56 protein-coding genes (2 of these 56 only partly in view) are annotated in these 56,929 nt (G+C 63.7%); 53 read left to right on the forward strand and 3 right to left on the reverse strand.

What is annotated here, in order from left to right; genetic code table 11:
- The 50 genes from flgE to J5M71_RS03525 all read left to right on the forward strand — a co-directional run.
- On the forward strand, positions 1-832 hold the 3' portion of the coding sequence (flgE, locus tag J5M71_RS03280; RefSeq protein WP_207829663.1) for a flagellar hook protein FlgE. 491 nt of this gene lie to the left of the window's left edge; the window shows 832 of its 1,323 coding nt (coding positions 492-1,323); its start codon lies beyond the left edge, outside the window; it ends in the stop codon at positions 830-832.
- A gap of 48 nt (positions 833-880) precedes the next feature.
- The gene (locus tag J5M71_RS03285) at positions 881-1,063 is read left to right on the forward strand and encodes a hypothetical protein (protein ID WP_025340098.1); all 183 of its coding nucleotides are present in this window, start codon (positions 881-883) and stop codon (positions 1,061-1,063) included.
- A 160-nt stretch (positions 1,064-1,223) separates the two neighbouring features.
- Positions 1,224-1,964 carry a flagellar basal-body rod protein FlgF gene (gene flgF, locus J5M71_RS03290; RefSeq protein ID WP_207829667.1) on the forward strand — a complete coding sequence of 247 codons (741 nt, stop codon included), beginning with the start codon at positions 1,224-1,226 and terminating at the stop codon, positions 1,962-1,964.
- Positions 1,965-2,011: 47 nt separating this feature from the next.
- The gene (flgG, locus tag J5M71_RS03295) at positions 2,012-2,797 is read left to right on the forward strand and encodes a flagellar basal-body rod protein FlgG (RefSeq protein ID WP_013973621.1); all 786 of its coding nucleotides are present in this window, start codon (positions 2,012-2,014) and stop codon (positions 2,795-2,797) included.
- A 35-nt stretch (positions 2,798-2,832) separates the two neighbouring features.
- The gene (flgH, locus tag J5M71_RS03300; RefSeq protein WP_013973620.1) at positions 2,833-3,528 is read left to right on the forward strand and encodes a flagellar basal body L-ring protein FlgH; all 696 of its coding nucleotides are present in this window, start codon (positions 2,833-2,835) and stop codon (positions 3,526-3,528) included.
- A 6-nt stretch (positions 3,529-3,534) separates the two neighbouring features.
- On the forward strand, positions 3,535-4,650 hold the full coding sequence (locus J5M71_RS03305) for a flagellar basal body P-ring protein FlgI (RefSeq protein WP_013973619.1): 1,116 nt from the start codon (positions 3,535-3,537) through the stop codon (positions 4,648-4,650).
- Positions 4,651-4,661: 11 nt separating this feature from the next.
- Positions 4,662-5,816, forward strand: coding sequence for a flagellar assembly peptidoglycan hydrolase FlgJ (flgJ, locus tag J5M71_RS03310; protein WP_207829678.1), 1,155 nt, complete (start codon positions 4,662-4,664; stop codon positions 5,814-5,816).
- Positions 5,817-5,828: 12 nt separating this feature from the next.
- Entirely contained in the window at positions 5,829-7,871 is a 2,043-nt protein-coding gene (gene flgK, locus J5M71_RS03315) for a flagellar hook-associated protein FlgK (protein WP_207829691.1), read from the forward strand.
- Between the two features lie 13 nt (positions 7,872-7,884).
- A complete protein-coding gene (locus J5M71_RS03320) occupies positions 7,885-9,447 on the forward strand; it encodes a flagellar hook-associated protein 3 (protein ID WP_207829705.1) in 1,563 nt (520 codons plus the stop codon).
- 377 nt (positions 9,448-9,824) lie between these two features.
- Positions 9,825-10,754 (forward strand): ketoacyl-ACP synthase III, encoded by a 930-nt coding sequence (locus J5M71_RS03325; RefSeq protein WP_025340093.1) that lies wholly within the window; start codon positions 9,825-9,827, stop codon positions 10,752-10,754.
- Between the two features lie 410 nt (positions 10,755-11,164).
- Complete coding sequence (locus tag J5M71_RS03330; RefSeq protein ID WP_207829708.1) at positions 11,165-12,589, forward strand: flagellin; 1,425 nt, start codon at positions 11,165-11,167, stop codon at positions 12,587-12,589.
- A gap of 76 nt (positions 12,590-12,665) precedes the next feature.
- Positions 12,666-13,019: a flagellar protein FlaG gene (locus tag J5M71_RS03335; protein ID WP_207829721.1), complete on the forward strand. Its 354-nt coding sequence runs from the start codon at positions 12,666-12,668 to the stop codon at positions 13,017-13,019.
- Between the two features lie 83 nt (positions 13,020-13,102).
- A complete protein-coding gene (gene fliD / locus J5M71_RS03340; RefSeq protein ID WP_207829731.1) occupies positions 13,103-14,491 on the forward strand; it encodes a flagellar filament capping protein FliD in 1,389 nt (462 codons plus the stop codon).
- Between the two features lie 127 nt (positions 14,492-14,618).
- The gene (fliS, locus tag J5M71_RS03345) at positions 14,619-15,020 is read left to right on the forward strand and encodes a flagellar export chaperone FliS (protein WP_061304368.1); all 402 of its coding nucleotides are present in this window, start codon (positions 14,619-14,621) and stop codon (positions 15,018-15,020) included.
- Positions 15,021-15,036: 16 nt separating this feature from the next.
- The gene (locus tag J5M71_RS03350) at positions 15,037-15,330 is read left to right on the forward strand and encodes a flagellar protein FliT (RefSeq protein WP_207829733.1); all 294 of its coding nucleotides are present in this window, start codon (positions 15,037-15,039) and stop codon (positions 15,328-15,330) included.
- Positions 15,331-15,495: 165 nt separating this feature from the next.
- Positions 15,496-16,971 (forward strand): transcriptional regulator FleQ, encoded by a 1,476-nt coding sequence (gene fleQ / locus J5M71_RS03355; protein WP_207829742.1) that lies wholly within the window; start codon positions 15,496-15,498, stop codon positions 16,969-16,971.
- A gap of 189 nt (positions 16,972-17,160) precedes the next feature.
- Positions 17,161-18,378, forward strand: a complete 1,218-nt coding sequence (locus tag J5M71_RS03360) for an ATP-binding protein (RefSeq protein ID WP_207829744.1) — start codon at positions 17,161-17,163, stop codon at positions 18,376-18,378.
- Complete coding sequence (locus tag J5M71_RS03365; protein ID WP_063912844.1) at positions 18,378-19,733, forward strand: sigma-54 dependent transcriptional regulator; 1,356 nt, start codon at positions 18,378-18,380, stop codon at positions 19,731-19,733. The genes J5M71_RS03360 and J5M71_RS03365 overlap by 1 nt, the downstream gene beginning before the upstream one ends.
- Before the next feature lie 221 nt (positions 19,734-19,954).
- Positions 19,955-20,287: a flagellar hook-basal body complex protein FliE gene (gene fliE / locus J5M71_RS03370; protein WP_013973606.1), complete on the forward strand. Its 333-nt coding sequence runs from the start codon at positions 19,955-19,957 to the stop codon at positions 20,285-20,287.
- A 15-nt stretch (positions 20,288-20,302) separates the two neighbouring features.
- Positions 20,303-22,081, forward strand: coding sequence for a flagellar basal-body MS-ring/collar protein FliF (gene fliF / locus J5M71_RS03375; RefSeq protein ID WP_207829745.1), 1,779 nt, complete (start codon positions 20,303-20,305; stop codon positions 22,079-22,081).
- A complete protein-coding gene (gene fliG, locus J5M71_RS03380; protein WP_013973604.1) occupies positions 22,074-23,093 on the forward strand; it encodes a flagellar motor switch protein FliG in 1,020 nt (339 codons plus the stop codon). Before fliF ends, fliG begins: the two co-directional genes overlap by 8 nt.
- Positions 23,094-23,254: 161 nt before the next feature.
- The gene (fliH, locus tag J5M71_RS03385; protein ID WP_207829747.1) at positions 23,255-24,049 is read left to right on the forward strand and encodes a flagellar assembly protein FliH; all 795 of its coding nucleotides are present in this window, start codon (positions 23,255-23,257) and stop codon (positions 24,047-24,049) included.
- Entirely contained in the window at positions 24,039-25,394 is a 1,356-nt protein-coding gene (fliI, locus tag J5M71_RS03390; protein WP_207829750.1) for a flagellar protein export ATPase FliI, read from the forward strand. The genes fliH and fliI overlap by 11 nt, the downstream gene beginning before the upstream one ends.
- A gap of 6 nt (positions 25,395-25,400) precedes the next feature.
- Complete coding sequence (gene fliJ / locus J5M71_RS03395; protein WP_025340083.1) at positions 25,401-25,853, forward strand: flagellar export protein FliJ; 453 nt, start codon at positions 25,401-25,403, stop codon at positions 25,851-25,853.
- A gap of 391 nt (positions 25,854-26,244) precedes the next feature.
- The gene (locus J5M71_RS03400) at positions 26,245-26,550 is read left to right on the forward strand and encodes an STAS domain-containing protein (RefSeq protein WP_013973600.1); all 306 of its coding nucleotides are present in this window, start codon (positions 26,245-26,247) and stop codon (positions 26,548-26,550) included.
- Between the two features lie 8 nt (positions 26,551-26,558).
- Positions 26,559-28,250 carry a fused response regulator/phosphatase gene (locus J5M71_RS03405; RefSeq protein WP_207829753.1) on the forward strand — a complete coding sequence of 564 codons (1,692 nt, stop codon included), beginning with the start codon at positions 26,559-26,561 and terminating at the stop codon, positions 28,248-28,250.
- Positions 28,251-28,298: 48 nt separating this feature from the next.
- Complete coding sequence (locus J5M71_RS03410; RefSeq protein ID WP_207829760.1) at positions 28,299-28,646, forward strand: Hpt domain-containing protein; 348 nt, start codon at positions 28,299-28,301, stop codon at positions 28,644-28,646.
- Positions 28,647-28,718: 72 nt separating this feature from the next.
- The gene (locus J5M71_RS03415; protein WP_207829773.1) at positions 28,719-29,990 is read left to right on the forward strand and encodes a flagellar hook-length control protein FliK; all 1,272 of its coding nucleotides are present in this window, start codon (positions 28,719-28,721) and stop codon (positions 29,988-29,990) included.
- Between the two features lie 218 nt (positions 29,991-30,208).
- The gene (gene fliL, locus J5M71_RS03420) at positions 30,209-30,706 is read left to right on the forward strand and encodes a flagellar basal body-associated protein FliL (protein WP_207829775.1); all 498 of its coding nucleotides are present in this window, start codon (positions 30,209-30,211) and stop codon (positions 30,704-30,706) included.
- Positions 30,707-30,715: 9 nt separating this feature from the next.
- The gene (gene fliM, locus J5M71_RS03425) at positions 30,716-31,684 is read left to right on the forward strand and encodes a flagellar motor switch protein FliM (protein ID WP_207829787.1); all 969 of its coding nucleotides are present in this window, start codon (positions 30,716-30,718) and stop codon (positions 31,682-31,684) included.
- A gap of 47 nt (positions 31,685-31,731) precedes the next feature.
- Complete coding sequence (fliN, locus tag J5M71_RS03430; RefSeq protein ID WP_207829790.1) at positions 31,732-32,202, forward strand: flagellar motor switch protein FliN; 471 nt, start codon at positions 31,732-31,734, stop codon at positions 32,200-32,202.
- A gap of 12 nt (positions 32,203-32,214) precedes the next feature.
- Positions 32,215-32,649 (forward strand): flagellar biosynthetic protein FliO, encoded by a 435-nt coding sequence (gene fliO / locus J5M71_RS03435; protein WP_207829801.1) that lies wholly within the window; start codon positions 32,215-32,217, stop codon positions 32,647-32,649.
- Entirely contained in the window at positions 32,649-33,416 is a 768-nt protein-coding gene (fliP, locus tag J5M71_RS03440) for a flagellar type III secretion system pore protein FliP (protein ID WP_207829813.1), read from the forward strand. The genes fliO and fliP overlap by 1 nt, the downstream gene beginning before the upstream one ends.
- A gap of 21 nt (positions 33,417-33,437) precedes the next feature.
- Positions 33,438-33,707, forward strand: coding sequence for a flagellar biosynthesis protein FliQ (gene fliQ / locus J5M71_RS03445; RefSeq protein ID WP_063912833.1), 270 nt, complete (start codon positions 33,438-33,440; stop codon positions 33,705-33,707).
- A gap of 7 nt (positions 33,708-33,714) precedes the next feature.
- Complete coding sequence (gene fliR / locus J5M71_RS03450; protein ID WP_025340075.1) at positions 33,715-34,491, forward strand: flagellar biosynthetic protein FliR; 777 nt, start codon at positions 33,715-33,717, stop codon at positions 34,489-34,491.
- Between the two features lie 2 nt (positions 34,492-34,493).
- A complete protein-coding gene (gene flhB / locus J5M71_RS03455; protein WP_207829815.1) occupies positions 34,494-35,636 on the forward strand; it encodes a flagellar biosynthesis protein FlhB in 1,143 nt (380 codons plus the stop codon).
- A 218-nt stretch (positions 35,637-35,854) separates the two neighbouring features.
- Positions 35,855-37,984, forward strand: coding sequence for a flagellar biosynthesis protein FlhA (flhA, locus tag J5M71_RS03460; RefSeq protein ID WP_063912829.1), 2,130 nt, complete (start codon positions 35,855-35,857; stop codon positions 37,982-37,984).
- An 11-nt stretch (positions 37,985-37,995) separates the two neighbouring features.
- Complete coding sequence (gene flhF / locus J5M71_RS03465; RefSeq protein WP_207829817.1) at positions 37,996-39,306, forward strand: flagellar biosynthesis protein FlhF; 1,311 nt, start codon at positions 37,996-37,998, stop codon at positions 39,304-39,306.
- Positions 39,307-39,399: 93 nt separating this feature from the next.
- Positions 39,400-40,233 carry a flagellar synthesis regulator FleN gene (gene fleN, locus J5M71_RS03470; protein ID WP_207829841.1) on the forward strand — a complete coding sequence of 278 codons (834 nt, stop codon included), beginning with the start codon at positions 39,400-39,402 and terminating at the stop codon, positions 40,231-40,233.
- The gene (gene fliA, locus J5M71_RS03475; RefSeq protein ID WP_063912826.1) at positions 40,230-40,970 is read left to right on the forward strand and encodes an RNA polymerase sigma factor FliA; all 741 of its coding nucleotides are present in this window, start codon (positions 40,230-40,232) and stop codon (positions 40,968-40,970) included. The genes fleN and fliA overlap by 4 nt, the downstream gene beginning before the upstream one ends.
- Positions 40,971-41,088: 118 nt before the next feature.
- On the forward strand, positions 41,089-41,463 hold the full coding sequence (locus J5M71_RS03480) for a chemotaxis response regulator CheY (RefSeq protein WP_207829844.1): 375 nt from the start codon (positions 41,089-41,091) through the stop codon (positions 41,461-41,463).
- A gap of 20 nt (positions 41,464-41,483) precedes the next feature.
- Positions 41,484-42,272, forward strand: coding sequence for a protein phosphatase CheZ (locus J5M71_RS03485; protein ID WP_207829847.1), 789 nt, complete (start codon positions 41,484-41,486; stop codon positions 42,270-42,272).
- Positions 42,273-42,284: 12 nt separating this feature from the next.
- Positions 42,285-44,513, forward strand: coding sequence for a chemotaxis protein CheA (locus tag J5M71_RS03490; protein WP_207829850.1), 2,229 nt, complete (start codon positions 42,285-42,287; stop codon positions 44,511-44,513).
- Between the two features lie 46 nt (positions 44,514-44,559).
- Entirely contained in the window at positions 44,560-45,693 is a 1,134-nt protein-coding gene (locus tag J5M71_RS03495; protein ID WP_207829857.1) for a chemotaxis response regulator protein-glutamate methylesterase, read from the forward strand.
- Entirely contained in the window at positions 45,693-46,433 is a 741-nt protein-coding gene (locus tag J5M71_RS03500; RefSeq protein WP_063912822.1) for a flagellar motor protein, read from the forward strand. The genes J5M71_RS03495 and J5M71_RS03500 overlap by 1 nt, the downstream gene beginning before the upstream one ends.
- Positions 46,434-46,436: 3 nt before the next feature.
- The gene (gene motD, locus J5M71_RS03505; protein ID WP_207829866.1) at positions 46,437-47,294 is read left to right on the forward strand and encodes a flagellar motor protein MotD; all 858 of its coding nucleotides are present in this window, start codon (positions 46,437-46,439) and stop codon (positions 47,292-47,294) included.
- 222 nt (positions 47,295-47,516) lie between these two features.
- The gene (locus J5M71_RS03510) at positions 47,517-48,305 is read left to right on the forward strand and encodes a ParA family protein (RefSeq protein ID WP_063912820.1); all 789 of its coding nucleotides are present in this window, start codon (positions 47,517-47,519) and stop codon (positions 48,303-48,305) included.
- Positions 48,305-49,198 (forward strand): CheW domain-containing protein, encoded by an 894-nt coding sequence (locus J5M71_RS03515; protein WP_207829868.1) that lies wholly within the window; start codon positions 48,305-48,307, stop codon positions 49,196-49,198. The genes J5M71_RS03510 and J5M71_RS03515 overlap by 1 nt, the downstream gene beginning before the upstream one ends.
- Before the next feature lie 41 nt (positions 49,199-49,239).
- Positions 49,240-49,719: a chemotaxis protein CheW gene (locus J5M71_RS03520; protein ID WP_119143286.1), complete on the forward strand. Its 480-nt coding sequence runs from the start codon at positions 49,240-49,242 to the stop codon at positions 49,717-49,719.
- A 1-nt stretch (position 49,720) separates the two neighbouring features.
- Positions 49,721-50,116 carry a DUF2802 domain-containing protein gene (locus J5M71_RS03525; RefSeq protein WP_207829878.1) on the forward strand — a complete coding sequence of 132 codons (396 nt, stop codon included), beginning with the start codon at positions 49,721-49,723 and terminating at the stop codon, positions 50,114-50,116.
- An 11-nt stretch (positions 50,117-50,127) separates the two neighbouring features.
- On the opposite strand, the gene J5M71_RS03530 is transcribed toward J5M71_RS03525, so the two are convergent.
- The 3 genes from J5M71_RS03530 to J5M71_RS03540 form a co-directional block, all read right to left on the reverse strand.
- Complete coding sequence (locus tag J5M71_RS03530; RefSeq protein ID WP_207829881.1) at positions 50,128-52,881, reverse strand: DUF6543 domain-containing protein; 2,754 nt, start codon at positions 52,879-52,881, stop codon at positions 50,128-50,130.
- A 69-nt stretch (positions 52,882-52,950) separates the two neighbouring features.
- Entirely contained in the window at positions 52,951-53,289 is a 339-nt protein-coding gene (locus tag J5M71_RS03535) for an EscU/YscU/HrcU family type III secretion system export apparatus switch protein (protein WP_207829897.1), read from the reverse strand.
- Positions 53,286-54,842 (reverse strand): flagellar hook-length control protein FliK, encoded by a 1,557-nt coding sequence (locus J5M71_RS03540; protein WP_207829899.1) that lies wholly within the window; start codon positions 54,840-54,842, stop codon positions 53,286-53,288. Before J5M71_RS03540 ends, J5M71_RS03535 begins: the two co-directional genes overlap by 4 nt.
- Before the next feature lie 265 nt (positions 54,843-55,107).
- Between J5M71_RS03540 and ccmA the strand changes: the two genes are divergently transcribed.
- The 3 genes in view from ccmA to J5M71_RS03555 are tightly spaced (at most 46 nt apart) and all read left to right on the forward strand, a layout consistent with a single transcriptional unit that may run on beyond the window.
- Complete coding sequence (ccmA, locus tag J5M71_RS03545) at positions 55,108-55,740, forward strand: cytochrome c biogenesis heme-transporting ATPase CcmA (protein WP_207829901.1); 633 nt, start codon at positions 55,108-55,110, stop codon at positions 55,738-55,740.
- Complete coding sequence (ccmB, locus tag J5M71_RS03550) at positions 55,737-56,405, forward strand: heme exporter protein CcmB (RefSeq protein ID WP_064491604.1); 669 nt, start codon at positions 55,737-55,739, stop codon at positions 56,403-56,405. The genes ccmA and ccmB overlap by 4 nt, the downstream gene beginning before the upstream one ends.
- A 46-nt stretch (positions 56,406-56,451) precedes the next feature.
- On the forward strand, positions 56,452-56,929 hold the 5' portion of the coding sequence (locus J5M71_RS03555) for a heme ABC transporter permease (RefSeq protein WP_012273476.1). Its footprint extends 290 nt past the window's final position; the window shows 478 of its 768 coding nt (coding positions 1-478); its start codon is at positions 56,452-56,454; the stop codon falls past the right edge of the window.

Below are 56,929 nucleotides of genomic sequence, written 5' to 3' on the forward strand. Positions count from 1 at the left end.
GAACTCCAGTGCTACCGCACCGGCCATTACGCCGTTCGATCCCGCCAATACCGGCAGCTACAACTACACGTTCAACACCGATGTGTACGACAGCCAGGGTAACGCGCACCAGTTGAACCAGTACTTCGTCAAGGATGCCGCCAGCAATTCGTGGACCATGTACACCACCATCGACGGTCGCAACCCCGCCGACCCGACCTCGACCACGCCACTGGCCAACAAGCTGCCGTTCAAGTCCGACGGCACCCTTGATACTGCTGCCATGACTGCAGGCCCGGTAGCCGGTGGCATGACCATCGCCGCCGACAAGACCTTCACCCTCGACAACTGGATTCCGGCACAGAAGAACGCTGCCGGCGTATGGAGCCCGAACGGCGCCACTGCCAACCTGGCCGGGGTGAACCTGGACATGCTCGGCACCACTCAGTACAACGCAGCAAGCGCCACCACCGCCAAGAGCCAGGATGGCTTCGCTACCGGCGAGTTGTCGGGTCTGACCATCGATCAAAGCGGCAACATGTTCGCCAACTTCACCAACGGCCAGGACAAGGTCATCGGCCAGGTGGCCATCGCCAACTTCGCCAACCTGCAGGGCCTGACCCCGGTTGGCGGTACCAGCTGGAAAGAGTCCTACGCCTCGGGCGTACCGGTGATCGGCGCCCCGGACACCGGCACCCTGGGCCAGATCACTGGCGGTGCGCTGGAAGATTCCAACGTCGACCTGACCGGCGAGCTGGTCAACCTGATCAAGGCGCAGAGCAACTACCAGGCCAACGCCAAGACCATCTCCACCGAAAGCACCATCATGCAGACCATCATCCAGATGACCTGATGGTTATTGGGGCCGCAAAGCGGCCCCAAATTCTCGAGGTCTCAACGCATGAAACGGCTAATGCTCACAGCCCTGCTGGCCATGGCCCTGCCACTCGCGGCCGCTCCCGCCCCGTTCTACCAATGGCAAAGCCTGGCTACCGGTCGCTACATGTGCTCGGCCAGCAGCCCGGGCGAAGGCTGGGTGCGCCATTCCGGCCCCTACAACAACGCCGCTTGCCGCACCTTCTGAGCAAACCCTTGCCGCAGACGGCAAACATCCGCCGACAAACTGACGTTTATTGCCTCTCACCACGCTGAAACCCCTGTAAACAAGGGCTTTCAGACTTGGTTCGATTATTGCTTTGAACCTGCGCAGTGACAGCGCGGCAGCTACGCGCAGAGGAGATACTGTGGACAAGTTGCTTTATGTGGCCATGACCGGTGCCAGCCAGAACGCGCTGGCGCAGAAGGCCCACGCCAACAACCTGGCGAACATTTCCACCAACGGTTTCCAGCGTGACCTGGAGCAGGCGCGCTCGATGCCGGTGTTCGGCGACAGCTTTCCGTCGCGCGCCTTTGCCATGACCGAGCGCCCGGCCACCGACTTCAGCGAAGGCCCGCTGGTCGAGACCGGTCGCGACCTGGACGTCGCGGTGACCGGCAGGGGCTTCATTGCCGTGCAGGCGCCAGATGGCAGCGAAGCCTACGTGCGTACCGGCAGCCTGAACATCGACGCCCTTGGCGTGCTGCGTGCCGGCAACGGCATGCCGGTGATCGGCAACGGTGGCCCGATCGCCATTCCACCGGAGCAGAAGGTGGAAGTGGGGGCCGACGGCACCATCAGCATTCGCTCCATGGGTGAGGACCCGCGGGTAATGGCCGAGGTCGACCGCATCAAGCTGGTCAATCCGGACACCAAAGGCCTGACCAAGGGCCTGGATGGCCTGATCCATACCCGCGACGGCCAGCCGGCCGCCGCCGACGTCAATGTGCGGGTGGTGTCGGGCTTCCTGGAAGGCAGCAACGTCAATGCCGTCGAGGAAATGACCTCGGTGCTGGCGCTGTCCCGCCAGTTCGAACTGCACGTCAAGATGATGAACACGGCCAAGGAAGGCGACGAAGCCATGGCTCGGGTTTTGCAAATCGGCTAATCACTTTTGAACGGGTGCCGTAAAACAGGCGCACGAGGAGAATCAACATGCTTCCGGCTCTTTGGGTCGCTAAAACCGGCCTGTCCGCCCAGGACACCAACCTGACGGTCATTTCCAACAACCTGGCCAACGTCTCGACCACCGGTTTCAAACGTGACCGTGCCGAGTTCCAGGACCTGCTGTATCAGATCCGTCGTCAGCCCGGCGCCCAGTCGACCCAGGACAGCGAGCTGCCCTCGGGCCTGCAGGTCGGTACCGGTGTGCGCATCGTTGGCACCCAGAAAAGCTTTGTCGCCGGTAGCCTGCAGACCACCGAAAACCCGCTGGACATGGCGGTCAACGGTCGTGGCTTCTTCCAGATCCTGCAGCCGGATGGCACGGTTTCGTACACCCGTGACGGTACCTTCCACCTGAACTCCGACGGCCAGATCGTCACCGCCAACGGTTACGCCCTGGAGCCTGCCATCGTCGTGCCGAACGATGCGCAGACCTTCACCGTTGGCCAGGACGGCACCGTGTCGATCACCACCGCCGGCAACCCGGCAGCGCAGGTGATCGGCAACATCCAGACCGCCGACTTCATCAACCCGGCCGGCCTGCAGGCGATCGGCGACAACCTGTTCCTTGAGACCGCCGCCAGTGGCGCGCCGCAAGTCGGCACCCCGGGCCTGAACGGTTTCGGCACCACCCTGCAGCAGACCCTGGAAAACTCCAACGTCAGCACCGTGGAAGAGCTGGTGAACATGATCACTACCCAGCGTGCCTACGAGATGAACTCCAAGGTCATTTCCACCGCTGACCAGATGCTGTCGTTCGTCACTCAACAGCTCTAACCCAGTCACTCTGTTGCACCCGTGAGGTAAGCGTCATGAATCGTCTGTTGTCCGTTTTCGCCCTGGGGGGGGCGGTGTTGCTGGCAGGTTGCGTCGCGCCGACGCCCAAGCCCAACGACCCGTACTACGCGCCGGTACTGCCGCGCACCCCGTTGCCGGCAGCGGCCAACAACGGTTCGATCTACCAGGCCGGTTTCGAGCAGAACCTGTACAGCGACCGCAAGGCGTTCCGGGTGGGTGACATCATCACCATCACCCTCAACGAGCGCACATCGGCCAGCAAGAACGCCGGCTCGCAGATCCAGAAGAACAGCAACGCCAATATCGGCCTGACCTCGTTGTTTGGCAGCACGCCGAGCACCAACAACCCGTTCGGCAGTGGTGACCTGTCGCTGGAGGCCGGCTATAGCGGCGAGCGCGCCACCAAGGGCGACAGCAAGGCCACCCAGGGCAACACCCTGACCGGTTCCATTACCGTGACCGTGGCCGAAGTGCTGCCCAACGGCATCATCGCCGTGCGCGGCGAGAAGTGGCTGACCCTGAACACCGGCGAAGAGCTGGTGCGCATTGCCGGCATGATCCGCGCCGACGACATCGCCACCGACAACACCGTGCCGTCCACCCGTGTGGCCGATGCACGCATCACCTATTCCGGTACCGGCTCGTTCGCCGATGCCAGCCAGCCCGGGTGGCTGGACCGCTTCTTCATCAGCCCGCTTTGGCCTTTCTGAGTACGGATGACCATGTTCAACGTGAGGCAGCTGATTGCCGCAACCCTGCTTCTGTCCTGTGCCTTTGGCGCCCAGGCCGAGCGCCTGAAGGACATTGCCAGCATTTCTGGCGTGCGCTCCAACCAGCTGATCGGTTACGGCCTGGTGGTGGGGCTCAATGGTACGGGTGACCAGACCACCCAGACGCCGTTCACCCTGCAGACCTTCAACAACATGTTGTCGCAGTTCGGCATCAAGGTGCCGGCCGGCTCCGGCAACGTGCAGCTGAAAAACGTCGCGGCCGTGTCGGTGCATGCCGACCTGCCGGCGTTCGCCAAGCCAGGCCAGGTGGTGGACATTACCGTGTCCTCGATCGGTAACTCCAAGAGCCTGCGCGGCGGCAGCCTGCTGATGACCCCGCTCAAAGGTATCGACGGCAACGTCTATGCCGTGGCCCAGGGCAACCTGGTGGTGGGCGGCTTCGATGCCGAGGGCCGCGATGGTTCGAAAATCACCGTCAACGTTCCGTCGGCTGGTCGTATTCCTGGCGGTGCTACCGTCGAGCGTGCAGTGCCGAGCGGCTTCAACCAGGGCAACAGCCTGACCCTGAACCTCAACCGCCCCGACTTCACCACCGCCAAACGCATCGTCGACAAGGTCAACGACCTGCTCGGCCCAGGCGTGGCCCAGGCCGTGGACGGCGGTTCGGTGCGGGTCACTGCGCCGATGGACCCGAGCCAGCGCGTGGACTACCTGTCGATTCTCGAGAACCTCGAGATCGACCCGGGCCAGGCAGTGGCCAAGGTCATCATCAACTCGCGTACCGGCACCATCGTCATCGGCCAGAACGTCAAGGTGTCGCCGGCCGCGGTGACCCACGGCAGCCTGACCGTGACCATTACCGAAGACCCGATCGTCAGCCAGCCGGGGCCGTTCTCCAACGGCCAGACTGCCGTGGTGCCGCGCTCGCGGGTCAACGCCGAGCAGGAAGCCAAACCGATGTTCAAGTTCGGCCCGGGCACCACGCTGGATGAGATCGTCCGCGCGGTGAACCAGGTGGGCGCAGCGCCCAGCGACCTGATGGCCATCCTCGAAGCCCTGAAACAGGCCGGCGCCTTGCAGGCCGACCTGATCGTGATCTGAGGACGGCGCGGATGAACAGCAAAAGCCTGGTTTCCGGTAGCGTCGACAGCGGCGCCTACACCGACCTCAACCGCCTCAGCTCGCTGAAGGTGGGTGATCGCGACAGCGAAGCCAACGTGCGCAAGGTGGCCCAGGAGTTCGAATCGCTGTTCATCAGCGAAATGCTCAAGGCCTCGCGCAAGGCCAGCGACGTGCTGGCCGACGACAATCCGATGAACACCGAAACGGTGAAGCAGTACCGCGACATGTACGACCAGCAGCTGGCTGTGAGCATGTCCCGCGAAGGTGGCGGTATCGGCCTGCAGGACGTGCTGGTGCGCCAGCTGACCAAGGGCCGCAGCACATCCATCAATACCAGCCCGTTCCCGCGCGCCGAGGGCGGTGGCCCGGCGTTGTGGGGCAACAAGGTGGCGCAGCCGGTGCATGCCAATGATTCGGCAGCTACCCGCAACGACGTTGCCGCGCTCAACTCGCGGCGCCTGGCGTTGCCGAGCAAACTCACTGACCGCTTGCTGGCCGGCATCGTGCCGTTGGCGGCCACCACCAACAGCGCTGCCGTACCGGCCCGTGACGGCCAGCAGGTAGCCCAGGCCTTCGCCGTGCCGGACAACGGCCTGCGCATCCTCGGCCGCGCCGTGGCCCAGCCGCCACTGGCACCGAACAAGGCTTTCGCCGACAGTGACGAATTCGTCGCCACCATGCTGCCGATGGCCGAACAGGCCGCCAAACGCATTGGTATCGACCCGCGCTACCTGGTGGCCCAGGCCGCCCTGGAAACCGGTTGGGGCAAATCGGTAATGCGCAACACCGATGGCAGCAGCAGCCACAACCTGTTCGGCATCAAGGCCACCGGTAACTGGCAGGGCGAGCAGGCGCGGGCGATCACCAGCGAGTTCCGTGACGGCCAGTTCGTCAAGGAAACGGCGGCGTTCCGCAGCTACGACTCGTACCAGGACAGCTTCCACGACCTGGTAAGCCTGTTGCAGAGCAATTCCCGCTATCAAGATGCACTGGATTCGGCCGATAACCCTGAGCAGTTTGCAAGAGAGCTGCAAAAGGCAGGTTATGCGACCGACCCGGGCTATGCGAAGAAAATCATCAGCATCGCCCGGCAAATGCAAGCAACCCCGCAATACGCCATGGCTGGCAGAACCACGAATCTATAAAAGGACTAAATCATGTCGAGCCTGATTTCTATCGGCCTGAGTGGCCTGAGTGCCAGCCAGGCGGCATTGTCGGTAACCAGTAACAACATCGCCAACGCCGCAACCAGTGGCTATTCGCGCCAGCAGACGATTCAGGCAGCGGGCCCTTCGCACAACATCGGCGCGGGCTTCCTGGGTACCGGCACCACGCTGTCGGACGTGCGCCGCATCTACAGTGCCTACCTGGACAACCAGCTGCAGACCGCCACCTCGCTGCAGGCCGACTCGGTCGCCTTCCAGGACCAGATCACCACCGTCGACAAGCTGCTGGCCGACCGTGACACCGGTATCAGCTCGGTCCTTACCGCATTCTTCTCGGCCCTGCAGACCGCAGCGGCCAAGCCCGGTGACGTCGCCTCGCGGCAGTTGCTGCTGACCCAGGCGCAGACCTTGAGCAACCGCTTCAATGCGGTGTCCACCCAGCTGAGCCAGCAGAACGATGTGATCAACTCCCAGCTCGATACGCTGGCGGGGCAAGTCAACAAGCTCACCGGCAGCATCGCCGAGTACAACAAGCAGATCGCCGCGGCCAGTGGCACCGGCAATACCCCCAACAGCCTGCTGGATGCGCGCAGCGAAGCCGTGCGTCAGCTCAACGAGCTGGTGGGTGTGACGGTGCAGGAGCGTGACGGCAACTACGACGTATACCTGGGCAGTGGCCAGTCGCTGGTCACCGGCAACAAGGCCAATACCCTGTCGGTGCAGCCGGGTGCTGCCGACAAGAGCCAGGCCAGCCTGCGCATCAACTACGAGTCGTTCAGCTCCGACGTGACCTCGGTGATTACCGGTGGCACCATCGGCGGCCTGTTGCGCTATCGCCAGGATGTGCTGACGCCGTCGATGAACGAGCTCGGCCGTGTCGCCCTGGTGGTGGCCGACAGCATCAACAGCCAGTTGGGCCAGGGCCTGGATGCCAACGGGCAGTTCGGCAGCTCGCTGTTCTCCAGCATCAACAGTGCCACCGCCATTGCCCAGCGCAGCCTGGCCTCGTCGAACAACAGCTCCGGCTCTGGCAACCTCGATGTGACCATTGCTGACAGTGGCAAGCTGACCACCTACGACTACGAGGTGAAGTTCACCAGCGCCAACCAGTACAGCGTGCGCCGTTCCGACGGCACCGACATGGGCACCTTCGACCTCAGCGCCGACCCGGCGCCGGTGATCGACGGCTTCAGCCTGTCGCTCAATGGCGGTGGCCTGGCGGCAGGGGACAGCTTCAAGGTGATCCCCACCCGTGCGGCAGCCGGCAGCATCACCACCACCCTCACCGATGCCAACAAGCTGGCTTTCGCCGGGCCGATCAGTGCCACGGCGGGCAGTGGCAATAGCGGCACCGGCACCATCACCCAGCCGACGCTGGGCGAATCGCTGGACATCTATGGCGGTGCCGATACCGCGCTGGTGCAGCAGGCGATTCGCGACTCGATGCCGGTGCGCGTGGTGTTCGACGCCGCCAGTGGCGGCTCCCAGGGCTACAAGCTGTACGATGCCAAAGGTACCCAGATAGGCACCGGCAGCGTGGTGCCAGGTACCGACAACAAACTGTCGGTGGCTGTGCCGATGCTCGATGCTGCTGGCAACCCGATTCTCGACGGCAGTGGCAACCCGCGCACCTTCGCGGTCGAGACCACCATCGGTGGCAGCCCGGCGGCCAACGACAGCTTCACCCTGTCGTTCAATGCCGACGGCAAGGCCGACAACCGCAATGCCACGGCGCTGCTGGGCCTGCAGACCAAGTCGACGGTGAACACCGGCTCTGGCGGCGGCACCAGCTTCACCTCGGCCTATGCCTCGCTGGTCGAGCGCGTGGGGGCCAAGGCCAACCAGGCCACCATCGACACCACGGCGACCCAGGCGGTGCTCAAGTCCGCCAGCGAAAGCCGCAGCGCGGTGTCCGGGGTGAACCTGGATGACGAGGCGGCCAGCCTGGTGAAGTTCCAGCATTACTACACAGCGTCGTCGCAGATCATCAAGGCGGCGCAAGAAACCTTCAGCACCCTGATCAATGCCTTGTAAGGAGTAGACTCTCGTGCGTATTTCCACCGCTCAGTTCTATGAGTCCAGCGCCAGCAGCTACTCCAAGAACTTCTCCAGCATGAACAAGACCAACGATCAGGTGACGTCGGGTATCCGCATCCAGACTGCGGCCGATGACCCGGTCGGCGCTGCGCGCCTGTTGCTGCTGCAACAGCAGCAGTCGCTGCTGGACCAGTACAGCAGCAACATCAATACGGTGAGCAATGCCCTGCTGCAGGAGGAGAGCGTGCTCTCCACCATCAACGATGCCATGCAGCGTGCCAGTGAGCTGGCAATCCGCGCCGGTGGTGCCGGGGTTACCGATTCCGACCGCGTGGCCATCAGCACCGAGCTGAAAGAGATCGAGGCAAACATTTTCGGCCTGCTCAACTCGCGCGATGCCAATGGCGACTACATGTTCGGCGGCTCCAAGAGCACCTCGCCGCCCTATGTGCGCAACTCCGACGGCACCTACAGCTACCACGGTGACCAGACCCAGTTGAGCCTGCAGGTGTCCGACACCCTGAACCTGGCGACCAACGACACCGGCTTCACCATCTTCGACTCGGCCAGCAACAAGAGCCGCACCCAGTCGACCCTGCTGGTGCCGGCCACCGACGATGGCGTGGTCGGGGTATCGCCAGGCCTGATGACCTCGAGCAGCAGCTACAACAACAGCTTCACTGCGGGCCAGCCGTACAAGCTGACCTTCACCAGTGCGACCCAGTACGTGATTACCGACGCCAATGGCAACGACGTCACTGCTGAAACCGCCACCAACGGTACCTTCGACAGCAAGACCGAAGGTGCCAACCGCATTGCCTTGCGTGGCGTGGAGTTCGAAATCACCGTCACCCTGGAGGAGGGCGCCGATGCCGATGCCGCCGTGGCGGGGCGTGAATTTTCCCTGGCGGCGCGTCCGGATTCGTTCAACACCACCCGCAGCGCAGGAAACACTTCCAGCGCCCAGGTCACCAGCAGCACCGTAACCGACCAGGCCGCCTATCGCAGCACCTTCCCCAGCAATGGTGCGGTGATCAAGTTCACCGGGCCGGGCAGCTACGAGTTCTACGCCCAGCCGATGACAGCCGATAGCAAGCCGGTAGCCACGGGCACCTTCACTGCGCCGGCGTTGACGGTGGCCGGTGTGACCTACCAGGTCTCCGGTTCGCCGCAGGCGGGTGACCAGTTTGCGGTCACGGCCAACACCCACCAGAACCAGAACGTGCTGGAAACCCTCAGTCAGCTGCGCGCGGCGCTGGACACGCCGGTGACCGGTATTGGCCAGGCCAATGCGTTGAAGGATTCGGTGGCTTCGGCAATCGCTAACCTGGCCAGCGCTCGTGAGCAAATTGACATCACTCGCGGTTCGATCGGTGCCCGTGGCAACTCGCTGGAGATCCAGCGCCAGGAGAACACCAGCCTGGGCCTGGCCAACAAGACTACCCAGAACGCCATCGGCAACACCGACATGTCCCAGGCGGCCATCACCCTGACCTTGCAGCAGGCCATGCTCGAAGCCTCGCAACTGGCCTTCTCGCGCATTTCTCAGCTGAGCCTGTTCAACAAGCTCTGATCGGTGGTTTAAAAAGATGGGGCTGCTTTGCAGCCCTTCGCGGGCGCGCCCGCTCCCACAGGAACTGCATGGGCCTCAAGCTCATGCCAAACCTGTGGGAGCGGGCGTGCCCGCGAAGGGGCGCAAAGCGGCCCCGCCTTTTTCCTGCCTGCGAAACGCCCAGTCCGCACACCCTCGCCACGGCTTTCGTAGCATTTCAATGTGACCAATGAGTCAAAACGGTCATCTTCCCTGTATTCTATGCAGCAGCTGTTGCAGCATTTTGTTACCGGTGCGCAGGCGAGCACTGCCTTCAACCCCCAGCGGTGACGTTCCGGTATTTGGCGCCCTCAATTCATCGAGTGGTGGTCTTTGGCTGTTTTCATTGGGAAGCCAGAATGATTGGCATCAAAAGCATTGCGAGTTACGTGCCCACCGCTGGCCTGGACAACTATGTCCAGGGTGCGAAGTTCGGCAAGGACGAAGAGTTCATGTTCGGCAAGATCGGCGCGTCGTTCCTGCCGCGCAAGGCCGCTGAACAGGAAACCTCCGACCTGTGCGTGGAAGCCGCCCAGGCGCTGTTCGCCAGCAACCCCGACCTCGACCCGCAATCGATCGATGCGCTGATCGTGGTCACCCAGAACGGTGACGAAGAAGGCCTGCCGCACACCGCCGCCATCGTCCAGAGCAAACTCGGCCTGTCCACCCGCGTGGCGGCGTTCGACGTGTCGCTGGGCTGCTCCGGCTACGTGTACGGCTTGTACGCCATCAAGGGCTTCATGGAAGCGGCAGGGCTGAAGAACGGCCTGCTGATCACCGCCGACCCGTATTCGAAGATCGTCGACCCGGAAGACCGCAACACCACCATGTTGTTCGGTGATGCGGCCACGGCCACCTGGATGGGTGAAAACGCGGTATGGAACCTGGGCCAGGCGCGCTTCGGCACCGACGGTTCCGGCGCCGAGCACCTCAAGGTCAGTGATGGCAAGTTCTTCATGAACGGCCGCCAGGTGTTCAACTTTGCCCTGGTCAAGGTGCCGGCGCACCTGCACGAACTGCTGGATGCCAGTGGCCTGAAGTCGTCGGATATCGACGCCTTCTGCATCCACCAGGGCAGTGCGGCGATTGTCGATGCCGTGGCCCGGCGTTTCGAAGAGGACCACCCGGAGAAGTTCGTGAAAGACATGCTGGAAACCGGCAATACCGTTTCCTCCAGCGTGCCGCTGCTGCTGCAGAAGCACATGCTCGACGGCAGCTGGAAGCGCGTGGCGATCAGCGGCTTTGGCGTGGGCCTGTCGTGGGGCTCGGCCATCCTGTACCGCGACTGATCCCTCAGCAGTCCAAAAAAAGCGCCCGGCGGCCACCGCCTGGCGCTTTTTTAATGCTCGAAAGAACATCGTGGCCGTTACACGGCTTCTGTGGGAGCGGGCATGCCCGCGAATACCGGCCAAGCCGGTGCCAGCCACCGAGTTGCCTTCTTCGCGGGCGCGCCCGCTCCCACAGGGGAGGGATGGTGCTACTGATATGGTATTTAGCCTGCTCTCGCACGGTTTTTGACGCCAATAAACCGCCCTTAAGCCCTTGATTTCTCTGGGCTGGCCTCGTGCCAGCATTTTTTTTTTAAAAAGGCCCTCAAGCAACCCGCACACCCGACGATAACTATTACGAAGGTTCTCTAGGCCAATCCGGCGGTTGCCAAGGCCGGAAGCCGCAGTACCCATCCAACGAGGATTTCGTCATGGCTTTAACTGTAAACACCAACATTGCGTCGATCACTACTCAGGGCAACCTGACCAAGGCTAGCAACGCTCAGACCACTTCGATGCAGCGTCTGTCCTCGGGTCTGCGCATCAACAGCGCTAAAGACGACGCCGCCGGCCTGCAGATCGCCAACCGTCTGACCAGCCAGATCAACGGCCTGGGCCAGGCAGTGAAGAACGCCAACGACGGTATCTCCATTGCCCAGACCGCTGAAGGTGCAATGCAGGCTTCGACCGACATCCTGCAGAAAATGCGTACCCTGGCCCTGTCCTCGGCTACTGGCTCGCTGAGCGCCGACGACCGTAAGTCGAACAACGACGAATACCAGGCTCTGACTGCCGAACTGAACCGTATTTCCACCACCACCACCTTCGGTGGCCAGAAGCTGCTGGACGGCTCGTACGGCACCAAGGCCATCCAGGTCGGCGCCAACGCCAACGAAACCATCAACCTGTCGCTGGACAACGTTGCCGCTAGCAACATTGGTTCTCAGCAGATCAAGAGCACTGCGATCGCCCCAAGCGCGGCCGGCCTGGCTGCCGGTAGCATCACTGTTACTGGTAACGGCCAGACCAAGACTGTTGCTTACGCCGCAGGTGCTTCGGCCAAGACCATCGCAGCCGATCTGAATGGTTCGATTGGTGGTTTGACTGCAAGTGCAAGCACTGAAGTCAAGCTCGATGTTGCTGGTGCGACGCCTGCCAACTTCAAGCTGGCTGTCGGCAGCAGCGGTACTGTCGACTTCGTTGGTGTAACCGATCTGGCCAGCCTGGCCGACCAGTTGAAATCCAACGCTGCCAAGCTGGGTATCAGCGTTAACTATGATGAAGTGAACAAGAGCCTGAGCGTCAAGTCGGACACCGGCGAAAACCTGAGCTTCTCTGCTGCTGACGCCAACGCCCAAACCAATATCCTGGTCGGTGCCAAAGATGGCTCTGGCAACTTCGCTGCACCTGCGGCCCTGGGCGCTGCTGCCATCGTAGTCAACGGCCAGATCTCCCTGGACTCGGCTAAAGGCTACTCGCTGAGCGACGCTGGTACCGGTGTGACCGCCCTGTTCGGTAGCGCCACTGTTTCGTCGGCCAAGACCACTATCGCTCAAACCGACGTTACCGATGCCACCAATGCCCAGAACGCCCTGGCCGTTATCGACAAGGCCATCGGTTCGATCGACAGCGTCCGTTCGGGCCTGGGTGCTACCCAGAACCGTCTGCAAACCACCGTCGACAACCTGCAGAACATCCAGAAGAACTCCACCGCTGCCCGCTCCACCGTGCAGGACGTGGACTTCGCTTCGGAAACTGCCGAGCTGACCAAGCAGCAGACTCTGCAACAGGCTTCGACTGCAATCCTGTCGCAGGCTAACCAGCTGCCATCCTCGGTCCTGAAACTGCTCCAGTAATTCAGGCGCCTGAGTAAAGGGTGAAAGGGTGCGTTTACGTGCCCTTTCACCCTTTTTGACATGAGGAGTTCGAAACATGGACATGAGTGTCAAGCTGGGTCAGGTGTATCCCTCTACGTTGCCCCCGGCGCCTGTCGCTGATCGGGACCCGCTGGTGCCTGCCAAGGTGCAGGAGGCTGCGGCCCCCGAAAAAAAACAGCCACACTCGCGCGAAGACCTGGAAAAGGCAGTTGACGAGATCCGGGATTTCGTCCAGTCGAGCCAGCGTCAGCTGGATTTTTCCATTGATGATTCCACCGGTCGGGTCGTGGTCAAGGTGATTGCCACCCAGTCGGGAGAAGTGATCCGACAACTTCCGTCGGAAACGGCACTGAAGCTCGCCCAGAGCCTGAGTGAAGCCGGCAGCCTGCTGTTCGATGATCAGGTATAGGCTGGCATGATTTTTGTTGCTGTCGATTTTTTGATGGATTCATTCGCCAAGGATCCGGCAGCTACTGAACAAGGAGAGCAATGATGGCAGGTACAACAGTCAGCGGTATTGGCTCGGGCATCGATACCCAGGCGATCGTGGAATCCCTGGTGGCCGCGCAGAAGGCGCCGAAGCAGGCGCAGATCAATACCCAAACGCTGAAGGCAACCACCACGTTGTCCTCGATCGGCAAGATTCAGTCGGCCCTGGATGCCTTCCGCGGCGCTTTGACCAACATGACCGATAGCAATAGCTTCGGTGGTCTGAGCTTGAAATCCTCGGATGAGAAGGTTGCGACCGTGACCATGGGCACGGGGGCGGCTAACGGTTCGTTCTCGCTGGTGGTCAGCAAGCTTGCGACTGCCTCGAAAGTGTCGACCAAGGTTTATGCCGGCGGCGCCGGCTCGGTAGTCAATTCCGGCTCCACTCCGACCACCTTGAAGATCAGCCAGAGTGGCAAGGATTACGACCTCAGCGTTCCGCCGGGCGCGACACTGCAGCAGGTGCGGGACAGCATCAACAGCCAGTTCGGCGTGGCGGGCCTGAGTGCCAACGTGCTGACGGATGCCTCGGGCTCGCGTTTGATCATCACCTCGACCAAGATGGGTGTGGGTTCCGATATCACGCTTTCGGGAAATTCCGGCATCGATACCGGTTACACCGTCATCGATCCGCCCACCGATGCCGAGTACACGCTTGATGGCATTGCCATGAAGTCCAAGACCAATGACATCACTGATGCGGTCAGCGGCCTGAACATCAAGCTGGTCGGCACGTCTCCGAAAAACGCCACGAGCGGGGAGCTGACGCCCACCGTGCTCTCGCTGAGTACCAGCAGCACCGCGCTGAAGTCCGGCCTCAAAGGCTTCATCGATACCTACAATGCTTTGCTGACGGTGCTCAACACGGAAACCAAAGTCACCAAGAACGCCGATGGTTCCATGACCGCAGCAGCGCTGACGGGTGATGCGTCGATGCGTGCACTGATGACGTCCATTCGTGAAGAGCTCAATGCCGTATCCGGCAATGGCACGTTGAAGTCCCTTGCCGCGTTCGGCGTTACTTCGTCCCAGGACGGCGGCCTGCTGAGCCTGGACGACAAGAAGTGGGACAAGGCGGCTACCAGCAATGCGGCCGACCTGACCAGTATCTTCAATGGCAAGGACGGCCTGTTGGCGCGTTTGCAGAAGGTGACCGAGCCGTTTGCCAAGGCCAGCACCGGTACCCTTGCCGAGCGCTCCAAGACCCTGAGCGAGAGCCTGACCAAGCTCAAGACCGAACAGGACACCCTGGATGCGCGTATGGAAGCTCTGCAAAAGAGCTTGCAGGACAAGTACAACAACATGGATACCCTGGTCACCCAGCTGCGCCAGCAGCAGAACTCGGTGCTGAGTACCCTCAACGCGCTGAACAAAGCCAATAGCGACGATTAATCCGTGAACATTGCATGAAGTCCGGGCATGATGCCCGGCTTCATGTCATCGGCCGGTAAAGTTTTGCACCGCCTGCCCGATACAGGGAATATCACCCCTTTAAGTCTGCTCGTCACGAGGTCGCAAGATGAATCCCATGAGAGCCCTTCGTCAGTACCAGAAGGTCAATTCCCATGCCCAGATTTCCGAAGCCACGCCCCATCGCCTGGTGCAGATGCTGATGGAAGGCGGCCTCGATCGCATGGCCCAGGCCAAAGGCGCCATGGCGCGCGGCGACATCGCGGAGAAGGGCCTGATGCTCGGCAAGGCGATCGATATCATCATCGGCCTGCGCGATGGTTTGTCGCCTGAAAAAAGCGAAAACCCGGAGTATGTCGAGAAGCTCGACGCCCTGTATGTGTACATGACCAATCGCCTGATGCAGGCCAACGTCGACAACGATGCCGGCATCATCGATGAAGTTGCCCAGTTGCTGATTACCGTTAAAAGCGGTTGGGACGGGATCGCCGACGCCCAGCCCGCCAGCTGACGGCAAGGAGAATACCGTGAACGCACTGCAACGCCTCGATGACACCTGCGATGCCCTGATCGGCGCCTTGGGTGAGCGTGACTGGGATGCCATTGCCAAGCTGGATGTGGCCTGCCGTGCGTGCATCGACGAGGTGCTGAAAACCCATGCGATGGACCAGGCGTTGCTGCGCGAGAAGCTGGAAGGGGTGCTGCAGGTCTACCGCAGTCTGATCGATGTGACAACCGGTGAACGCCAGGCTATTGCCGAAGAGATGATGCAGATCAATCAGGCGAAAAATGCTTCGAAGGTTTACCATCTGTTCAGTTAAGATGCGCACAACTGAATGAAAGGCGCCATAAATTTGACTGTGCGGGCCTTTTTGACTTTACTAGTGGCTGTTTTCGAATTTCAGACGTCCGAACACTGACCATTCAGTCGGAATGATGTCGAGCACGCCTTCGGGCGCCGATATGACTAGGGAAGTTGCTATTGCATGTGGCGTGAAACCAAGATTCTGCTGATCGACGACGACAGCGCACGCCGCCGCGACCTGGCGGTGGTGCTGAACTTTCTCGGCGAAGAAAACCTCGCTTGCTCCAGCCAGGACTGGCAGCAAGTGGTCGAGCCGTTGTCTTCGAGTCGCGAAGTGCTGTGCGTGCTCATTGGCACTGTAAACGCTCCGGGCAATCTCCTTGGGCTCGTTAAGACAGTGGCAGGGTGGGATGAGTTCCTTCCAGTTCTGCTTTTAGGTGAAATTTCTTCTGCGGAGTTCCCGGAAGACCTTCGCCGCCGGGTGCTTTCCAATTTGGAAATGCCGCCAAGCTACAGCCAACTGCTGGATTCGCTGCACCGTGCCCAGGTCTATCGCGAGATGTACGACCAGGCGCGCGAGCGTGGGCGCCAGCGCGAACCCAACCTGTTCCGCAGCCTGGTTGGCACCAGTCGTGCCATCCAGCACGTGCGGCAGATGATGCAGCAGGTGGCCGATACCGATGCCAGCGTGCTGATCCTGGGTGAGTCCGGCACCGGCAAGGAAGTGGTTGCGCGCAACCTGCACTACCATTCCAAGCGCCGCGAAGCGCCATTCGTGCCGGTCAACTGCGGCGCGATCCCGGCCGAACTGCTGGAAAGCGAACTGTTCGGCCACGAGAAGGGCGCCTTCACCGGGGCGATCACCAGCCGTGCCGGGCGTTTCGAGCTGGCCAACGGCGGCACCCTGTTCCTCGACGAAATCGGCGACATGCCGTTGCCGATGCAGGTCAAGCTGCTGCGCGTGCTGCAGGAGCGTACCTTCGAGCGCGTGGGTAGCAACAAGACCCAGAGCATCGATGTGCGCATCATCGCCGCGACCCACAAGAACCTCGAGACCATGATCGAGGAGGGTACGTTCCGCGAAGACCTGTACTACCGCCTCAACGTGTTCCCCATCGAGATGGCGCCGCTGCGCGAGCGGGTGGAAGACATCCCGCTGCTGATGAACGAGCTGATCTCGCGCATGGAGCACGAGAAGCGCGGCTCCATCCGCTTCAACTCGGCATCGATCATGTCGCTGTGTCGCCATGGCTGGCCGGGCAACGTGCGCGAGCTGGCCAACCTGGTCGAGCGTATGGCGATCATGCACCCCTATGGGGTGATTGGCGTGTCCGAGCTGCCGAAGAAATTCCGTTACGTCGATGACGAAGACGAGCGGATGGTCGACAGCCTGCGCAGCGACCTGGAAGAGCGTGTGGCGATCAACGGCCATACGCCGAATTTCAGCGGCCACGCCATGCTGCCGCCTGAAGGCCTGGACCTGAAGGACTACCTGGGTAGCCTGGAGCAGGGCCTGATCCAGCAGGCGCTGGACGATGCCAACGGTATCGTTGCGCGCGCGGCTGAACGTTTGCGCATTCGTCGTACCACCCTGGTCGAGAAGATGCGCAAGTACGGCATGAGCCGTCAGGGTGGCGAGGAACAGGCGGAGGATTGACGGTCGGGCCGAGGTGTTCGGCTTGGTCTTGATGGCGCCTGTGAGATCGAGCGCCGCGCGGGCGGCGCTCGATTTGCGCCCCGCCACAAATCTCAAGCCATGCGTTAAATCCCCCATCTCCGGCACGGCTATTGCTACATCGCTGGCACCACACCGTTTTTATGACGGTCAGCCACGCGAGAGAGCAAGATGCCCCAGGCCGCCCACGTATCCCGAGCCCCCGTTCCGCAGGGGCGAACCCCGGTCGAGCAGGAAAGTCGCCAGGGTGTCGAGCAGGCCTTCGCCCTGTTCAATCAGGTATCCAGCCAGCTGAGCCAGTCCTACAGCCTGCTCGAAGCCCGGGTCAGCGAGCTCAAGGGTGAGCTGGCAGTGGTCAGCGCCCAGCGCATCGACGAACTTGGCGAAAAGGAACGCCTGGCCAACCGCCTGCAGAACCTGCTGGACCTGCTGCCCGGCGGGGTGATCGTGATCGATGGCCAGGGCTTGGTACGCGAAGCCAACCCGGCCGCCTGCGAATTGCTCGGCGAGCCGCTGGTTGGCCAGCTGTGGCGCCAGGTGATCGCCCGCAGCTTTGCCCCGCGCAAGGATGATGGTCACGAAGTCTCGCTGCGCGACGGTCGCCGTCTGTCCATTGCCACCCGCTCGCTGGATGCCGAGCCCGGCCAGTTGGTGCTGCTCAACGACCTGACCGAGACCCGCCGTCTGCAAGATCAGTTGGCCCGCCACGAGCGCCTGTCGTCGCTGGGGCGCATGGTCGCCTCGCTGGCGCACCAGATCCGCACGCCACTGTCGGCGGCCATGCTCTACGCCAGCCACCTGGCTGACCCTGAACAAGACCTGGGTGCGGAAACCCGCCAGCGCTTTGCCGGTACCCTGAAAGAGCGCCTGCACGAACTGGAACACCAGGTGCGCGACATGCTGGTGTTCGCCCGTGGCGAGCTGCCGCTGGGTGATCGGGTCACGCCAAAAGCCCTGTTCCAGGCCTTGCAGCAAGCGGCTCAAGCGCATGTGCAAGGGCACGCGGTGCGCTGGCAGTGCGACAGCCACTTGGGTGAACTGCTGTGCAACCGCGACACCCTGGTCGGTGCCCTGCTCAACCTGATCGAAAATGCGCTGCAAGCCAGCGACGGCCCGGCGCGACTGAAAGTGCACCTGTTCCGCCGCGAGCGTAGCCTGCAGTTGTGCATCAGCGACGCCGGCAGTGGCATCGACGCAGACCTGCTCGGCCGCCTGGGTGAGCCGTTCCTGACCACCAAGGCCACTGGCACTGGCCTGGGCCTGGCGGTGGTCAAGGCGGTGGTGCGCGCGCACCAGGGCAAGATCGGCCTGCGTTCGAAGGTCGGTCGTGGCACCTGCGTGCGGGTGGAACTGCCGTTGATCGACGGGCAACTGGCGGAGGGCATGTAGTGGCGATCAAGGTACTGCTGGTCGAGGACGACCGCGTATTGCGCCAGGCATTGGGCGATACCCTGGAAATCGGCGGTTTCGACTACCTGGCGGTGGGCAGTGCCGAGGAGGCGCTGGAGGCGGTGCTGGAAGAGGCTTTCAGCCTGGTGGTCAGTGATGTGAACATGCCTGGCATGGATGGGCACCAACTGCTGGCCCAGCTGCGCCGCCAGCACCCGCAATTGCCCGTGTTGCTGATGACCGCGCATGCCGCGGTGGAGCGTGCCGTCGAGGCGATGCGCCAGGGGGCCGCCGACTATCTGGTCAAGCCGTTCGAGCCCAAGGCGTTGCTCAGCCTGGTCGAGCGGCATGCCGCCGGGCGGGTGGTTGAAGAAGAAGGCCCGGTGGCGTGCGAGCCGGCCAGTCGTCAGCTGCTGGAGCTGGCCGCGCGCGTGGCGCGCAGTGACTCGACCGTGCTGATTTCCGGCGAGTCCGGCACCGGCAAGGAAGTGCTGGCGCGCTACATTCACCAGCAGTCGCCGCGGGCGGCGCAGCCCTTCGTGGCAATCAACTGCGCGGCCATCCCCGACAACATGCTCGAGGCCACCCTGTTCGGCCACGAGAAGGGTGCCTTTACCGGCGCCATTGCTGCCCAGGCCGGCAAGTTCGAGCAGGCCGAAGGCGGCACTCTGCTGCTAGATGAAATCTCGGAAATGCCAATGGCCTTGCAGGCCAAGCTGCTGCGCGTGCTGCAGGAGCGCGAGGTGGAGCGGGTAGGCGGGCGCAAGCCGATCAGCCTGGATATCCGCGTGCTGGCCACCACCAACCGTGACCTGGCTGGCGAAGTGGCTGCCGGGCGTTTCCGTGAAGACCTGTACTACCGCCTGTCGGTGTTCCCTCTGGCCTGGCGCCCGCTGCGCGAACGCCCAGGGGACATCCTGCAACTGGCCGAGCGCCTGTTGGCGCGTCATGTGGCGAAGATGAAGCATGCCCCGGTTCGCCTGTCGCCCCAGGCCCGGGCCTGCCTGCAGACGTATGCCTGGCCGGGCAACGTGCGCGAACTGGACAACGCTTTGCAACGGGCGCTGATCCTGCAGCAGGGCGGGGTGATCGAGGCGGCGGATTTTTGTCTGGCAGGCGCCATTCCATTGTCGGCTAGCATCGAGCCATCCCCTGAGGTGGTGGTCGAGGCTGGCGGGCTGGGCGATGACATGCGTCGTCATGAGTACCAGATGATCATCGACACCCTGCGCGCCGAGCGCGGTCGCCGCAAAGAGGCGGCCGAACGCCTGGGGATAAGCCCGCGCACCTTGCGCTACAAGCTGGCACAGATGCGTGATGCCGGATTCGACGTCGAGGCCAGTCTGTTCGGCTGACTGACACCGCATCCTGCTGCGCGTGCGGCCCTTGTGGGAGCGGGTTTACCCGCGAACACCGGCGAAGCCGGTGCCATACACCGTGTCGCATTCTTCGCGGGTGAACCCGCTCCCGCAGGGCTATGTTGCCTGAGCCCTGTAGGCTGGCACCTTTGTTGCTTTAGGTTGGCTATTCGCCGCATGACTGTCAAAAAAATGCGGCCGCAGGAGAGAGAAGGGTCATGAGCCAAGGTGTTGAATTCAATCGTCTGATGTTGGACATGCGGGCCATGCAGGCCGATGCCATGTCGCTGCCCAAGGTGGCCGCAGCCCCCGAGCTGGCACCGGGGCAGAGTACCTTTGCCGACATGCTCGGCCAGGCCATCGGCAAGGTGCATGAGACGCAGCAGGCTTCGACCCAGTTGGCCAACGCCTTCGAGATCGGCAAGAGTGGCGTCGACCTGACCGACGTGATGATCGCTTCGCAAAAGGCCAGCGTGTCGATGCAGGCCCTGACCCAGGTACGCAACAAGCTGGTCCAGGCGTACCAGGACATCATGCAGATGCCGGTTTGAGGATGGATGTAAACCATGGCTGAAGCAGTCGTCGACAACGCCCCCGCCAAAAGCGGCCCGCCAGCGGCCAAACCACCGCTGTTCGGCATGGCGTTTCTGGAAAACATCGCGCAGATGCCCATGCTGCGTCAGATCGGCCTCATGGTCGGCCTGGCCGCCAGCGTGGCGATCGGCTTTGCCGTGGTGCTGTGGTCGCAACAACCCGATTACCGCCCGCTGTACGGCAGCCTGGCGGGTATGGACACCAAGCAGGTCATGGACACCCTGGCCGCTGCCGACATCCCTTACAACGTTGAGCCCAATTCCGGCGCTCTGCTGGTCAAGGCCGACGACCTCTCCCGTGCGCGCCTGAAGCTGGCGGCTGCCGGTGTGGCGCCGAGCGATGGCAATGTCGGCTTCGAGCTGCTCGACAAGGAGCAGGGCCTGGGCACCAGCCAGTTCATGGAAGCCACCCGTTACCGTCGCAGCCTGGAAGGCGAACTGGCGCGTACCGTGTCCAGCCTGAACAACGTCAAGGGCGCGCGCGTGCACCTGGCTATCCCGAAAAGTTCGGTGTTCGTGCGTGACGAACGCAAGCCCAGTGCCTCGGTACTGGTCGAGCTGTACCCGGGCCGTGCCCTGGAAGCCGGGCAGGTGATGGCCATCGTCAACCTGGTCGCCACCAGCGTGCCGGAACTGGACAAGTCCCAGGTCACCGTGGTCGACCAGAAGGGCAACCTGCTGTCCGAGCAGATCCAGGACACCGCCCTGACCCAGGCAGGCAAGCAGTTCGACTACAGCCGCCGGGTGGAAAGCATGCTCACCCAGCGGGTGCACAACATCCTGCAGCCGGTGCTGGGCAATGACCGCTACAAGGCCGAAGTGTCCGCCGACCTCGACTTCAGCGCGGTCGAGTCCACCTCCGAGCAGTTCAACCCCGACCAGCCGGCGCTGCGCAGCGAGCAGTCGGTCGACGAGCAACGTGCCAGCAGCCAGGGCCCGCAAGGTGTGCCCGGCGCGCTGAGCAACCAGCCGCCAGGCCCTGCCTCGGCACCGCAGACCACTGGTGGTGCCGCTACCCCGGCCGCGGCCATCCAGCCTGGCCAGCCGCTGGTGGATGCCAACGGCCAGCAGATCATGGACCCGGCCACCGGTCAGCCAATGCTCGCGCCGTACCCGTCGGACAAGCGCCAGCAAAGCACCAAGAACTTCGAGCTGGACCGTTCCATCAGCCACACCCGCCAGCAGCAGGGGCGCATGACCCGCCTGTCGGTGGCGGTGGTGGTGGACGACCAGGTCAAGATCGACCCGGCCACCGGCGACACCACCCGTGCGCCGTGGGGCGCCGAGGACCTGGCACGCTTCACCCGCCTGGTGCAGGATGCGGTCGGCTTCGATGCCAGCCGTGGCGACAGCGTGACGGTGATCAACGTGCCATTCGCCGCCGACCGTGGCGAAGAGATCGCCGACATCGCCTTCTACCAGCAGCCGTGGTTCTGGGACATCGTCAAGCAGGTGCTGGGCGTAGTGTTCATCCTGGTGCTGGTGTTCGGTGTGCTGCGGCCGGTGTTGAACAACATTACAGGGGGCGGCAAGCAGGCTGCCCCGGACAGCGACATGGAGCTGGGCGGCATGATGGGTCTGGATGGCGAACTGGCCAACGACCGCGTCAGTCTGGGTGGCCCGACAAGCATTCTGCTGCCTAGCCCGAGCGAGGGTTACGAGGCACAGCTCAACGCAATCAAAGGCCTGGTGGCCGAAGACCCGGGCCGCGTTGCCCAGGTCGTGAAAGAGTGGATCAACGCCGATGAGTGATAACCGAGCCGTTACCGCCAAGCTGAGCCGCGTCGACAAGGCGGCGATCCTCCTGCTTTCGCTGGGTGAGACCGATGCGGCCCAGGTGCTGCGGCACATGGGGCCCAAGGAAGTGCAGCGGGTGGGCGTGGCCATGGCGCAGATGGGCAATGTGCACCGTGACCAGGTCGAGCAAGTGATGAGCGAGTTCGTCGAAATCGTCGGCGACCAGACCAGCCTGGGCGTGGGCTCCGATGCCTACATCCGCAAGATGCTCAACCAGGCCCTGGGCGAGGACAAGGCCAACGGCCTGGTCGACCGCATCCTGCTCGGTGGCAACACCAGTGGCCTGGACAGCCTCAAGTGGATGGAGCCGCGCGCCGTGGCCGACGTGATCCGCTACGAGCACCCGCAGATCCAGGCCATCGTGGTCGCCTACCTCGACCCCGACCAGGCCGGCGAAGTGCTGAGCAACTTCGACCACAAGGTGCGCCTGGACATCGTCCTGCGCGTGTCGTCGCTGAACACCGTGCAACCGGCGGCATTGAAGGAGCTGAACCAGATCCTCGAGAAGCAGTTCTCGGGCAACTCCAACGCAGCGCGTACCACCCTGGGCGGCATCAAGCGTGCCGCCGACATCATGAACTTCCTCGACAGCTCGGTGGAAGGTGCACTGATGGACGCGATCCGCGAAATCGACAGCGACCTGTCGGAGCAGATCGAAGACCTGATGTTCGTCTTCAACAACCTAGCCGATGTCGACGACCGTGGCATCCAGGCGCTGCTGCGCGAAGTGTCGTCCGACGTGCTGGTGGTGTCGCTCAAGGGCGCCGACGAGCGGGTCAAGGACAAGATCTTCAAGAACATGTCCAAGCGTGCCTCGGAGCTGCTGCGCGACGACCTGGAGGCCAAGGGGCCGGTACGGGTCAGCGATGTGGAAACGGCGCAGAAGGAAATCCTCACCATCGCCCGCCGCATGGCCGAGGCCGGCGAGATCGTGCTCGGCGGCAAGGGTGCCGAGGAAATGATCTAAGGTATTCGCGATCTGAAGACCGACGCCGCCCCTTGTGGGAGCGGGTTTACCCGCGAAGGCGTCGGACCTGGCGATAGAGGTTGTCGCTGCCGACGCTTTCGCGGGTAAACCCGCTCCCACAGGGACCGTGTCGGCTGAACATGGTTTGAGAACATGACAGCATGCCCACCAAAGAACATCACCCCAGCGACCTGATCCGCGCCCGCGACCTCGAGGGCGTGGACGTGTGGGCGCTGCCCAGCTTCGACCCGGAACCGGAGCCTGAACCCGAACCAGAGCCGGAACCCGAGGTCATCGAGGAAGAAGTCGAGGAAGTGCCGCTGGAAGAAGTCCAGCCGCTGACCCTGGAAGAACTCGAGGCCATCCGCCAGGAAGCCTACAACGAAGGCTTCGCCACCGGTGAGCGCGAGGGCTTCCACAGCACCCAGCTCAAGGTTCGCCAGGAAGCCGAAGAGGCCCTGAAAGCCAAGCTGGAAAGCCTTGAACGGCTGATGGCCAACCTGATGGAGCCGATCGCCGAACAAGACACGCAGATCGAGAAAGCCCTGGTCCACCTGGTGGCGCACATGACCCGCCAGGTGATCGGTCGCGAACTGCGGGGCGATTCCAGCCAGATCACCCAGGTACTGCGCGAAGCGCTCAAGCTGCTGCCCATGGGCGCGGACAATATCCGCATCCACCTCAACCCGCAGGATTTCGAGCTGGCCAAGGCCCTGCGCGAACGCCATGAGGAAAGCTGGCGGCTGCTGGAAGACAGCGCGCTGCTACCGGGCGGTTGCCGCATCGAGACCGCCCACAGTCGCATCGACGCGACCATGGAGACTCGCATCGAGAAGGCCGTGGCGCAACTGTTCGACCAGTTGCACGACCATTCGCTGCACCCGGCGGCACCGGACATGTCGATAGACCTGGACACCCCGCCAGACCGCACCGTGGACAGCCCAGATGCACCTTGAGCGCACCAGTTTCGGCAAGCGCCTGGGCAGTTATGCCGAGGCCATCGAACTGCCGGTCCAGCCCATCGTCGAAGGCCGCCTGCTGCGCATGGTCGGCCTCACCCTGGAAGCCGAAGGCTTGCGCGCCGCAGTCGGCAGCCGCTGCCTGGTGATCAATGACGACAGCTACCACCCGGTGCAGGTCGAAGCCGAAGTCATGGGCTTTGCCGGGCCCAAGGTATTCCTCATGCCCGTCGGCAGCATCGTCGGTATCGCCCCCGGCGCCCGTGTGGTGCCGCTGGATGACGGCGGTCGCCTGCCCATGGGCATGAGCATGCTCGGCCGGGTGCTCGACGGCGCTGGCCGCGCGCTGGATGGCAAGGGCGGGATGAAGGCCGAGGACTGGGTGCCGATGGACGGCCCAGTGATCAACCCGCTGAACCGCGACCCCATCAGCAAGCCGCTGGACGTTGGCATTCGCAGCATCAATGGGTTGTTGACCGTCGGTCGCGGCCAGCGTCTGGGCCTGTTCGCCGGTACCGGTGTGGGCAAGTCGGTGTTGCTGGGCATGATGACCCGCTTCACCGAAGCCGAGATCATCGTCGTTGGCCTGATCGGTGAGCGGGGCCGCGAGGTCAAGGAATTCATCGAGCATATTCTGGGTGAAGAAGGCCTCAAGCGCTCGGTGGTGGTGGCTTCGCCCGCCGACGATGCGCCGCTGATGCGCCTGCGCGCCGCCATGTACTGCACACGTATTGCCGAGTACTTCCGCGACAAGGGCAAGAACGTGTTGCTGCTGATGGACTCGCTGACCCGTTTCGCCCAGGCCCAGCGGGAAATTGCCCTGGCCATCGGCGAACCGCCGGCTACCCGGGGTTACCCGCCGTCGGTGTTCGCCAAGCTGCCCAAGCTGGTGGAGCGGGCGGGCAATGGCGAGCCGGGTGGTGGTTCGATCACCGCGTTCTACACCGTCTTGTCCGAGGGCGATGACCAGCAGGACCCGATTGCCGACTCGGCGCGCGGCGTACTCGATGGCCACTTCGTACTGTCGCGCCGGCTGGCCGAGGAGGGTCATTACCCGGCCATCGACATCGAAGCCTCGATCAGCCGGGTCATGCCCCAGGTGGTCGATGCCGACCATCTGCGCCAGGCGCAGAAGTTCAAGCAGTTGTGGTCGCGCCTGTCGCAAAGCCGCGACCTGATCAGCGTGGGCGCCTATGTGGCCGGTGGCGACCCGGAAACCGACCTGGCCATTGCCCTGCAATCGAAGCTGGTGGATTTTTTGCGCCAGGGCCTGCGCGAAAACGTGGGCATGGCGCAAAGCCGCGAACAGTTGGGGGCGATCTTCACGCCCCCGGCAGGCTGATAGGCCGTGGCGCTGCCCGGACGCGCCGCGCGCCTGGCGCCGGTGGTGGACATGGCCGAGGAGGCCGAGCGCAAGGCAGCCCAGCGCCTCGGGCATTTCCAGCAGCAGGTGGCCACAGCCCAGGCCAAGCTGGCCGAGCTCGAGCGGTTTCGTGAGGATTACCAGCTGCAGTGGATCAACCGTGGCGGGCAGGGGGTCAATGGCAGCTGGCTGGTCAATTACCAGCGCTTCCTCGGGCAGCTGGAAACGGCCATGACCCAGCAGCGCCAGAGCCTGGTCTGGCACCAGAACAACCTCGACAACGCACGCGGCACCTGGCAGCAGGCCTACGCCCGGGTCGAAGGCTTGCGCAAGCTGGTGCAGCGCTACCTGGACGAAGCCCGGCGCGCCGAAGACAAGCGCGAGCAGCGCTTGCTCGACGAGCTGTCACAACGCCTGCCGCGGCAGAATCACCTATAGGTTTCAGGTATTCGCCTTGGCACTTTCTGCGCCAGTGAGATCGAGCGCCGCCCGCGCGGCGCTTCGCGGGGCAAGCCCGCTCCCACATTTGTTGCAACGTGGCCATGCCTGTGAGAGAGGCGTTGCCCGCCTTGGTGAAGTGTTTGAGACTGGCGAGACGGCGGTAGCGCCAGCCGGGAAATCGCGTCAAGGCAACAAGGCTGACAACCATGGCCTGACAGGTTCGGCACGTTGCAACAAATGTGGGAGCGGGCTTGTCCCGCGAAGCGCCGCGCGGGCGGCGCTCGACCTTGCAGGCGCTGCAAAGCCTATGACGAATACTTGCCACCCCTATTACCGCCTGCTAAACCTTTAAGGAGTTGCATCCGCCATCATCGAAGGAATCGCTAGCATGGCAGTCGAGACTGATTTTTCGCAGGACGGGAAAAAACTGACGATCAAGATCAAGGGGCGTTTCGATTTCGGCAAGCATCAGGAATTCCGTGACGCCTACGAACGCCAGCCCAGCCGGCCCGATTCGGTGGTCGTCGACCTGAAGGACACCACTTACCTCGACAGTTCCGCACTCGGCATGCTGCTGTTGCTGCGCGACCACGCGGGCGGCGATGAGTCGGATGTGCGCGTGGTACATGCCAGCTCCGATGTGCGCAAGATCCTCGCCATCTCCAATTTCGAAAAACTCTTCGATATCAGTTGAGCGCCGACATGCCGGCCGAACAGGCGTTGACCGTGCTGGTCGCCGAAGACGGTGCCGCCGACCGCATGCTGCTGGCGCAGATCGTCCGCCGACAGGGCCATCAGGTATTCACCGCGGATAACGGCGAGCAGGCGGTGGCGCTGTTCATCGAGCGGCGCCCGCAGCTGGTGCTGCTGGATGCGCTGATGCCGGTGATGGATGGTTTCGAGGCGGCGCGGCAGATCAAGGCCCTGGCCGGCGAGGCGCTGGTGCCGATCATTTTCCTGACCTCGCTGAATGAGGAGGAGGGCCTGGTGCGCTGCCTGGAGGCCGGTGGCGATGACTTCATGGCCAAACCTTACAGTGCGGTGATCCTTGGTGCCAAGATCCGCGCCATGGACCGCCTGCGCCGGTTGCAGGCCACCGTGCTGGAGCAGCGCGACCAGATTGCCCGGCACCACCACCACCTGCTCAACGAGCAGCGAGTGGCCAAGGCGGTGTTCGACAAGGTGGCCCACTCCGGGTGCCTGACCGCGCCCAACATCCGCTACCTGCAATCGCCCTATGCGCTGTTCAATGGTGACCTGATGCTGGCCGCGTTCACCCCGTCCGGCGACATGCGCGTGCTGCTCGGCGATTTCACCGGCCACGGCTTGCCGGCGGCGGTAGGGGCCATGCCGTTGGCCGACGTGTTCTACGGCATGACCGCCAAGGGCTACGGTATGGCGCAGGTCCTGCGCGAGATGAACGCCAAGCTCAAGCGCATCCTGCCGGTGGACATGTTCTGTTGTGCGCTGCTGCTCAACCTCAGCATGCAGCGCGGTTCGGTGGAAGTGTGGAACGGTGGCATGCCTGACGGCTATCGCCTGGCGGTGGATGGCCAGGTGCTGTCGGCGCTGAGTTCACGACATCTGCCGCTGGGCATTCTGGATGCCGAGCGTTTCGATGACAGCACCGAGGTGTTGCCGTTGGCGCCCGGCGAGCGCCTGCTGCTGCTGTCGGACGGCGTGCTCGACACTGCCGACGACCAGGAGCGCTTGTTCGGCGTGCAGCGCCTGCGCAGGGTGCTGGCCGACAACCGTGACCCGGTACGGCTGTTCGACGAAGTGATGCAGGCCCTGGAGCGCTTTGGCGGGCGACCGCGCGATGACATCAGCCTGTGCGACATCCGGATGTTCAGCGCCGAGGAGCGGGTGCCGGCGCCGATGATCTACTCTGATAGCGGCCGCTCCAGCCCGCTGGACTGGTCGGTGGGGTTCGAGGTGCGGGGCGAGAGCCTCAAACGCTTCAACCCGGTGCCGTACCTGGTGCAATTGTTGCAGGAGATTCACGGCCTGCGCGCGCGTACCGGCAACCTGCACAGTGTGCTCAGCGAATTGTATTCCAATGCCCTGGAGCATGGTGTGTTGGGCCTGGACTCGCAGCTCAAGTGTGATGGGCAGGGCTTTGCCGACTATTATCAGGAGCGCGCCCGGCGCCTGGGGTTGCTGACCGACGGTTACGTGCGCGTCGATTTCAAGGTTGAACCGCTTGCCGAGGGTGGGCGTCTGAAGATCGAGGTCCGTGACAGTGGTGCCGGGTTCGATGTGCAGCGGGTGCTGTCGCGGCCCGCGCTGGAGCAGGGGCTGAGCGGGCGTGGCCTGAACCTGGTGCGGCGGCTGACCAGCAGCGCGCGCTGGAGTGAGGGCGGGCGCTGCGCGCATGTGGAGTTCGTCTGGTGAGCCGCAGGCTGGCTCGGGCATAATCTGGCTTGATCAAGGAGTGAACAAGTGACTGACATGCATATTGACCACAAGGTGCTCAGTGACCTGCGTGAGGTCATGGAAGAGGGCTACCTGCAGTTGGTGCAGACTTTTCTCGACGACTCCGAAAGGCGCCTGGGCCAGCTGCACGCGGCCAAAAGTGCCGAAGAGCTTGGTTCCGCGGCCCACAGTTTCAAGGGCAGCAGCAGCAACATGGGCGCAGTTGCGTTGGCCAGCCTGTGCCAGCAGCTGGAGGAGCGCGCGCGGCGGCCCCCGCTGTATGGCATCGAGGACTTGATCAACCGTATCGACCAGGAGTTCCTTGAGGTGCAGCGCTTCTACCGAGGTGAGCAGCAACGCATTTCGGCGGGTTGATACACGACTTGGCGCGAGTCTTGCCTGTCTGTGGCTGGATGATTTTTTTGTTTCTGGCGCGGAGACCGCTCGATGCCTGTCGCACCCAACCCATTGCTGCAAGGCAACACTGTTGCCAAGACCTCGCGTTCGGCCACCGCACAGGCCGACAAACCGCTGCAGGCGCCGGGCGACAAGGGTGACGGCTTTGGTCAGGTGATGGCCAGGCAGGGTCGCGACAAAGTCGCCGGGCAGGACGATAAGGTGGCTCAGGCCAGGCCCAAGGACAAACCCGAGGCGGCGCAGAGCGGCAAGAAAGACCCTGCCGACAAGCCCGCGGTTGCCGATGACGGCAAACAATTGCCAGCCGATGACCAGGTCCAGGCCGATACCGGCTTGCGCGATGCCAGCCTGGTGGCCGGCCAGATCACCGACGCCCAGCCAGGCGCACAACTGATCCAGGCCCAGGCCGAGGCGGTGGCACCGGTGCTTCAAGCCGCCACGGCGCAGGTGCAGACGTCGGTCACGGCCGCGCTGCCCGAGGAGCCGGCCGCCGAGGAAGCCTTCGACCCTGACGCCGACCCTTTGGCCAACCTGCCGACCTTGCGTCTGGCGCTGGAGCACAGCGCCCAGGCCAAGGGGGCGACCTCGGCGCATGCCCTGGACCCTGCGCAGGCTCAAGGCGAGGAGGGACAGGTGGCCGTCAATACCTTGGCGAATCTGGTCGAGCCTGCCGAGGGTGAAAAAGGTGAGCCTGGCGACAGGGCCTTTGGTGCCTTGCTCGAAGATGGCCTGAAGGACACCAAGAGCGCCGGCAGCGATACGCGCGTCGACGATTTCGCCAACCGCCTGGCCAACCTGACCCAGGCCGCCACGGCCAAGACCGCCAATGCCGTGCCGGCCAATGCCAGCCCATTGCATCAGCCGCTGCCGATGAACCAGAACGCCTGGGCCGAGGGCCTGGTCAACCGGGTCATGTACCTGTCCAGCCAGAACCTCAAGTCGGCGGATATCCAGCTGGAGCCGGCGGAACTGGGCCGCCTGGACATTCGCGTCAATGTTGCGACGGACCAGTCGACCCAGGTCACCTTCATCAGCGGCCACGCCGGCGTGCGTGACGCCCTCGACAGCCAGGTGCACCGCCTGCGCGAGCTGTTCGCCCAGCAAGGGCTGGCGCAGCCGGATGTCAACGTGGCCGACCAGTCGCGCGGGCAGCAACAGCAGCAGGGGCAGGCGCAAGGCAGCAACCTGTCCGGGGTGGCGGCGCGCCGGGCCGAGCAGGGCGGGGCCGAGGCAGTCGATAGCGCCCGGCCTGTGGAGCAGCAGGTGGTTGTTGGTGACAGTGCGGTCGATTATTACGCGTAGATCCCGATTGCCTGTACTGGCCTCTTCGCGGGTAAACCCGCTCCCACAAGTACAGCGCAGGGTTCGAAGCCTGTGGAGGTCCTGTGGGAGCGGGTTCACCCGCGAAGAAGCCAGCACGGTTGTCCCTGCTGAAATCTCCCTTCTGCAAAATCTGGCATAACACTTGCTCAAGCCAAGCCATCCTCCCTTGAACCCCCGATGGACGACGGATTATTGGCATGGCGAAGAGCGAAGCAGTCAAAGACCCCGCCACTAAAGGCAAACTCAAGCTGATCCTGCTGGCCGTAGTGGGCCTGTTGCTGGCGATCGGCCTTTCGGTGGGCGCTACCTGGTTCATCATGCACAAGAGCGAGCCGGCCCCGGCCGCCGAACCTGCAGCCAGCAACGTCAAGCCTGCGGCCATCTACGAAGCGCTGGCCCCGGCCTTCGTGGTCAACTTCAACCAGAACGGTCGCCAGCGCTACATGCAGGTGAGCATCACCCTGCAAGCGCGCAACCAGGCCGACCTGGATGCCCTCAAGGTGCACATGCCGGTGATCCGCAACAACCTGGTGATGATGTTCTCCGGGCAAGGCTTCGACACCTTGGCCGGTAGCCCGGTGGGGCAGGAAATGCTGCGCCAGAAGGCCACCGCGGTGGTCCAGGAAGTGGCGCAGAAGGAAGTCGGCAGGCCGGTCGTCGACCAGTTGCTGTTCACCAATTTCGTATTGCAGTAGGAGTCCGCAATGGCCGTACAGGACCTGCTGTCCCAGGATGAAATCGATGCCCTGTTGCATGGCGTTGACGACGGGCTGGTGCAGACCGAGAGTGCATCCGAGCCTGGCAGCATCAAAAGCTACGACCTGACCAGTCAGGACCGTATCGTGCGGGGTCGCATGCCGACCCTGGAAATGATCAACGAGCGCTTCGCCCGTTACACCCGTATCAGCATGTTCAACCTGCTGCGCCGCTCCGCCGACGTGGCGGTGGGTGGCGTGCAGGTGATGAAGTTTGGCGAATACGTACACTCGCTGTACGTGCCGACCAGCCTCAACCTGGTCAAGATCAAGCCGCTGCGCGGCACCTCGCTGTTCATCCTCGACGCCAAGCTGGTGTTCAAGCTGGTGGACAATTTCTTCGGTGGCGACGGCCGCCACGCCAAGATCGAAGGCCGTGAGTTCACGCCCACCGAGTTGCGGGTGGTGCGCATGGTGCTGGACCAGTGCTTCGTCGACCTCAAAGAAGCCTGGCAGGCCATCATGCCGGTCACCTTCGAGTACATGAACTCCGAGGTCAACCCGGCCATGGCCAACATTGTCGGCCCCAGCGAGGCGGTGGTGGTGTCCACCTTCCACATCGAGCTGGACGGCGGTGGCGGCGACCTGCACGTGACCATGCCGTACTCGATGATCGAGCCGGTGCGGGAAATGCTCGATGCCGGTTTCCAGTCCGACCTCGACGACCAGGACGAGCGCTGGATCAAGGCCTTGCGCGAGGACGTGCTGGACGTGGCCGTGCCGCTGTCTGCCACGGTCGCCCGGCGCCAGTTGAAGCTGCGCGACATCCTGCACATGCAGCCTGGCGACGTGATCCCGGTGGAGCTGCCCGAGCATCTGGTGCTGCGCGCCAACGGCGTGCCGTCGTTCAAGGCGCGCCTGGGCTCGCACAAGGGCAACCTGGCGCTGCAGATCATCGACCCGATCGAACGCCGCTGACGGCGTGCCGGTCGCTCATAACGAATTGAATGCCTGTCGAGGAAACCATGGCTAACGAAAACGAGATCACCTCCCCAGAGGACCAGGCACTGGCCGATGAGTGGGCTGCGGCACTGGAAGAAACCGGTGCAGCCGGCCAGGCTGACATCGATGCACTGCTGGGTGGCGACACCGGTAGCAGCACCGGCGGCGCGGGTCGCCTGCCGATGGAGGAGTTCGCCAGCTCGCCGAAGCCGAGCGAAAACGTCAGCCTGGAAGGCCCTAACCTGGATGTGATCCTGGACATTCCGGTGAGCATTTCCATGGAAGTAGGCAGTACCGAAATCAACATTCGCAACTTGCTGCAGCTCAACCAGGGCTCGGTGATCGAGCTCGATCGCCTGGCCGGCGAGCCGCTTGACGTGCTGGTCAACGGCACGCTGATCGCCCATGGCGAAGTGGTGGTGGTCAACGAAAAGTTCGGCATCCGCCTGACCGACGTGATCAGCCCCAGCGAACGTATCAAGAAGCTGCGCTGAGTGAAGGGCACGATGCGCGCCATCGCGGCCTTCGCCGCGCTGCTCGCCAGCCAGGCTTGCCTGGCCGCGGCTACGCCGGCGGCGACCCCGGTAGCTGCGCCTGGCAGCCTCGGCGGGCAACTGGCGCAGATGGTCTTCGGCCTGCTGCTGGTGGTCGGCCTGATCTTTTTCCTGGCCTGGTTGCTGCGGCGTCTGCAGAGCACGGCGGTCAAGGGCGGGCAGGTGATCGAGATCGTCGGCAGCCGGGCCATCGGCCCGCGTGACCGCCTGCTGCTGGTGCAGGTGGGCAAGGAGCAGATCCTGATCGGCCATACCCCCGGCAGCATCGAGGCCCTGCATGTGCTGGCCGAACCCGTGGAAGTGCCGGAAAGCGCCCGCCAGGCGACGCCGGAGTTTGCCCAGCGGCTGATGGAGCTGATGGGCAAGGACCCTAAGGACAAGTTGTGATGAGCGGCGCGCTGCGTACGTTGTTGAGCTCTTTATTGGGTGTGGCGCTGCTGCTGGTTGCGCCGCTGGCCCTGGCCGCCGACCCGCTGTCGATCCCGGCCATTACCCTGTCCAATACCCCGGACGGGCAGCAGGAATATTCGGTCAGCCTGCAAATCCTGCTGATCATGACGGCGCTCAGTTTCATCCCGGCGTTCGTCATCCTGATGACCAGCTTTACCCGCATCATCATCGTGTTCTCGATCCTGCGCCAGGCGCTAGGCTTGCAGCAGACACCGTCGAACCAGTTGCTCACCGGCATGGCGTTGTTCCTGACCATGTTCATCATGGCCCCGGTATTCGACCGGGTGAACCAGGACGCGCTGCAGCCGTACCTGAAGGAGCAGATGACCGCCCAGCAGGCCATCGACAAGGCCCAGGGGCCGCTCAAGGACTTCATGCTGGCGCAAACCCGGCAAAGCGACCTCGACCTGTTCATGCGCCTGTCCAAGCGCACCGATATCGCCGGCCCGGACCAGGTGCCGCTGACGATTCTGGTGCCTGCGTTTGTCACGTCCGAGCTGAAGACCGCGTTCCAGATCGGTTTCATGATCTTCATTCCGTTCCTGATCATCGACATGGTGGTGGCCAGTGTGCTGATGGCCATGGGCATGATGATGTTGTCGCCGCTGATCATCTCGCTGCCGTTCAAGATCATGCTGTTCGTGCTGGTCGATGGCTGGGCGCTGATCATGGGCACCCTGGCCAGCAGTTTCGGCGGCGTCTGACGCCGTCAAGGAGAGCCGCCGATGACACCTGAAGTTGCTGTCGACCTGTTCCGTGATGCCTTGTGGCTGACCACCCTGATGGTCGCCGTGCTGGTGGTGCCGAGCCTGCTGGTGGGCCTGGTGGTGGCGATGTTCCAGGCTGCCACGCAGATCAACGAACAGACTCTGAGTTTCCTGCCGCGCCTGCTGGTGATGCTGATCACGCTGATCATCGCCGGGCCGTGGCTGGTGCAGAAGTTCATGGAGTACATCACCAGCCTCTATACCAACATTCCGCAGCTGATCGGTTGACGCGGCGATGCTTGAGCTGACCGACACGCAGATCGGCACCTGGGTCGCCACCTTCATCCTGCCGTTGTTCAGGGTGACCGCGGTGCTGATGACCATGCCGATCTTCGGCACTCGCATGCTGCCGGCGCGGGTGCGCCTGTACGTGGCGGTGGCGATTACCGTGGTGATCGTGCCGGCGCTGCCACCCCTGCCGGAATTCGACCCGCTGAGCCTGCGTGGTTTGCTGCTGTGCGCCGAGCAGATCATTGTCGGCGCGCTGTTTGGCCTGGCCTTGCAGCTGCTGTTCCAGGTCTTCGTGATAGCCGGGCAGATCGTCGCGGTGCAGATGGGCATGGCCTTCGCTTCGATGGTCGACCCAGCCAATGGTGTCAACGTCACGGTGATCAGCCAGTTCATGACCATGCTGGTAAGCGTGTTGTTCCTGCTGATGAACGGCCACCTGGTGGTGTTCGAGGTGTTGACCGAAAGCTTCACCACCTTGCCGGTGGGCAACGCGCTGGTGGTCAACCACTTCTGGGAGCTGGCCGGGCGCCTGGGGTGGGTGTTCGCCGCCGGCCTGCTGCTGATTCTGCCGGTGATCGCCGCGCTGCTGGTGGTGAACATTGCCTTCGGTGTGATGACTCGCGCCGCACCGCAGTTGAACATCTTCTCTATCGGTTTCCCGCTGACCCTGGTCATGGGCATGTTCATTTTCTGGGTCGGCCTGGCCGATGTGCTGTCCCACTACCAGGCGTTGGCCAGCGAAGCGCTGCAATGGCTTCGTGAACTGGCGAGGGCGCGCTGAGCATGGCGGAAAGCGAGAGCGGTCAGGACAAGACAGAAGACCCCACCGAGAAACGCAAGCGCGATGCCCGCGAGAAAGGCGAGATCGCGCGCTCCAAGGAGCTGAACACGGTGGCGGTGACCCTGGCCGGCGCCGGTGGCCTGCTGGCGTTCGGCGGCCACCTGGCCGAGACGCTGCTGGAGATGATGCGCATGAACTTCAGCCTGACCCGCGACATCATCGTCGACGACCGGGCCATGGGCGCCTTCCTGCTGGCCTCGGGCAAGATGGCGATATGGGCGACGCAGCCGGTGCTGATCCTGTTGTTCGTGATCTCCTTCGTGGCGCCTATCGCCCTGAGCGGTTTCCTGTTCTCCGGCAGCCTGTTGCAGCCCAAGTTCAGCCGCATGAACCCGTTGTCGGGGATCAAGCGCATGTTCTCGATGCATGCTCTGACCGAGCTGCTCAAGGCGCTGGCCAAGTTCTTCGTGATCCTGGTGGTGGCCGTGGTGGTCCTGGTCAACGACCGCCAGGCCTTGCTGTCGATTGCCAACGAGCCGTTGGAGCAGGCGATCATCCACAGCCTGCAGGTGGTTGGCTGGAGTGCGCTGTGGATGTCGGCCGGGCTGCTGCTGATTGCTGCGGCGGACGTGCCGTTCCAGCTGTGGCAGACGCACAAGAAAATGAAGATGACCAAGCAGGAAGTGCGCGACGAGTACAAGGACAGCGAGGGCAAGCCCGAGGTCAAGCAGCGTATTCGCCAGCTACAGCGCGAGGTGTCGCAGCGGCGCATGATGGCGGCGGTGCCGCAGGCCGATGTGATCATCACCAACCCGACGCACTATGCGGTGGCCCTGCAGTACGACCCGGAGAAGGGTGGGGCGGCGCCGTTGCTGCTGGCCAAGGGTACCGACTTCATGGCCCTGAAGATTCGCGAAATCGGTGTGGAGCACAAGATCCAGATCCTCGAATCGCCGGCCCTGGCGCGGGCGATCTACTACTCCACCGAACTTGAGCAGGAAATCCCTGCCGGGCTGTACCTGGCGGTGGCGCAGGTGCTGGCCTATGTGTTCCAGATCCGCCAATACCGGGCTGGCAAGGGCAAGCGGCCGGAGCCGCTGAAGGATGACCTGCCGATTCCGCCGGACCTGCGCCGCGACAGTTGACCTTGCATCAGGGCTTCTGGCCCTTTCGCGGGTGAACCCGCTCCTACAGGTCCTCAGCAGGCCTTGAAGGCTGTTCGGTCCCTGTGGGAGCGGGTTCACCCGCGAAGAGGCCGGAACAGGCAACATAAATCCCCCGTCGAGCAAAGTTGGAAAGCTTCTTGCAAAGCCAGCGCCAGGCGCCCCCTGTGCGTCAAAGTTTTGCATCAAGAGGACTCGCGGTGGATCGCACTCAGTTAATCAGCAACGCCCGTAACAACCTGGCCGGGCTCGGCCGGGGCAACCTGGGTGTGCCGCTGTTGCTGCTGGTGATGTTGGCAATGATGATGTTGCCGATACCGCCGTTCCTGCTCGACGTGTTCTTCACCTTCAACATCGCCCTGTCGATCGTGGTGCTGCTGGTCTGCGTGTACGCCCTGCGCCCGCTCGACTTCGCGGCGTTCCCCACCATCCTGCTGGTGGCCACGCTGTTGCGCCTGGCCCTGAACGTGGCCTCCACCCGGGTGGTCATGCTGCATGGCCAGGAGGGCCACGGTGCTGCCGGCAAGGTGATCCAGGCCTTCGGCGAGGTGGTGATCGGCGGTAACTATGTGGTCGGTGGCGTGGTGTTCGCCATCCTCATGATCATCAACTTCGTGGTGGTGACCAAGGGCGCCGGGCGTATCTCGGAAGTGAGCGCGCGTTTCACCCTCGACGCCATGCCCGGCAAGCAGATGGCCATCGACGCCGACCTCAATGCCGGCCTGATCGACCAGGCCCAGGCCAAGCACCGTCGTGCCGAAGTGGCGCAGGAAGCCGAGTTCTACGGTTCGATGGACGGTGCCAGCAAGTTCGTCCGCGGTGACGCCATCGCCGGCCTGCTGATCCTGTTCATCAACCTGATCGGCGGCATGCTGATCGGCATGCTGCAGCACGGCATGAGCTTCGGCGACGCCGGCAAGGTGTACGCCTTGCTGACCATCGGTGACGGTTTGGTGGCGCAATTGCCATCACTGCTGCTGTCCACCGCTGCCGCGATCATGGTTACCCGGGCCTCGGGCTCCGAGGACATGGGCAAGCTGATCAACCGGCAGATGTTCGATTCGCCCAAGGCCCTGGCGGTGTCCGGCGCGCTGATGATCGTCATGGGCCTGGTGCCGGGCATGCCCCACGTGGCCTTCCTCAGCCTTGGCCTGCTGGCCGGTGGCGGTGCCTACCTGGTGTGGAAGAAACAGCAGAAAGCCAGGCTGCAGGCGCAGCAGGAGGCGCAGCGCCAGCAGGACCTGCTGCCCTCGCCGCAGCGCGCACTGGAGACCAAGGAACTGGGCTGGGACGACGTCACGCCCATCGACATGATCGGCCTGGAGGTTGGCTACCGGCTGATCCCGCTGGTCGATCGCAACCAGGGTGGCCAGCTGCTGGCGCGGATCAAGGGCGTGCGCAAGAAGCTGTCGCAAGACCTGGGCTTCCTCATGCCCACCGTGCACATCCGCGACAACCTCGACCTGCAGCCCAGTGCCTATCGCCTGACCCTGATGGGGGTGATCCTGGCCGAGGCCGAGATCTACCCGGACCGCGAGCTGGCAATCAACCCGGGGCAGGTGTTCGGTACCCTCAACGGTATTGCCGCACGTGACCCGGCGTTTGGTCTGGAGGCCGTGTGGATCGACGTTGGCCAACGCTCCCAGGCGCAGTCGCTGGGCTACACCGTGGTCGACGCCAGTACCGTGGTGGCCACCCACCTCAACCAGATCCTGCAGAAGCACTGCCACGAGCTGATCGGCCACGAAGAGGTCCAGCAGCTGCTGCAAGTGCTGGCCAAGGCATCGCCTAAACTTGCAGAAGAACTGGTGCCTGGTGTCATTTCCTTGTCAGGCCTGCTCAAGGTGCTGCAAGCGCTGTTGTCGGAACAGGTGCCAGTGCGCGATATTCGCAGTATCGCCGAGGCGATCGCGAACAACGCCGGCAAGAGTCAAGATACCGCCGCGCTGGTGGCGGCGGTGCGCGTCGGATTGTGTCGCGCCATCGTGCAAAGCATTGTCGGCGTTGAGTCGGAGCTGCCAGTGATTACCCTGGAGCCAAGGTTGGAACAGATTTTGCTGAATAGTCTGCAAAGGGCCGGGCAAGGTCAGGAAGATGGTGTTCTTCTGGAGCCGAGCATGGCCGAGAAGCTGCAGCGTTCGTTGATCGAAGCGGCCCAGCGCCAGGAAATGCAGGGCCAGCCGGCCATCCTCCTGGTCGCCGGCCCGATCCGTGCCATGCTGTCGCGTTTCGGTCGCCTGGCTGTACCGAATTTGCATGTTCTGGCGTATCAGGAAATACCTGACAACAAGCAAGTCACCATCGTTGCCACCGTGGGCCCTAACGGCTGAGGTAGGGGATAATGCAAGTTAAGCGATTTTTCGCCGCCGATATGCGTCAGGCCATGAAGCTGGTCCGCGATGAGCTGGGCGCCGATGCCGCCATCATCGGCAACCGCCGCATCGCCGGCGGTGTCGAGCTGACTGCTGCGCTGGACTACAAGCTGTCCGCCCTGGCCCCGCGTGTGCCCAACGCCGAGCTGGAAGAAGAGCTGCGCAAGACCCATACGCGCATCGCCACTGCCCAGGCCGAGCTGGACCACCGCCCGGACACCAGCGACAACAACCGCCAATTGTTCGCCGGGCAGTCGCTGACCGCCGCCGAGCCGTTGATCGAACCCCATGTCGATGCTCCCGAGGCCGCTGCTGCAGCCCCTGCGTCGGCACCGGTCGACCCGCGCCTGTTCGATGCCATGCGCTCCGAGCTGTCGGGCCTGCGCGAGCTGCTGGAAGTGCAGCTCGGTTCGCTGGCCTGGAATCAGCTGCAGGGCAGCAAGCCGCAACAGGCCACCGTCTGGCGCCGCCTGCAGCGCATCGGCCTGTCCGGGCCGATCGCCCGCGAGTTGCTGGACCTGACCGCCGAGATCGATGAGCCACGCCACGCCTGGCGCATGCTGCTGGCGCACCTGGCGCGGATGATCGAAATCCCCGAGGTCGAGCCGATCGAAGAGGGCGGGGTGATCGCCATGGTCGGCCCGGCCGGCATGGGCAAGACCACCACCCTGGCCAAGCTGGCCGCCCGCTACGTGCTCAAGTACGGCGCGCAGAACCTGGCGCTGGTGAGCATGGACAGCTTCCGCATTGGTGCCCAGGAGCAGCTCAAGACCCTGGGCCGTATCCTCAACGTGCCGGTGACCTATGTCGACCCGGGCCAGTCGCTGGCCGCGGCGCTGGAGCCGCTGCTGCGCAAGCGCGTGGTGCTGATCGATACCGCCGGCCTGCAGGCCAGCGACCCGGCCCTGCGCATGCAGCTGGAAACCCTGGCTGGGCGTGGCATTGCCGCGAAGAACTACCTGGTACTGGCCACCACCAGCCAGAAGCAGGTGCTGACCGCCGCCTACCACAGCTACAAGCGCTGCGGCCTGGCCGGCTGCATCCTGACCAAACTCGATGAAACGGCGAGCCTTGGCGACGTGCTGAGTCTTGCCATCAGTCATGAACTGCCAGTGGCCTACCTGACCGATGGGCCGCGCATTCCTGACGACCTGCACCTGCCTCGGGGGCACCAGTTGGTTACCCGTGCGGTCAATGTGCAGCAGCAGGACGAGCCCAGCGAAGAGGCCATGGCCGACATGTTCGCTGATCTCTATCACAACCCACGGCGAGCGGGTTGATGATGAAGCGTGTGCAAGGTAGCTATGCCAAAGGGTACGCAGAATTGCCCTACGTGTGGCCTGAGTCCCAGCGAGACAAGGTAAAGAACAGACATGGGTAGCATGCATCCCGTACAGGTGATCGCCGTGACCGGTGGCAAAGGTGGCGTCGGCAAGACTAACGTTTCAGTGAACCTGTCCCTGGCGCTGGCCGAGCTTGGCCGCAGGGTCATGCTGCTCGACGCCGACCTGGGCCTGGCCAATGTCGACGTGCTGCTGGGCCTTACACCCAAGCGGACCCTGGCCGATGTCATCGAAGGGCGCTGCGAGCTGCGCGACGTGATGCTGCAGGGCCCGGGTGGTGTGCGCATCGTGCCGGCGGCCTCGGGCACGCAGAGCATGGTGCACCTGGCCCCGGCCCAGCATGCCGGGTTGATCCAGGCGTTCAGCGAAGTTGGCGACAACCTTGACGTGCTGGTGATCGACACCGCAGCCGGTATCGGCGACTCGGTGGTCAGCTTCGTCCGCGCCGCCCAGGAAGTGCTGCTGGTGGTATGCGACGAACCGACCTCGATCACCGATGCCTACGCCCTGATCAAGCTGCTCAACCGCGACTACGGCATGAACCGTTTCCGTGTGCTGGCCAACATGGCGCAGAGCCCGCAGGAAGGGCGCAACCTGTTCGCCAAGCTGACCAAGGTCACCGACCGCTTCCTTGACGTTGCCCTGCAGTACGTGGGTGCCGTGCCGTATGACGAGTGCGTGCGCAAGGCGGTGCAGAAGCAGCGTGCGGTCTACGAAGCCTTCCCGCGCTCCAAGTGCGCACTGGCCTTCAAGGCGATTGCCCAGAAGGTCGACAGCTGGCCGCTGCCGGCCAACCCGCGCGGCCATCTGGAGTTCTTTGTCGAGCGCCTGGTGCGGCCCACCAGCGCGGGACCTGTGCTATGAATGCCAGCGGCTTCAAGATGTACAGCCGGGCGTCGAAAGACGCCCAGTACGAGCTGATCGAACGCTATGCCCCGCTGGTCAAGCGCATCGCCTACCACCTGCTGGCGCGGTTGCCGGCCAACGTGCAGGTCGAGGACCTGATCCAGGCCGGCATGATCGGCCTGCTGGAAGTGGCCAACAAGTACGACGCCAGCAAGGGCGCCAGCTTTGAAACCTACGCCGGCATCCGCATCCGCGGAGCCATGCTGGACGAAGTGCGCAAGGGTGACTGGGCACCGCGTTCGGTGCACCGCAACACGCGCATGGTCAGTGACGCGATGCGTGCAGTGGAAGCAAGAACCGGCCGCGACGCTAAAGATCATGAAGTTGCTGCCGAACTCCAATTGAGTCTCGATGATTACTACGGGATCCTGAACGATACCCTGGGCAGCCGCCTGTTCAGCTTCGACGACCTGTTGCAGGACGGCGAGCACGAAGGGCTGCATGAGGATGGCGCCAGTGGCCACGTCGAGCCTGCGCGTGGCCTGGAGGACGAGCGCTTCCAGGTTGCCCTGGCCGAGGCCATCGCCAACCTGCCGGAGCGTGAACGCCTGGTACTGGCGCTGTACTACGACGAAGAGCTGAACCTCAAGGAAATCGGAGAGGTGCTTGGGGTCAGCGAGTCGCGGGTCAGCCAGTTGCACAGCCAGTGTGCCGCGCGCCTGCGCAGCCGCCTGGGGGAATGGCGGGCGCGTTGAGCCCGGTGTCGTTGCAGTCGTTTTCCACGTGCGTTTTCCATGTTGCACCGATTTGATTGAATGCGCGCTCGCAGCCGAGCGCGTTTGAGACTGCTTGGAGGTCTACTTGAACAAAGACATGAAAATCCTCATCGTTGACGACTTTTCGACGATGCGGCGGATCATCAAGAACCTGTTGCGTGACCTGGGCTTCACCAACACCGAAGAAGCCGATGACGGCACCACGGCGCTGCCGATGCTGGAAAACGGCCATTACGACTTCCTGGTGACCGACTGGAACATGCCCGGCATGTCCGGTATCGACCTGCTGCGCAAGGTGCGTGCCAGCGACAAGCTGAAAGGCATGCCGGTACTGATGGTGACAGCCGAGGCCAAGCGCGACCAGATCATCGAAGCGGCCCAGGCCGGCGTCAACGGCTATGTGGTCAAGCCGTTCACCGCCCAGGTGCTCAAAGAAAAGATCGAGAAGATCTTCGAACGCGTCAACGGCTGAGTCACGTCAGGGGGCGCGCCATGGATTCATCACAAACGTCTTTGGGCGAGTTCGAATCGACCCTGAAGAAACATGCCCAGGAGCTGGTCGAAAGCCTGGAACGGGGCCGTTTCGGCGAGGCGGTGCAGCTGATTCACGAGCTGAACCAGACCCGCGACCGCGGCCTGTACCAGGAAGTCGGCAAGCTGACCCGCGAGCTGCACAGTGCCATCGTCAGTTTCCAGATCGACCCGACCATGCCGCAGGCCGAGGAGGTGTCGCAGATAACCGACGCCACCGAGCGCCTGTCGTACGTGGTCAGGCTCACCGAGGGCGCGGCCAACCGCACCATGGACCTGGTCGAGGAAAGCACCCCGGTGCTCAACGACCTGGCCAGCGAGGCCAAGGCCCTGAGCACCGACTGGCAGCGCTTCATGCGCCGTGAAGTGGCCGCGCCGGAGTTCCGGGAGCTGGTCAAGCGCGTCGACAGTTTCCTGACGCACAGCGCCGAAGGTAATCGCAAGGTCGCCGGCCACCTCAACGACATTCTGCTGGCCCAGGACTATCAGGACCTGACCGGCCAGGTGATCAAGCGCGTCACCAACCTGGTCACCGAGGTGGAAAGCAACCTGCTCAAACTGGTGCTGATGGCCAGCCAGGTCGACCGTTTTGCCGGTATCCAGCATGACCACGATCAACTGCGCGCAGAAAAAGATCTAGAAAAACATCCGACTCGGGGTGAAGGTCCGCAGATTCATGCCGATAAGCGTGAAGACGTCGTGTCCGGTCAGGACGATGTCGATGATCTGCTGTCCAGCCTGGGTTTTTAAGGAGCACCTTTGATGAGCTTCGGCGCCGATGAAGAAATCCTCCAGGATTTCCTGGTAGAAGCCGGCGAAATTCTTGAGCAACTGTCCGAGCAACTGGTCGAGCTGGAAAGCCGGCCCGACGATGCCGACCTGCTCAATGCGATCTTTCGCGGTTTCCACACTGTAAAAGGGGGCGCCGGCTTCCTTCAGCTGAACGAGCTGGTGGAGTGCTGCCATATCGCCGAGAACGTGTTCGACGTCCTGCGCAAAGGTGAGCGCCGGGTCGACGCGGAACTGATGGATGTGGTGCTCGAGGCACTGGACACGGTCAACAGCATGTTTGGCCAGGTGCGCGAGCGTGCCGAAGTGACCGCAGCCACCCCCGAGCTGCTGGCGGCGCTGTCGCGCCTTGCCGAGCCGGGGGGCGCCGAAGCCGTTGAAGCGCCTGCCGCTGCGGCGCCGGAGCCGGTTGTCGAGGCGCCGGCCGAGGAGCAGGACATCACTGACAGCGAGTTCGAGCAGTTGCTCGATTCGCTCGATGCGGTCAAGGCACAAGCTGCGGCCGAGGAGCAGATGCAGGGCGAAACCGTCAGCGGCGAAGGTGACGAAATTACCGACGCCGAGTTCGAGTCGCTGCTTGACCAGTTGCACGGCAAAGGCCAGTTCAGCGCCGAGGTTGCCGCACAGCCGGTTGCCAGCGCGCCGGAAGCGGCCAGCGACGAAATTACCGACGCTGAATTCGAATCGCTGCTGGACCAGCTGCATGGCAAGGGCACCTTCCAGGCCGATGCCTTGCCCGCCGCCAAGGCACCGGCGCCTGCCGCAGCTGACACCAGTGCAGCCGGCGACGAAATCAGCGAACACGAGTTCGAGGCGCTGCTGGACCAGTTGCACGGCAAGGGCAAGTTTGGCGGCGATGTTGCCGCCGTCGATGCCCCGGCTGCGGGCAAGGTGCAAGCGCAGGCTGCGGCCAAGGCCGACAGCCAGCTGGTAGCCAAGCCAGCTGCGGCACCGGCACCGGCGGCAGCCAGCAAGCCTGCCTCGGCGCCGCGCGCCCCGGCCCCGGCCGCCGACAAGCATGGCGTCAGCGAAGCAGAAACCACCGTGCGGGTCGATACCGCGCGCCTGGACGAGATCATGAACATGGTCGGCGAACTGGTGCTGGTGCGTAACCGCCTGGTGCGCCTGGGCCTGAACAGCGGCGACGAGGCCATGTCCAAGGCCGTGTCCAACCTCGACGTGGTCACCGCCGACCTGCAGACCGCGGTCATGAAAACCCGCATGCAGCCGATCAAGAAAGTCTTCGGCCGCTTCCCGCGTCTGGTTCGCGACCTGGCTCGCCAGCTGAAGAAAGAGATCAACCTGGAGCTGGTAGGCGAAGAGACCGACCTCGACAAGAACCTGGTCGAGGCCCTGGCCGACCCGTTGGTGCACCTGGTGCGCAACGCCGTCGACCATGGCGTGGAAATGCCCGATGAGCGTGAAGCTTCCGGCAAGGCGCGCACCGGCCGCGTGGTGCTGTCGGCCGAACAGGAAGGCGACCACATCCTGCTGTCGATCTCTGACGACGGCAAGGGCATGGACCCCAACATCCTGCGCGCCAAGGCCGTGGAAAAGGGCCTGATGGACAAGGACGCCGCCGATCGCCTGAGCGAGTCGGACTGCTACAACCTGATCTTCGCCCCGGGCTTCTCGACCAAGACCGAGATTTCCGACGTGTCCGGTCGTGGCGTGGGCATGGATGTGGTGAAGACCAAGATCTCCCAGCTCAACGGCTCGATCAACATCTTCTCGGCCAAGGGCCAGGGCTCGAAGATCGTCATCAAGGTGCCGCTGACCCTGGCGATCATGCCCACCCTGATGGTGATGCTGGGCAACCAGGCGTTCGCTTTCCCGCTGGTCAACGTCAACGAAATCTTCCACCTCGACCTGTCGCGCACCAACGTGGTCGACGGCCAGGAAGTGGTGATCGTGCGTGACAAGGCGCTGCCGCTGTTCTACCTCAAGCGCTGGCTGGTCCAGGGCCAGGTGCACGAAGAGCAGCACGAGGGCCACGTGGTGATCCTGTCGGTCGGCACCCAGCGTATCGGCTTTGTCGTCGATCAACTGGTTGGCCAGGAGGAAGTGGTAATCAAGCCGCTGGGCAAGATGCTGCAGGGCACCCCGGGCATGTCCGGGGCCACCATCACCGGTGACGGTCGCATCGCGTTGATTCTCGATGTCCCGAGCATGCTCAAGCGTTACGCCGCGCGGCGTATTTGATTTCGGTGGCGCACCCTGGCGGGTTGCGCCGCCTAATGGAGTGTTTATGGCAGTCAAGGTCCTGGTGGTGGATGATTCCGGTTTCTTCCGCCGCCGCGTCTCGGAAATCCTCTCGGCAGATCCGACGATCCAGGTAGTGGGTACCGCGACCAACGGCAAGGAAGCAATCGACCAGGCGCTGGCGCTCAAGCCCGATGTCATCACCATGGACTACGAAATGCCCATGATGGATGGCATCACCGCGGTGCGGCACATCATGCAGCGCTGCCCGACGCCGGTGTTGATGTTCTCGTCGCTGACCCACGAAGGCGCCCGTGTCACCCTCGATGCGCTGGATGCCGGAGCAGTGGATTACCTGCCGAAGAACTTCGAGGACATTTCACGCAATCCCGAAAAGGTCAAGCAGCTGCTGTGCGAGAAGGTGCATACCATTTCCCGCAGCAACCGCCGTCTCGGCAGCTACGCGAGCCATGCGCCGGTCGCAGCGCCTGCGCCAGCAAGCAGCAGCCACGCACCCACCAGCAGTTTCGCCAGCCCGGCAGTGGCGCGCTCGCCTGTGCCTGCCCGCGCGGCGGCCCCGGCAGCGGCGCCAGCGCACTCGCCGGCACCCAAGCGAAAGCCTTACAAACTGGTGGCCATCGGCACTTCCACAGGCGGCCCGGTCGCCCTGCAGCGGGTGCTGACCCAACTGCCGGCCAACTTCCCGGCGCCGATCGTGCTGATCCAGCACATGCCGGCGGCCTTCACCAAGGCCTTTGCCGAGCGCCTGGACAAGCTGTGCCGCATCAGCGTCAAGGAAGCCGAGGACGGCGACATGCTGCGCCCTGGCCTGGCCCTGCTGGCCCCCGGCGGCAAGCAGATGATGATCGACGGCCGTGGCGCGGTGAAGATCCTGCCCGGTGACGAGCGCCTGAACTACAAGCCGTGCGTGGACATCACCTTCGCCTCGGCGGCCAAGTCGTATGGCGACAAGGTGCTGTCGGTGGTACTTACCGGCATGGGCGCCGATGGCCGCGAAGGTGCGCGCCTGCTCAAGCAGGGCGGCAGCACGGTGTGGGCCCAGGATGAAGCCAGCTGCGTGATCTATGGCATGCCCATGGCCATCGTCAAGGCCAACCTGGCCGACGCGGTGTACAGCCTGGACGAAATCGGCAAGCACCTGGTGGAGGCGTGCGTCTGATGGACGTGCTCAGCCTGATCGGCCTGATCCTCGCCTTTGTCGCCATCGTCGGTGGCAACTTCCTCGAAGGCGGCCATGTCGGTGCCCTGATCAATGGCCCGGCGGCGCTGATCGTGCTGGGCGGCACCCTGGCGGCGGCCTTGCTGCAGTCGCCACTGTCGTCGTTCAAGCGTGCCTTGCAGATTCTGCGCTGGATCCTGTTTCCGCCACGGGTCGACCTGGCGGGCGGGGTCGACCGCGTCGTCAACTGGAGCCTGACCGCGCGCAAGGAAGGCCTGCTGGGCCTGGAAGGGGTGGCCGACAGCGAGCCTGACCCGTATGCGCGCAAGGGCCTGCAGCTGCTGGTGGATGGCGCCGAGCCAGAGGCCATCCGCAGCATTCTTGAAGTCGATTTCCTGACCCAGGAAAGCCGTGATATCCAGGCCGCCAAGGTGTTCGAGAGCATGGGGGGCTATGCGCCCACCATTGGCATCATCGGTGCGGTGATGGGCCTTATCCACGTGATGGGCAACCTGGCCGACCCGTCGCAGCTGGGCAACGGCATTGCCGTGGCCTTTGTCGCGACCATCTACGGGGTGGCCAGCGCCAACCTGGTGCTGCTGCCGATCGCCAACAAGCTCAAGGCCGTCGTCATGCGCCAGTCGCGCTACCGCGAGATGCTGCTCGAGGGCTTGCTGTCGATTGCCGAGGGTGAGAACCCGCGCTCGATCGAGCTGAAGCTGCAAGGCTTCATGGAGTAACCCATGCGTCGCCGTCGTCATACCGAGGAACACGAAAACCACGAACGCTGGCTGGTGTCGTACGCCGACTTCATCACCTTGCTGTTCGCTTTTTTCGTGGTGATGTACTCGATTTCCTCGATCAACGAGGGCAAGTACAAGGTCATTTCCCAGGCCTTGCTCGGCGTGTTCAACGACCCCGAGCGCAGCATGAAGCCGATCCCCATCGGCGAAGAGCGGCCGCTGAGCGTGCGCCCGGCCGAGCCGTTGGTGAAGGACAGCGAGCAGACCGAGGCGGGCCTGGGGGCGACCAGTGTCGACCCGCTGAAAACCATCAGCGATGACGTGCGCGATGCCTTTGGCGACCTGATCAACAGCGACCAGATGACCGTGCGCGGCAATGAGCTGTGGATCGAGATCGAACTCAACTCATCGTTGCTGTTCGGCAGCGGCGATGCCATGCCCAGCGACAAGGCATTTGCCATCATCGAGAAGGTGGCCGGCATTCTCAAACCGTTCGCCAACCCGGTGCATGTCGAAGGCTTTACCGACAACCTGCCGATCCGCACCGCGCAGTACCCGACCAACTGGGAGCTGTCGTCGGCGCGGGCGGCGAGCATCGTGCGCCTGCTGGCCATGGAAGGGGTCAACCCGGCGCGCATGGCCTCGGTCGGCTACGGCGAGTACCAGCCGGTGGCGAGCAATGACACTGCCGAGGGCCGGGCGCGCAACCGCCGCGTGGTGCTGGTGATTTCGCGCAACCTCGAAGTGCGCCGCAGCCTGACAGGCTCGGGCAGCGCCAATGCCACGCCGGATGCCGCATTGCGCCGGGCTGGCACACAAAGTGCACCGGCAACGCCAGCAACGGTGGCGGGGCAGTGAACCGTCAATTCCCCGACGTTGCTACGAACACAAATTTGAATGCAGTACTGTCCCCTGTGGGAGCGGGTTCACCCGCGAAGAAGGTGACACGGTGCATGGCACCGGCTGGGCCGGTGTTCGCGGGTAAACCCGCTCCCACACTGATCGCGCGAGCTTTCAAATGTTGAGCAAGACAGTTGCCCCAGCAGTGTCCCTGCCAAATCAATAGATAGAGTTTGCTTGATGAGAGTCTGGGCAGTAGCCAATCAAAAAGGTGGCGTCGGCAAGACCACCACTACCATCGCCCTGGCCGGCCTGCTGGCCGAGGCCGGCAAGCGCGTGGTTGTCGTCGACCTCGACCCGCACGGCTCGATGACCAGCTATTTCGGGCACAACCCCGATGCCCTGGAGCACAGCTGCTACGACCTGTTCCTGCACAAGGGCGCGGTGCCCGAGGGCCTGCCCGGGCAATTGCTGCTGCCCACCAGTGACGAACGCATCTCGCTGTTGCCGTCGAGTACCGCGCTGGCGGTGCTGGAGCGCCAGTCACCGGGGCAGAACGGCCTGGGCCTGGTGATCGCCAAGAGTCTGGCGCAGCTGTGGCAGGATTTCGACTATGCCCTGATCGACAGCCCACCCTTGCTTGGTGTGCTGATGGTCAATGCGCTGGCAGCCAGCCAGCAGCTGGTGATTCCGGTGCAAACCGAGTTTCTCGCGGTCAAGGGCCTGGAGCGCATGGTCGGTACCCTGGCCATGGTCAACCGCTCGCGCAAGCAGGCGCTGCCGTACCAGATCGTGCCGACCCTGTTCGACCGCCGTACACAGGCTTCGCTGGGCACGCTCAAGCTGCTGCGTGACACCTACGGCCAGCATGTGTGGCAGGGCTACATCCCGGTGGATACGCGCCTGCGCGATGCCAGCCGCAAGGGCGTTACGCCCTCGCAATTCGACAGCAAGAGCCGCGGGCTGATTGCCTATCGGGCGCTGCTCAAGCACCTGCTGACCTACAAGACTGCAGCGCAGGTGGCCTGATGACCCAGACCCGGCAAACCAGCACCCGGCCACAGATGGCCCTGCAGTCGTACCTCGACGGCCTGCTGCAGGAGGCCACCGAAGCCGAAGACCTGTTCGAGGCGCCGGACGCGGCGGACACGTTCGCCGAAGCCGTGCGCGAAGAGCAGGCGCGTGATGCCTTGCAGCAGGCCAGGCCGGCGCCAGCCGAAACAGCCGCCAGCCCTGCACCGCGGCCCTTCGCCGAGCCCAGGCTGGCGGTGCTGCCCAGCGTGATGCCGGTGGAAGCACCGGTGGTGACGGTGGTCGAGCGCGAGGTGGTGGCCGAGGCCAGCATCCCGGTGCTGGTAGAAGAGCAAACAGTGGAACCTGCAGTGCCGCTGGTGGATGTGCACCTGCCGGCACCCAACCTGCCAGTGCCCCCGGCCATGATCGATGGCCGCCCGGCCTGGGCCGCCGAGCCGTTCGAATGCCTGCTGTTCGACGTGGCCGGCTTGACCCTGGCGGTGCCGCTGGTGTGCCTGGGCTCGATCTACACCTTGGCCGGCCAGGAACTGACGCCGCTGTTCGGCCAGCCCGACTGGTTCTTGGGCATCCTGACCTGCCAGGCCGGCAACCTGAAGGTGCTGGACACCGCGCGTTGGGTGATGCCCGACCGCTACCGCGATGATTTTCGCCAGGGCCTGCAATACGTGATTTCCGTGCAGGGCTACGAATGGGGGCTGGCCGTGCACCAGGTCAGCCGCTCGCTGCGCCTGGACCCGTCCGAGATCAAGTGGCGCAGCCAGCGTGGCCAGCGCCCGTGGCTGGCCGGCACGGTGATTGAACACATGTGTGCACTGCTCGACGTCGCCGCACTGGCCGAGCTGATCGCCAGTGGCGCGGTCAAGCAGATGCACGCCAAACAGAAATGACACCGAACACACCGCCGATGGCGGATTTTGAGGGTAGGGGAATGAAAAAGTCGTCTGCACAAGGTTCCGAAGATCCGATCCTGCAGTGGGTTACCTTCCGTCTGGACAATGAGTCCTACGGCATCAATGTGATGCAGGTGCAGGAAGTGTTGCGCTACACCGAAATTGCCCCGGTGCCGGGTGCGCCAAGCTACGTGCTGGGCATCATCAACCTGCGCGGCAACGTGGTGACCGTGATCGACACCCGCCAGCGCTTTGGCCTGGTGCCGACCGAAGTCACCGACAACACCCGTATCGTCATCATCGAGGCCGACAAGCAAGTGGTCGGTATCCTGGTCGACAGCGTGGCCGAGGTGGTGTACCTGCGCCAGTCCGAGATCGAGACTGCGCCGAACGTGGGTAACGAAGAGTCGGCCAAGTTCATTCAGGGCGTGTGCAACAAGAACGGCGAGCTGCTGATCCTGGTCGAACTGGACAAGATGATGACCGAGGAAGAATGGTCCGAGCTGGAGAACATCTGAGTTGATCCTAGAGGTTGCTGTCATCTTTCTGGCGCTGGTCTGGGCGCTGAGCCTGTGGTTTTTCCTCAACTACAGCAAGCGCCAGCGCGAGCTGGCTGCGCAGCAGGCCGAGGGTGATGCCCTGCGTGACCAGCGCATCAAGGACCTGGCCAAGCGCCTGGACGACTACCAGAACGGTACCGTGCGCATGGGCGAGGCGCTGCACGACCTGCGGGTGGCGGTTGCCCCGCTGCCTGACAAGATCCAGCAACTGGAGCAGCGCGACCCGCACAATGTCACCTTCACCCAGGCGGCCAAGCTGGTGGGCATGGGCGCCAGCGTGGCCGAGCTGACCGAAAGCTGCGGCCTGACCCAGGCCGAGGCAGAGCTGATGAGCAAGCTGCATCGCAGCGGCTGATGCTGCAAGGCTCACGTCCTGCTCCAGGAATGGTTGCCGCCTACCTTGGCAAAGCGGTTGAGTGGCAGCAGTTCATGCATGGCCTGCTGGCTGCCAGGCAGGTCGATGAAAGGGTGCTCGTTGATCCGCGGTGTGCCATAGAGGTTTATGACCTGGCGCAGGGTACGTAACCCAGGCAAGTGGCGGTCGACCACATCGCTGAGCATGGCCGGGCCCGTCAGGCGGCTGAGGCGGTTGGCGTAACGGTAGAAGTTTGCCGGGTCATCGGCGAGGCTGGGTTTGCTGTCGTAGAAGTCCGGGTTGGTCTGGAAGCGTGCGAGCATCTCTTCGGAAATGGCTTCCAGCGTCGGGTTGCCGGGGTGGCTACCGATCAGGCTGGTGTTGTACAGGCAGTTCATGCCCATCTTTTCATTGGACATGGGCGGTGCCAGCAACAGGCCGTCGGGCGTTGTGCGCAACTCCACCTGATCGATGGCTTCGCCAGGGCTGCCGGCGGGATGCCCGTCGATGACCTGCGGGTACTCCCCGGGGGCGAGCAGGGTATCGTCCACGTCCATGTACACCCCCCCTTCGTGGTGCAACATCGGGTAGCGCAGCACATCGGATGCCGAGGCATAGTTGGTGGCGATCCCGCCGTTGCCGTCCAGCGCGGCATCGTACTGCGCGTAGTACCTGCTCTGGCGAAAAGCCCTGAAAAACGCCTGCTCCTCCAGTGGCAACACTTGCAGGCCGGGGGCCTGCCGGGCCAGCAGGTGCAGGTTTTCGGCGTAGGCTTCGGGCGCGGCGCTGGAAAGGAACAGCCGCAGGGTATATTCGCTGCCTTTCAGTCGCTCGGCATTCTGGCCCAGGTTGGCCAGCAATTGCGCGCTGAGGCGCTTGTCGCCAACCCACAGGCAGGTGATCCTCTTCGGGATCGGGTAACGGTTGGCAGCCAGCGTCGGGGCATGCACCGGGAGGGGAAGGTCGATACCCAACGCCCGCAGGCTGCGGGTGCGCATGGCGTTGGTGACGGTGCGGGAAACGGGGGCCGGGATCAGGTCCCTGCTGCCAGCGGTGGCCATGTAGCCGACCGGATCGACCTCGTTGAGGTCGTCCTCGCGGATGAAGACGTCCCGTTCCATGTCATAGACCACCCGGTCGCTGTAGCCGTCGATTTGCGCTTCCAGCATGTCGAAGCCGCTGTCATAGCGAGGTACCCGTATGACCGAGTCGGCGATGGCCTGGTCACCTTCGGGCAATGGCATGATCGAGTCCGGGATGTGGAAATAACGGGCACCTTCCGGCGACGGTATGCGCGGTGGCGAGACCGGACTCAACGGGTAGCCGATCTGTTCGTTCAACCGTATGGGCGGCACGAATACATCGCTTTTGAACACAAACAAGGCCTTTGCCTGGTTGGCACCTGCCATTGCCAGCGGCAGGGCGTTGAACAGGCCCCAGGTAATATTGCCAATGCCGGCCTGCCTTTGCTGCAGCGTCTTGCCATTGATTGCCTGGTCAAGCCCCAGGCCCAGTTGCGCGATGCCGCCCATCGCCAGGAGGGGGGCCAGCCCTGGCACCACCAGGCACAAAGGCGCCAGCAGGTTGAGCGTGGTGGTCAGGTAGCCGAGCCAGCGGGCCTTGCTGACCTGGCTGTCGCGGCTAATCAGGAAGTCCGCATCTTCGTAGCTGCGTTGGCGCTGGCGTTCGGCTAGCGCCTGGAACAGGTCACCCTCGATCCTGGGGTTGTACTTGCCGGGCCGGTAATTGACGTAGGTGCGGGGTGGCCAGGTACCGTCGTCGTTGAAGAAACCGTGTTCGGGGGGAAGCGAGTGTTGGCTCGGGTAGGCGCCCAGGCCCTCCAGGGCGGTGTCCAGGCCGCTGAAGTCGATGCCTTGCGGAAGGTCGGCGAGGCGGAAATGCTGTTTGAGTGCCTGGCGCCTGGCGGGGTCTTTGCACTGCTGGCCGACCCAGTCCTTCAGGTGGTTTTCGCTGGCGAACTCCAGCAGGGGTGAGCTGTTGCCGGGCACGTATAGCACGGTCAGGTCGCTGGTGGCGTCGTTCAGGTAGAGGATGTCGGTGGCGGCGTAGCCATAGATGTTCAGCGTGCTCTTGCGCAGCTTTGCGCCAGCTGGCATCAGCCCTGCGGCTTGCCAGACGAGTCTTCTGGCCGCTTCACCAAGGCTGCCTTCGCCGACCTGCTTGTTGCAGGCCGCGATGAAATTGAGTTTGCAGGCCAGCCGGTGGTCTTGCAGGTGTTCGCCCCAGTAGCGGTCCAGCTGGGCTTTGAATGGCATGTGGAAGTCCAGTGCCTCGATGAAGCGCTGGAAGGCTTCAGCGGCGATCGGCAGGTGGGTCGAGGCGTCATAGCGCTGCGGTGTGGTGCGACGGAACAGCCCATTGAACACCTCGAATGCGGTGCCGTAAGCGTTGAAAGCTGGCGCTGGCAGGGTCTCGACCAGGTGCAGCGGCTGGTCGGGCAGGGTGCCGGCCCAGGGAGCATGGAACAAGGCGCCGAACAGGTCGTTGTTGGACGCTCCCTGCCAGTTGCCCAGCAATGCCTGGGTCAGGCTGACGCATTGGCTGACCGCCGCCAGGTAGCGGGCCGGGCCATCGGGGCGGTAGTGCAGGGTCACGACGTCGATCTGGTCGGGGTCGAGATCAAAGCCCTGCTGCGCCAGCCATTGCCGGATCGCCCGGTTGGCTTCGCGGTCCGGGCGCGGCACGTGGCTCAAGTGGTCGCGGACGTAGCTCACGCCGGCGGTGTTGATGTGGCTTGGAGACATGCGGTTTACCTTGCTCATCGGAGAAAATGGCAAGGCTGAACGGCTGGCGCTGGCGAAGGTGGTAGATAACTACCGGTCGGCTGGTGGCAGCAGGGCGGTAACGGGGGTGATGTCCCGTGGTGCAGCGGGTTCGTCGCTGAAGCCGGCGGGCACCTTGCCGCGCAGCTGCCAGGCAAAGGCGATGATTTCGGCAATCGTCAGGTACAGTGCTTCCGGGATCTGTTCGCCCAGCTCCAGGCGCGCCAGCAGGCGCACCAGCTCGGCGTTTTCGTAGATCGGCACCTCGTGTTCGCGGGCCAGGGCCAGGATGGCTTCGGCCAGCGCGTCGTCGCCCTTGGCGCTGAGGGTCGGGGCCTGCTGGCCATCGTAGCTCAGGGCGATGGCCTGGCGTGTGTGCTTCTGAGTCATGCGTTTTCATCCACCCAGCGTTGTTCTACCCGTGTGCGCGGGCCTTGTGGCGGTATGCCGGGGTGGCATTCCAGGTCGCCAACGTCCAGGCCGCGGGCCAGCAGGCGTTCACGCAGGGCACCGAGCTGGGTGTCGATGAGCCGGGCGGTTTGTTCGCGTTCTGCCCACAGTTGCCCGCTCAGGCGGCCCTGGCTCAGTTGTGCCTGCACCTGCAACGGGCCAAGGGGCGACAGGTCGAAGGCCAGTTCGATACGCCACAAGGCTTGCAGCGGGTCTTGCACGTCGTGCTGGCGGTCGGCCTGCTGTTGTGGCGTTTCCTCGCGCTGCAGCTTGACCTGCAACGGGATGAACTCCTGGCCGTGACGGATCGGCACTTCGGTTTGCCAGGTGGTCTGCAGGTTGCCGTTTTCCAGGGTGCCGGTTTGTTGCAGGCTGCTCATGGCATGGCTTTGCAGGCGCGATACGGCAGCGGCGGCCAGGCGCAGCAGTTGTTGCAGGTCGCCTTCGTCCTCCATGGCCTTGAGCAGGCGCGACGGCAGCGGGAATGCGCCCGGCTGCGGCTTGGGGCTGACCCGTTCGAGCATGCCCAGCGCGCTGCGGGCCAGGGCCGGCATGGTAACGGCCAGGCTGGCGGGCGCCAGGTTGGGCGCCCCGGGTACGCTTGCCGGCGTGATGGTGATCAGCCGCAGCAAGTGGGCCTTGAGGTCGGTGGCGACGCTGGCCGGGAAACCGCCCAGCAGTTTGGCTTCGAGAAAGGCACCGCTGTTGTTCAGGGCCTGCGCCACTGCCTTGGCATCACCCAGTTGCCGGGCTTCTGGCAGGCTCGCCAGCAGGCGTTCGGCGCTGGCTCGCAATTCGCCATCGGCGCCCGGGTCGCGGGCCACCTGTTGCAGGGCATTGAGCAGGCCGGGCAGCGAAGCCTGGCGGTTTTGCTGGGTCAGCAGCTGCTGGGCAATGCTGAGCTGGTCCTGGCGGCCGCTGAGCGGTACGAAACGCAACGACTGGTCGCCCTGCACCAGCGCGCTGAGCAGGCTGCCGACGGCCAGCGGTCGCGGGCTGTCCACGCTCAGGGTTGCGCCCGCCTGGGCACTGTTGAGCAGGCTGACCAGCGCCCGGTAGACGGCGGGCTGGCCGGGTGTTTGGGCCAGCGCCTGGTTGGTCAGGACCTTGCCCTGCAGCAGGGTGCCGACCGGCACCTTGCTGGTGTCCAGGCGGGTGAGGGTGGCGACCTGGCTGGCGCTGGCCTGCTGCAGCATGACCGCCAGGCGATTGCTTTCGGTCTGGCTGACCGTGACCTGGCTACCTTGGGGCAGGGGCTGGCTGGCGCTGGCTTGCAGCTGGGTCTGGGTGCCGTTGGCCTGAATCAGTCGCAGTACCAGCTGGAAGTCCTGGCCCACCTGGCGTAACGACATGACCTCGGCCTGCGCGGTCTCGCCGGGGGCCATCAATCCGGGCTGCGGTTGCGTCAGGCGTAGCAGTTCGCCGGTCATGCCCGCCTTGAGAGCCTGGGGGCTGATCGCGGTTTGTGCGCCGAGACTATTGATTTCAGTCATGATTGTATACAACCTGTCGAACCCGCCCTCTTGGCAGCGCGGCGGTGCGTGTAATAATGCCGACCGTCCGTCGTTGCCAGTATAACGGCAGCGAGGGGGGCGACTTGAGATACAGGGCTTCAGGGCTGTGTCGCCTGCTTCGCGGGTGAACCCGCTCCCACAAGGTTTTGCGCAGCTTTCAAGCCCTGCGTTGAACCTGTGGGAGCGGGTTTACCCGCGAAGCAGGCGACACCGCTCTGGAACCCTACAAAGATAAGGCGAAACCGTGACCCTTCACCTCCAAGCCGCGGGCCTGGCCTGCGAGCGCGACTGGCGCCTGCTGTTCGAGCATCTCGCTTTCGAGCTGCGGCCGGGCGACATGCTGCAGATCAGCGGCCCCAACGGCAGCGGCAAGACCAGCCTGCTGCGCCTGCTGGCCGGCTTGATGCAGCCGACGGCCGGGCAGATCCTGCTGGGCGGCAGGCCACTGGCCGAGCAGCGCCACGCCCTGGCCAGCATCCTGCTGTGGATCGGCCACGCCGCCGGCATCAAGGACCTGCTCACCGCCGAAGAGAACCTTACCTGGCTGTGCGCCCTGCACCAGCCGGCCAGCCGCGAGGCAATCTGGGCGGCACTGGCGGCCGTCGGCCTGCGTGGTTTCGAAGATGTGCCCTGCCACACCCTGTCTGCCGGCCAGCAGCGCCGCGTGGCCCTGGCCCGGCTGTACCTGGCCAGCCCGCCGCTGTGGATCCTCGACGAACCGTTCACCGCCCTCGACAAGCAGGGCGTGGCGCAGCTCGAAGCGCACCTGGCGGCCCACTGCGAGCAGGGTGGCACAGTGGTGCTGACCACCCACCACACGCTGGAACGCAAGCCCTCCGGATACCGTGAACTGAACCTGGGGCAATGGGCGGCATGAGCGTATTCATCCTGTTGTTGCGCCGCGAAGCGCGCCTGTTGTTCCGCCGCCCGGCCGAGCTGGCCAACCCGTTGGTGTTCTTCGCTATCGTGGTTGCCTTGTTCCCGCTGGCGGTCGGCCCGGAAAGCCAATTGTTGCAAACCTTGTCGCCGGGCCTGGTCTGGGTGGCGGCACTGTTGGCAGTGCTGCTGTCGCTGGACGGCCTGTTCCGCAGCGACTTCGAGGACGGCTCGCTGGAGCAGTGGGTGCTGTCGCCGCACCCGTTGCCGCTGCTGGTGCTGGCCAAGGTGCTGGCGCACTGGATCTTTTCCGGGCTGGCGCTGGTATTGTTGGCGCCGCTGCTGGCGCTGATGCTGGGGCTGCCGAGCCATTGCCTGCCGGTGCTGCTGGGCTCGCTGCTGCTGGGCACGCCGGTGCTGAGCCTGCTGGGCGCGGTGGGCGCGGCGCTGACAGTCGGTCTGAAGCGCGGCGGTTTGCTGCTGGCATTGCTGATTCTGCCGTTGTATATCCCTGTATTGATCCTGGGCAGTGGTGCGTTGCAAGCGGCGTTGCAGAATATGCCGGCAACCGGCCACCTGCTCTGGCTCGCCAGCCTGACGGCCCTGGCCGTGACCCTGGCACCCTTTGCGATAGCGGCCGGCCTGAAGATCAGCGTCGGCGAATAACGAGTCCCGGGCTTTCAAGCCCGGCCAACACCCTGGATGTACCCTGATGAAAATAAGCTGGACGTGGTTCCACAAGCTGGGCTCTCCCAAATGGTTCTATGCCATCAGCGGCCGCATGCTGCCGTGGCTTGCCGGCGCAGCCGTGCTCCTGCTGCTGGTGGGCATCACCTGGGGCCTGGCCTTCGCTCCCCAGGACTACCAGCAAGGCAACAGCTTCCGCATCATCTACATCCACGTGCCGGCGGCGATGCTGGCGCAGTCCTGCTATGTGCTGCTGGCAGTGGCCGGGGTGGTGGGGCTGGTGTGGAAGATGAAACTGGCCGACGTCGCCTTGCAATGCGCCGCACCGATCGGTGCCTGGATGACCGCCGTGGCGCTGGTCACCGGCGCCATCTGGGGCAAGCCGACCTGGGGTAGCTGGTGGGTCTGGGATGCTCGCCTTACGTCCATGCTCATCCTGCTGTTCCTGTACTTCGGCATCATTGCGCTGGGCCAGGCAATCAGTAATCGTGACAGTGCAGCCA

The sequence above is a fragment of the Pseudomonas sp. 43(2021) genome, assembly GCF_017490805.1.
Classification (GTDB): Bacteria; Pseudomonadota; Gammaproteobacteria; order Pseudomonadales; family Pseudomonadaceae; genus Aquipseudomonas.

Bases quoted from the DNA above. Each gene is read 5' to 3' on its own strand.
- J5M71_RS03530 (WP_207829881.1), bottom strand. From the start codon at position 52,881: ATGTCTCCAAGCCACATCAACACCGCCGGCGTGAGCTACGTCCGCGAC.
- fliP (WP_207829813.1), top strand. From the start codon at position 32,649: ATGAGCGGCGCGCTGCGTACGTTGTTGAGCTCTTTATTGGGTGTGGCG.
- J5M71_RS03520 (WP_119143286.1), top strand. From the start codon at position 49,240: ATGAAAAAGTCGTCTGCACAAGGTTCCGAAGATCCGATCCTGCAGTGG.
- J5M71_RS03330 (WP_207829708.1), top strand. From the start codon at position 11,165: ATGGCTTTAACTGTAAACACCAACATTGCGTCGATCACTACTCAGGGC.
- J5M71_RS03540 (WP_207829899.1), bottom strand. From the start codon at position 54,842: ATGACTGAAATCAATAGTCTCGGCGCACAAACCGCGATCAGCCCCCAG.
- fliR (WP_025340075.1), top strand. From the start codon at position 33,715: ATGCTTGAGCTGACCGACACGCAGATCGGCACCTGGGTCGCCACCTTC.
- J5M71_RS03335 (WP_207829721.1), top strand. From the start codon at position 12,666: ATGGACATGAGTGTCAAGCTGGGTCAGGTGTATCCCTCTACGTTGCCC.
- J5M71_RS03400 (WP_013973600.1), top strand. From the start codon at position 26,245: ATGGCAGTCGAGACTGATTTTTCGCAGGACGGGAAAAAACTGACGATC.
- fliL (WP_207829775.1), top strand. From the start codon at position 30,209: ATGGCGAAGAGCGAAGCAGTCAAAGACCCCGCCACTAAAGGCAAACTC.
- fliE (WP_013973606.1), top strand. From the start codon at position 19,955: ATGAGCCAAGGTGTTGAATTCAATCGTCTGATGTTGGACATGCGGGCC.
- fliS (WP_061304368.1), top strand. From the start codon at position 14,619: ATGAATCCCATGAGAGCCCTTCGTCAGTACCAGAAGGTCAATTCCCAT.
- fleQ (WP_207829742.1), top strand. From the start codon at position 15,496: ATGTGGCGTGAAACCAAGATTCTGCTGATCGACGACGACAGCGCACGC.
- fliG (WP_013973604.1), top strand. From the start codon at position 22,074: ATGAGTGATAACCGAGCCGTTACCGCCAAGCTGAGCCGCGTCGACAAG.
- J5M71_RS03305 (WP_013973619.1), top strand. From the start codon at position 3,535: ATGACCATGTTCAACGTGAGGCAGCTGATTGCCGCAACCCTGCTTCTG.
- J5M71_RS03285 (WP_025340098.1), top strand. From the start codon at position 881: ATGAAACGGCTAATGCTCACAGCCCTGCTGGCCATGGCCCTGCCACTC.
- J5M71_RS03480 (WP_207829844.1), top strand. From the start codon at position 41,089: ATGAAAATCCTCATCGTTGACGACTTTTCGACGATGCGGCGGATCATC.
- J5M71_RS03490 (WP_207829850.1), top strand. From the start codon at position 42,285: ATGAGCTTCGGCGCCGATGAAGAAATCCTCCAGGATTTCCTGGTAGAA.
- fleN (WP_207829841.1), top strand. From the start codon at position 39,400: ATGGGTAGCATGCATCCCGTACAGGTGATCGCCGTGACCGGTGGCAAA.
- motD (WP_207829866.1), top strand. From the start codon at position 46,437: ATGCGTCGCCGTCGTCATACCGAGGAACACGAAAACCACGAACGCTGG.
- flgK (WP_207829691.1), top strand. From the start codon at position 5,829: ATGTCGAGCCTGATTTCTATCGGCCTGAGTGGCCTGAGTGCCAGCCAG.
- flgG (WP_013973621.1), top strand. From the start codon at position 2,012: ATGCTTCCGGCTCTTTGGGTCGCTAAAACCGGCCTGTCCGCCCAGGAC.
- J5M71_RS03495 (WP_207829857.1), top strand. From the start codon at position 44,560: ATGGCAGTCAAGGTCCTGGTGGTGGATGATTCCGGTTTCTTCCGCCGC.
- fliF (WP_207829745.1), top strand. From the start codon at position 20,303: ATGGCTGAAGCAGTCGTCGACAACGCCCCCGCCAAAAGCGGCCCGCCA.
- flhB (WP_207829815.1), top strand. From the start codon at position 34,494: ATGGCGGAAAGCGAGAGCGGTCAGGACAAGACAGAAGACCCCACCGAG.
- fliN (WP_207829790.1), top strand. From the start codon at position 31,732: ATGGCTAACGAAAACGAGATCACCTCCCCAGAGGACCAGGCACTGGCC.
- J5M71_RS03405 (WP_207829753.1), top strand. From the start codon at position 26,559: ATGCCGGCCGAACAGGCGTTGACCGTGCTGGTCGCCGAAGACGGTGCC.
- J5M71_RS03415 (WP_207829773.1), top strand. From the start codon at position 28,719: ATGCCTGTCGCACCCAACCCATTGCTGCAAGGCAACACTGTTGCCAAG.
- J5M71_RS03360 (WP_207829744.1), top strand. From the start codon at position 17,161: ATGCCCCAGGCCGCCCACGTATCCCGAGCCCCCGTTCCGCAGGGGCGA.
- fliH (WP_207829747.1), top strand. From the start codon at position 23,255: ATGCCCACCAAAGAACATCACCCCAGCGACCTGATCCGCGCCCGCGAC.
- J5M71_RS03515 (WP_207829868.1), top strand. From the start codon at position 48,305: ATGACCCAGACCCGGCAAACCAGCACCCGGCCACAGATGGCCCTGCAG.
- ccmB (WP_064491604.1), top strand. From the start codon at position 55,737: ATGAGCGTATTCATCCTGTTGTTGCGCCGCGAAGCGCGCCTGTTGTTC.
- fliO (WP_207829801.1), top strand. From the start codon at position 32,215: ATGCGCGCCATCGCGGCCTTCGCCGCGCTGCTCGCCAGCCAGGCTTGC.
- flgH (WP_013973620.1), top strand. From the start codon at position 2,833: ATGAATCGTCTGTTGTCCGTTTTCGCCCTGGGGGGGGCGGTGTTGCTG.
- fliD (WP_207829731.1), top strand. From the start codon at position 13,103: ATGGCAGGTACAACAGTCAGCGGTATTGGCTCGGGCATCGATACCCAG.
- fliQ (WP_063912833.1), top strand. From the start codon at position 33,438: ATGACACCTGAAGTTGCTGTCGACCTGTTCCGTGATGCCTTGTGGCTG.
- J5M71_RS03485 (WP_207829847.1), top strand. From the start codon at position 41,484: ATGGATTCATCACAAACGTCTTTGGGCGAGTTCGAATCGACCCTGAAG.
- fliM (WP_207829787.1), top strand. From the start codon at position 30,716: ATGGCCGTACAGGACCTGCTGTCCCAGGATGAAATCGATGCCCTGTTG.
- fliI (WP_207829750.1), top strand. From the start codon at position 24,039: ATGCACCTTGAGCGCACCAGTTTCGGCAAGCGCCTGGGCAGTTATGCC.
- J5M71_RS03325 (WP_025340093.1), top strand. From the start codon at position 9,825: ATGATTGGCATCAAAAGCATTGCGAGTTACGTGCCCACCGCTGGCCTG.
- flhF (WP_207829817.1), top strand. From the start codon at position 37,996: ATGCAAGTTAAGCGATTTTTCGCCGCCGATATGCGTCAGGCCATGAAG.
- J5M71_RS03535 (WP_207829897.1), bottom strand. From the start codon at position 53,289: ATGACTCAGAAGCACACACGCCAGGCCATCGCCCTGAGCTACGATGGC.
- flgJ (WP_207829678.1), top strand. From the start codon at position 4,662: ATGAACAGCAAAAGCCTGGTTTCCGGTAGCGTCGACAGCGGCGCCTAC.
- fliA (WP_063912826.1), top strand. From the start codon at position 40,230: ATGAATGCCAGCGGCTTCAAGATGTACAGCCGGGCGTCGAAAGACGCC.
- J5M71_RS03500 (WP_063912822.1), top strand. From the start codon at position 45,693: ATGGACGTGCTCAGCCTGATCGGCCTGATCCTCGCCTTTGTCGCCATC.
- J5M71_RS03510 (WP_063912820.1), top strand. From the start codon at position 47,517: ATGAGAGTCTGGGCAGTAGCCAATCAAAAAGGTGGCGTCGGCAAGACC.